At 73.4% G+C, this 43,690-nt stretch carries 32 protein-coding genes, 2 tRNA genes and 1 pseudogene (1 of these 35 running past the window's edge); 30 read left to right on the plus strand and 5 right to left on the minus strand.

The window, feature by feature from the left end; all coding sequences use genetic code 11:
- The 5 genes from ACFYVJ_RS25445 to obgE form a co-directional block, all read left to right on the plus strand.
- Positions 1 to 2,347, plus strand: partial view of an Rne/Rng family ribonuclease gene (locus ACFYVJ_RS25445; protein ID WP_388895681.1) — the 3' portion only. The gene continues 1,976 nt to the left of window position 1, outside the view; 2,347 of the gene's 4,323 nt are visible here — the last part of the coding sequence; its start codon lies off the left edge, out of view; its stop codon occupies positions 2,345 to 2,347.
- A gap of 202 nt (positions 2,348 to 2,549) precedes the next feature.
- On the plus strand, positions 2,550 to 3,899 hold the full coding sequence (locus ACFYVJ_RS25450; protein ID WP_388895684.1) for a phospholipase D-like domain-containing protein: 1,350 nt from the start codon (positions 2,550 to 2,552) through the stop codon (positions 3,897 to 3,899).
- A gap of 193 nt (positions 3,900 to 4,092) precedes the next feature.
- The gene (gene rplU / locus ACFYVJ_RS25455; RefSeq protein ID WP_101424543.1) at positions 4,093 to 4,416 is read left to right on the plus strand and encodes a 50S ribosomal protein L21; all 324 of its coding nucleotides are present in this window, start codon (positions 4,093 to 4,095) and stop codon (positions 4,414 to 4,416) included.
- 13 nt (positions 4,417 to 4,429) lie between these two features.
- Positions 4,430 to 4,690, plus strand: coding sequence for a 50S ribosomal protein L27 (gene rpmA / locus ACFYVJ_RS25460; RefSeq protein WP_388895688.1), 261 nt, complete (start codon positions 4,430 to 4,432; stop codon positions 4,688 to 4,690).
- A gap of 218 nt (positions 4,691 to 4,908) precedes the next feature.
- Positions 4,909 to 6,354: a GTPase ObgE gene (obgE, locus tag ACFYVJ_RS25465; RefSeq protein ID WP_388895691.1), complete on the plus strand. Its 1,446-nt coding sequence runs from the start codon at positions 4,909 to 4,911 to the stop codon at positions 6,352 to 6,354.
- A 183-nt stretch (positions 6,355 to 6,537) separates the two neighbouring features.
- Here the strand turns inward: obgE and ACFYVJ_RS25470 are convergent, their stop codons facing one another.
- Positions 6,538 to 8,646, minus strand: coding sequence for a hypothetical protein (locus ACFYVJ_RS25470; protein ID WP_388895694.1), 2,109 nt, complete (start codon positions 8,644 to 8,646; stop codon positions 6,538 to 6,540).
- Positions 8,647 to 8,991: 345 nt separating this feature from the next.
- On the opposite strand from ACFYVJ_RS25470, the gene proB reads away from it, so the two are divergent.
- From proB to ACFYVJ_RS25495, 5 genes are all read left to right on the plus strand, one after another.
- Positions 8,992 to 10,113 (plus strand): glutamate 5-kinase, encoded by a 1,122-nt coding sequence (gene proB / locus ACFYVJ_RS25475; RefSeq protein ID WP_388895697.1) that lies wholly within the window; start codon positions 8,992 to 8,994, stop codon positions 10,111 to 10,113.
- A gap of 270 nt (positions 10,114 to 10,383) precedes the next feature.
- On the plus strand, positions 10,384 to 10,869 hold the full coding sequence (locus ACFYVJ_RS25480; RefSeq protein ID WP_388895699.1) for a hypothetical protein: 486 nt from the start codon (positions 10,384 to 10,386) through the stop codon (positions 10,867 to 10,869).
- A gap of 208 nt (positions 10,870 to 11,077) precedes the next feature.
- Positions 11,078 to 12,355 carry a glutamate-5-semialdehyde dehydrogenase gene (locus ACFYVJ_RS25485; RefSeq protein ID WP_388895702.1) on the plus strand — a complete coding sequence of 426 codons (1,278 nt, stop codon included), beginning with the start codon at positions 11,078 to 11,080 and terminating at the stop codon, positions 12,353 to 12,355.
- 196 nt (positions 12,356 to 12,551) lie between these two features.
- Complete coding sequence (locus tag ACFYVJ_RS25490) at positions 12,552 to 13,046, plus strand: hypothetical protein (protein ID WP_388895705.1); 495 nt, start codon at positions 12,552 to 12,554, stop codon at positions 13,044 to 13,046.
- A 189-nt stretch (positions 13,047 to 13,235) separates the two neighbouring features.
- A complete protein-coding gene (locus ACFYVJ_RS25495; protein ID WP_388895708.1) occupies positions 13,236 to 14,318 on the plus strand; it encodes a hypothetical protein in 1,083 nt (360 codons plus the stop codon).
- A 156-nt stretch (positions 14,319 to 14,474) separates the two neighbouring features.
- On the opposite strand, the gene ACFYVJ_RS25500 is transcribed toward ACFYVJ_RS25495, so the two are convergent.
- Positions 14,475 to 15,551: a M48 family metallopeptidase gene (locus tag ACFYVJ_RS25500; protein ID WP_388895711.1), complete on the minus strand. Its 1,077-nt coding sequence runs from the start codon at positions 15,549 to 15,551 to the stop codon at positions 14,475 to 14,477.
- 240 nt (positions 15,552 to 15,791) lie between these two features.
- Here ACFYVJ_RS25500 and ACFYVJ_RS25505 point away from each other — a divergent pair, with 240 nt between their 5' ends.
- The 6 genes from ACFYVJ_RS25505 to ACFYVJ_RS25530 all read left to right on the plus strand — a co-directional run bounded on the left by ACFYVJ_RS25505 (position 15,792) and on the right by ACFYVJ_RS25530 (position 19,689).
- Positions 15,792 to 15,974, plus strand: coding sequence for a hypothetical protein (locus ACFYVJ_RS25505; protein ID WP_388895773.1), 183 nt, complete (start codon positions 15,792 to 15,794; stop codon positions 15,972 to 15,974).
- Positions 15,975 to 15,979: 5 nt separating this feature from the next.
- A complete protein-coding gene (gene nadD, locus ACFYVJ_RS25510; RefSeq protein ID WP_199850524.1) occupies positions 15,980 to 16,570 on the plus strand; it encodes a nicotinate-nucleotide adenylyltransferase in 591 nt (196 codons plus the stop codon).
- A 97-nt stretch (positions 16,571 to 16,667) separates the two neighbouring features.
- Positions 16,668 to 18,359 (plus strand): LytR C-terminal domain-containing protein, encoded by a 1,692-nt coding sequence (locus ACFYVJ_RS25515; protein ID WP_388895714.1) that lies wholly within the window; start codon positions 16,668 to 16,670, stop codon positions 18,357 to 18,359.
- Positions 18,360 to 18,459: 100 nt separating this feature from the next.
- Positions 18,460 to 18,891 (plus strand): ribosome silencing factor, encoded by a 432-nt coding sequence (gene rsfS / locus ACFYVJ_RS25520; protein WP_388895717.1) that lies wholly within the window; start codon positions 18,460 to 18,462, stop codon positions 18,889 to 18,891.
- A complete protein-coding gene (locus ACFYVJ_RS25525) occupies positions 18,884 to 19,519 on the plus strand; it encodes a histidine phosphatase family protein (protein ID WP_388895720.1) in 636 nt (211 codons plus the stop codon). Before rsfS ends, ACFYVJ_RS25525 begins: the two co-directional genes overlap by 8 nt.
- 97 nt (positions 19,520 to 19,616) lie before the next feature.
- Positions 19,617 to 19,689 (plus strand) — tRNA-Ala (locus ACFYVJ_RS25530).
- A gap of 134 nt (positions 19,690 to 19,823) precedes the next feature.
- Here ACFYVJ_RS25530 and ACFYVJ_RS25535 read toward each other — a convergent pair.
- The gene (locus tag ACFYVJ_RS25535) at positions 19,824 to 20,777 is read right to left on the minus strand and encodes a helix-turn-helix transcriptional regulator (protein ID WP_388895776.1); all 954 of its coding nucleotides are present in this window, start codon (positions 20,775 to 20,777) and stop codon (positions 19,824 to 19,826) included.
- 107 nt (positions 20,778 to 20,884) lie between these two features.
- Between ACFYVJ_RS25535 and ACFYVJ_RS25540 the strand changes: the two genes are divergently transcribed.
- From ACFYVJ_RS25540 to ACFYVJ_RS25580, 9 genes are all read left to right on the plus strand, one after another.
- Complete coding sequence (locus ACFYVJ_RS25540; RefSeq protein ID WP_388895723.1) at positions 20,885 to 22,378, plus strand: MFS transporter; 1,494 nt, start codon at positions 20,885 to 20,887, stop codon at positions 22,376 to 22,378.
- Between the two features lie 246 nt (positions 22,379 to 22,624).
- Entirely contained in the window at positions 22,625 to 22,858 is a 234-nt protein-coding gene (locus ACFYVJ_RS25545; protein WP_026276023.1) for a hypothetical protein, read from the plus strand.
- Between the two features lie 40 nt (positions 22,859 to 22,898).
- Positions 22,899 to 22,971, plus strand: a tRNA-Ala gene (locus tag ACFYVJ_RS25550).
- 174 nt (positions 22,972 to 23,145) lie between these two features.
- Positions 23,146 to 25,992 carry a leucine--tRNA ligase gene (leuS, locus tag ACFYVJ_RS25555; RefSeq protein WP_388895727.1) on the plus strand — a complete coding sequence of 949 codons (2,847 nt, stop codon included), beginning with the start codon at positions 23,146 to 23,148 and terminating at the stop codon, positions 25,990 to 25,992.
- A 253-nt stretch (positions 25,993 to 26,245) separates the two neighbouring features.
- Positions 26,246 to 27,007 carry a hypothetical protein gene (locus ACFYVJ_RS25560; protein WP_388895730.1) on the plus strand — a complete coding sequence of 254 codons (762 nt, stop codon included), beginning with the start codon at positions 26,246 to 26,248 and terminating at the stop codon, positions 27,005 to 27,007.
- A 111-nt stretch (positions 27,008 to 27,118) separates the two neighbouring features.
- Positions 27,119 to 27,973 (plus strand): DegV family protein, encoded by an 855-nt coding sequence (locus ACFYVJ_RS25565; protein ID WP_388895733.1) that lies wholly within the window; start codon positions 27,119 to 27,121, stop codon positions 27,971 to 27,973.
- A 580-nt stretch (positions 27,974 to 28,553) separates the two neighbouring features.
- Positions 28,554 to 29,237, plus strand: a complete 684-nt coding sequence (locus ACFYVJ_RS25570; RefSeq protein ID WP_388895735.1) for a helix-hairpin-helix domain-containing protein — start codon at positions 28,554 to 28,556, stop codon at positions 29,235 to 29,237.
- Between the two features lie 148 nt (positions 29,238 to 29,385).
- Complete coding sequence (locus ACFYVJ_RS25575; RefSeq protein ID WP_388895779.1) at positions 29,386 to 31,875, plus strand: ComEC/Rec2 family competence protein; 2,490 nt, start codon at positions 29,386 to 29,388, stop codon at positions 31,873 to 31,875.
- 163 nt (positions 31,876 to 32,038) lie between these two features.
- The gene (locus tag ACFYVJ_RS25580; RefSeq protein ID WP_388895738.1) at positions 32,039 to 32,923 is read left to right on the plus strand and encodes a YceI family protein; all 885 of its coding nucleotides are present in this window, start codon (positions 32,039 to 32,041) and stop codon (positions 32,921 to 32,923) included.
- Positions 32,924 to 32,954: 31 nt separating this feature from the next.
- Here the strand turns inward: ACFYVJ_RS25580 and ACFYVJ_RS25585 are convergent, their stop codons facing one another.
- Positions 32,955 to 33,224 carry a hypothetical protein gene (locus ACFYVJ_RS25585; protein ID WP_388895740.1) on the minus strand — a complete coding sequence of 90 codons (270 nt, stop codon included), beginning with the start codon at positions 33,222 to 33,224 and terminating at the stop codon, positions 32,955 to 32,957.
- A 59-nt stretch (positions 33,225 to 33,283) separates the two neighbouring features.
- Here ACFYVJ_RS25585 and holA point away from each other — a divergent pair, with 59 nt between their 5' ends.
- Positions 33,284 to 34,297, plus strand: a complete 1,014-nt coding sequence (gene holA, locus ACFYVJ_RS25590; RefSeq protein ID WP_388895743.1) for a DNA polymerase III subunit delta — start codon at positions 33,284 to 33,286, stop codon at positions 34,295 to 34,297.
- Between the two features lie 334 nt (positions 34,298 to 34,631).
- On the opposite strand, the pseudogene rpsT reads toward holA, so the two are convergent.
- A pseudogene (rpsT, locus tag ACFYVJ_RS25595) lies at positions 34,632 to 34,898 on the minus strand (30S ribosomal protein S20); the annotation flags it as partial.
- 127 nt (positions 34,899 to 35,025) lie between these two features.
- Between rpsT and lepA the strand changes: the two are divergent.
- The 4 genes from lepA (at position 35,026) to hemW (ending at position 43,275) form a co-directional block, all read left to right on the plus strand.
- On the plus strand, positions 35,026 to 36,891 hold the full coding sequence (gene lepA, locus ACFYVJ_RS25600) for a translation elongation factor 4 (RefSeq protein ID WP_388895746.1): 1,866 nt from the start codon (positions 35,026 to 35,028) through the stop codon (positions 36,889 to 36,891).
- 178 nt (positions 36,892 to 37,069) lie between these two features.
- On the plus strand, positions 37,070 to 38,965 hold the full coding sequence (locus ACFYVJ_RS25605) for an AMP-dependent synthetase/ligase (RefSeq protein ID WP_388895748.1): 1,896 nt from the start codon (positions 37,070 to 37,072) through the stop codon (positions 38,963 to 38,965).
- 499 nt (positions 38,966 to 39,464) lie between these two features.
- Positions 39,465 to 41,915 (plus strand): SpoIIE family protein phosphatase, encoded by a 2,451-nt coding sequence (locus ACFYVJ_RS25610; RefSeq protein ID WP_388895751.1) that lies wholly within the window; start codon positions 39,465 to 39,467, stop codon positions 41,913 to 41,915.
- Between the two features lie 133 nt (positions 41,916 to 42,048).
- Positions 42,049 to 43,275, plus strand: a complete 1,227-nt coding sequence (gene hemW, locus ACFYVJ_RS25615) for a radical SAM family heme chaperone HemW (RefSeq protein WP_388895754.1) — start codon at positions 42,049 to 42,051, stop codon at positions 43,273 to 43,275.
- Positions 43,276 to 43,690 lie beyond the last annotated feature (415 nt).

Consider the following 43,690-nt stretch of genomic DNA (forward strand, 5'->3'; position numbering starts at 1 on the left):
GGACGGTGACGAGCAGGAGGAGGACGGCGAGGACCGCGGCCGCCGCCGGCGCCGCCGCGGCGGGCGGCGCAGGCGCCGCGGCGAGGGCGCCGAGGACGGCGACCGCGGCGACGAGGCCGCGGAGGACGGCGAGGACGGCCGTGAGGCCGACGCCGAAGCCGCGGAGGGCGAGGGCGAGGACGGCGAGCGCGCCAGGGGCGGCTCGTCCAGCACCAGCAGCCGCAGGCGCCGCCGCCGGCGGCGCCGTACCGAGGGCGCGGACGGCCCCGAGGGGGCGCCCGACGACCCGGAGCGCACCGTCGTCAAGGTCCGCGAGCCCCGCGCCAAGTCCGAGCCCAGCGACGAGGTGCAGTCCATCAAGGGCTCCACCCGGCTGGAGGCCAAGAAGCAGCGCCGCCGCGAGGGCCGCGAGCAGGGCCGGCGGCGGGTGCCGATCATCACCGAGGCCGAGTTCCTGGCCCGCCGCGAGGCGGTGGAGCGCGTGATGGTGGTGCGCCAGCAGGGCGACCGCACGCAGATCGGCGTGCTGGAGGACAACGTCCTCGTCGAGCACTACGTCAACAAGGAGCAGTCGGCGTCGTACGTCGGCAACGTCTACCTCGGCAAGGTGCAGAACGTCCTGCCCTCCATGGAGGCCGCGTTCGTCGACATCGGCAAGGGCCGCAACGCCGTCCTCTACGCCGGTGAGGTCAACTTCGAGGCCCTCGGCCTCGCCCACAGCCCCCGCCGCATCGAGCACGCGCTGAAGTCCGGCCAGTCGGTCCTCGTCCAGGTCACCAAGGACCCGATCGGCCACAAGGGCGCCCGCCTGACCAGCCAGGTCTCGCTGCCGGGACGCTACCTCGTGTACGTGCCCGAGGGCTCGATGACCGGCATCAGCCGCAAGCTGCCCGACACCGAGCGGGCCCGGCTGAAGACCATCCTCAAGAAGATCGTCCCCGAGGACGCCGGCGTCATCGTCCGTACCGCCGCCGAGGGTGCCAGCGAGGACGAGCTGCGCCGGGACGTGGAGCGGCTGCAGAAGCAGTGGGAGGACATCCGCAAGAAGGCGAAGAGCGGGAACGCGCCCACGCTGCTCTACGGCGAGCCGGACATGACCGTCCGCGTCGTCCGCGACATCTTCAACGAGGACTTCTCGAAGGTCATCGTCAGCGGTGCGAAGGGATGGGACACCATCCACGGCTACGTCTCGCACGTGGCGCCCGACCTCGTGGAGCGGCTGTCGAAGTGGACGTCCGAGGTGGACGTCTTCGCCACGTACCGGATCGACGAGCAACTGATGAAGGCGCTGGACCGCAAGGTGTGGCTGCCGTCGGGCGGTTCGCTGGTGATCGACAGGACCGAGGCGATGGTCGTGGTCGACGTCAACACCGGCAAGTTCACCGGCCAGGGCGGGAACCTGGAGGAGACGGTCACCAGGAACAACCTGGAGGCGGCCGAGGAGATCGTGCGGCAGCTCCGGCTGCGGGACCTCGGCGGCATCATCGTGATCGACTTCATCGACATGGTGCTGGAGTCCAACCGGGACCTGGTGCTGCGCAGGCTGCTGGAGTGCCTGGGCCGCGACCGGACGAAGCACCAGGTCGCGGAGGTGACGTCGCTGGGCCTGGTGCAGATGACCCGCAAGCGGGTCGGGCAGGGCCTGCTGGAGTCGTTCTCCGAGCCGTGCGCGCACTGCAACGGGCGCGGCGTGATCGTGCACATGGACCAGGCCACGGCGGCAGGTGCCGGCGGCGGCAAGCGGAAGAAGAAGGGCAAGGAAGGCAAGGAAGGCAAGGAAGCCAAGGAAGCCAAGGAAGCCGCGAAGGACGTCCAGGACGTCCAGGGCGGCGAGGCGGCGGCCAAGGCCGCGCCCGCGGAGCCGGCGGCCGCCGAGCCCGTCGAGGCGGAGCGGGAGCGGCCGGAGGCCGGCGAGCCCGCGGAGGCGGTACGGCCGGCCCGTACGCGGCGGCGGGTGACCCGCAAGGCGATGTCGCCCGGCGGTACGCCGCAGGCGGCGGAGCCGGCGGGCGCGGAGCCCGCTGCCGAGCCCGAGGCGGCCCCCGTGGCGGCCGTGGAGCCCGCGGCGGCGCCGGAGACGGCCGCCGCGGAGGCGGAGGCCGCGGAGAAGCCCCGGACCCGTAAGAAGACCGCCGCCAAGCGCGCCTCCGCCAAGAAGGCCACGGCGAAGAAGGCCGCGGCCAAGAAGACGGCGAAGACCACCGCGAAGAAGGCCGCGACCAAGTCCGCCGCCACCAAGACGGCGACGAAGGCCACGGCCAAGAAGTCGGTCAAGAAGTCGGTCAAGAAGACCGCCGCGGCCGAGCAGGGCTCCCCGCCCTCGGTCTCCGTCACCACGGAGGACTGACGCCGCCCAGGCGCCTGTCGTACGCCCCTCGCCCCGCCGGTCCGCCGGCGGGACGAGGGGCTTTCTGTCCTCTTTGTCCGCTCGCTTGACATCGCACCCGGTGCCGGTTTTGGATACACCGCACTCGAACGCGCGGGCGCCCCCACCGCACGGCAGTCGAGGCAGCAGCCGGCAGCCGTGCACCCCAGGGGGTCGTTCCTTCATGTCCGTGTTCAAGCCCACCGGACGCCACCGTGCCGTCTCGCCGCGCAAGGGCGCGCGCCAGGCCGTCGCGCTGGCCACCGTCCTGTCCGCGGCCGGCGCGCACGCCGTGAGCAGCGCGGGCAGCGCGGCGGCGGAGCCGCGGGTGTGGATCGAGGGGCCGATCTTCAACGACCCGCTGGGCACCGTGGACGAGCAGCACGCGATCCGCACCCGGCTGATCGAGCTGACCGACGCGGCGGTCCCCGGCTCGGTGATCAAGGTGGCGGTCTACCACATCTGGGAGCAGCCGGTCGTGGACGCGCTCGTACGCGCCCGCGCGCGCGGCGTGAACGTGCAGGTGCTGCTGGACGAGTCGAGCCGAAGCGACCGGCCGGACAACACCATGTACGCGAGCCTGAAGGCGGCGCTCGGCACCAGCACGACGGCGGGGTCGTTCGTCAAGCTCTGCCCGGTCGACAAGTCCTGCCTCGGCGACCCGAAGTTCGGGGCGTCGATCATGCACAACAAGTTCTGGCTCTTCTCGGAGGTCGAGGGCGCGCGGAACGTGGTCGTCCAGACGACCTCCAACTCCACCCCTTCCGCGCACACGAAGTTCTTCAACGACGCGCTGCTGCTGCCGGACAACCCGGCGATGTACGGGGCGTACTCGGAGTACTTCCGCGACATGGTCGGCGCCCAGTGGTCGACCTGGCGCTACCGCGCGGTGACCGCCAACAACGGCCTCTACAAGGCGTACTTCTTCCCCCGGGCCGGCACCACCAACAGCACGGACACCATCCACGCCGTCCTCGACAACGTGCGCTGCACGTACAAGGACTCCGCGGGAGTGACCCAGCGCACCCTGGTCCGGGTCGCGATCTTCAAGATCACCCGCAAGGCGATCGCCGACAAGCTCGTCGCGCTGAAGAAGGCGGGCTGCGGCGTCAGCCTCGTCTACGCCGAGTCCGACAGCGCGAAGAGCCAGGGCGGCACCCCCGGCACCTGGGAGGTGCTGCACGCCTCCGGCGGGCCCTCGCTGCGCTGCTACAACGACGACCGCGACCCGCAGAACCCGGGCCAGAAGCTGACCACGCCGTACATCGTGCACAACAAGTACGTGCTGATCGACGGCATGTACGCCGGCTCCCGGGACAAGCTGGTCTTCACCGGCTCGCAGAACTTCACGGGACCCGCGCTGCGCGAGAACGACGAGGCCGTCGTCAAGATCGACAGCGACCCGGTGCACGACACGTACCTCGGCCACTACACCTCGGTGCGGGACGTGGCGTGGCCCGGGACGGCGGACAAGACGAACCTGTGCCAGGGTGTGAAGCCGCTGCCCCAGGACGGCGAGCGTGCCCTCCGTTAGACCGGTTTGACCAGGCGGTCAAGGGGCCCGTAATCTGGACCGTCGGCGTGTCTGCATGACACGCCAGGCTCCTGAGCAACTCCCTCCCGCGGTCTCCTCGTGAGCGGCGGAAGAGGCCGCTCATCCCATGCGTCCCAGCCGGGCGGCTGGCATCAGGGGTCTCCGTCGCGACTGAGGAAGAGAGCTGAAGCGCGTGTACGCGATCGTGCGCACCGGCGGCCGCCAGCAGAAGGTTTCTGTGGGCGACGTCATCGAGGTAGACCGGTTGGCCAGCAAGAGCGTCGGCGACAGCGTCGAGCTCTCCACCCTGCTCGTCGTCGACGGCGAGACCGTGACCAGCGACCCGTGGGTCCTGGACGGGGTGAAGGTCCAGGCCGAGGTGGTGGACCACCACAAGGGCGACAAGATCGACATCCTGAAGTACAAGAACAAGACCGGTTACCGCAAGCGGATCGGTCACCGCCAGTTGCACACCGCGCTGAAGATCACCCAGATCCCCGCGCCGGCCGCGAAGTAAGGACTGAGGAGAGATGGCACACAAGAAGGGCGCATCGTCCACTCGGAACGGTCGCGACTCCAACGCCCAGCGGCTCGGCGTCAAGCGCTTCGGCGGTCAGGTCGTCGGCGCCGGCGAGATCATCATCCGGCAGCGCGGCACCAAGTTCCACCCGGGCACGGGTGTGGGCCGCGGCGGCGACGACACGCTGTTCGCGCTGATCCCCGGCTCGGTCCAGTTCGGCACCAGCCGCGGCCGCAAGGTCGTGAACATCGTCCCGGCCGCCGCCGAGTAAGCACCGGCTCCGGACACCACACACCTGATCCGAGGGCGGTCCGCCGCTCCGCACGTGCCACGGACGACGTGCGGGGAAGCCGGGCCGCCCTCGGCGCGTTCCCATGACGTCGTACGGCACGAGCGTCCCGCACGGCACGACCGTCTGATAGGGCGCGAGCGTTCCGTACGACACCGAACGACCCCCGATCGCACCTCAACGCCGGGAGGCACACCCTCATGACCACCTTCGTGGACCGCGTCACCCTGCACGTGGCCGCGGGCAACGGGGGACACGGCTGCGCCTCCGTACACCGCGAGAAGTTCCGGCCGCTCGGCGGCCCCGACGGCGGCAACGGCGGTCACGGCGGTGACGTCATCCTCACCGTCGACCAGAACGTCACCACCCTGATCGACTACCACCACACCCCCCACCGCAAGGCCACCAACGGCAAGCCGGGCGAGGGCGGCGACCGCGCGGGCGCCAACGGCAAGGACCTCGTCCTGCCGGTGCCGGACGGCACGGTCGTCCTCACCAAGGACGGCGAGGTGCTCGCGGACCTCGTCGGGCACGGCACGACCTTCGTCGCCGCCCAGGGCGGCCGCGGCGGCCTCGGCAACGCGGCGCTCGCCTCCCAGCGCCGCAAGGCCCCCGGCTTCGCGCTGCTCGGCGAGCCGGGCACCGCGCGCGACGTGGTGCTGGAGCTGAAGACCGTCGCCGACGTCGCGCTCGTCGGCTACCCGAGCGCGGGCAAGTCGTCCCTGATCAGCGTGCTGTCCGCGGCCAAGCCCAAGATCGCCGACTATCCCTTCACCACCCTGGTGCCCAACCTCGGCGTCGTCACCGCCGGCGCCGTGACGTACACGATCGCCGACGTCCCCGGGCTGATCCCGGGCGCCAGCGAGGGCCGCGGGCTGGGCCTGGAGTTCCTGCGGCACGTCGAGCGCTGCTCGGTGCTCGTGCACGTGCTGGACACCGCGACCCTGGAGTCCGACCGCGACCCGGTCAGCGACCTCGACGTCATCGAGGAGGAGCTGCGCGCGTACGGCGGTCTTGACGACCGGCCGCGCGTGGTGGTCCTCAACAAGATCGACATCCCGGACGGCCACGACCTCGCCGAGATGGTCCGGCCGGACCTCGAAGCGCGCGGCTTCACGGTCTACGAGGTCTCGGCGGTCGCCCGTACGGGCCTGAAGGAGCTGTCGTACGGGCTCGCCGGGATCGTCGGCGAGGCGCGCGCGGCGCGGCCGAAGCAGGAGTCCACGCGCATCGTCATCCGCCCGCAGGCCGTCGACGAGGCGGGCTTCTCCGTCGCCCGGGAGGGCGGCGACGCGGACGGGGCGCTGTTCCGTATCACCGGCGAGAAGCCGGAGCGCTGGGTGCGCCAGACCGACTTCGGCAACGACGAGGCCGTCGGCTACCTCGGCGACCGGCTCAACCGGCTCGGCGTCGAGGAGCAGCTCCGCAAGGCCGGGGCGAAGCCCGGCGACGACGTCGTGATCGGCACCGGCGAGGACGCCGTCGTCTTCGACTGGGAGCCGGCCATGGCCTCGGGCGCGGAGATGCTGGGGCGCCGCGGCGAGGACCACCGCTTCGACGCACCGCGGCCGGCCGCGCAGCGCCGCCGGGAGCGGGACGCGGAGCGGGCGGATGAGGAGTACGAGGACTTCGACCCCTTCGCCTGACCCGGCCCCCGGCCCGGACCGGGACCCGGCCCTGGACGAACGACGGCGGCGGCCCGCGGGATGTGCTCCCGCGGGCCGCCGCCGTTCACGGCACCGGATCCGGATCTGCGTCCGGTTCGACGGCCGCCTCCGCGATCGCGTCGGCGTCCTCGTCCGTCACCGGGTCCGTGTCGGGGACGCGGCCTAGACGCCCGCCGGCTCCTCCGGCTCCAGCTCCATTTCCTCCGCCGCGTCCCGTCGTTGAGAAGGGATATCGGACTCCCCTCGCGCGTCGACGCGCGCCGCGCGCGCGTCCGCCCTGGCACACAGCGCCACCGCGGCGGCGTTGAAGCGCACCAGCGACGGCGGTTCCGACGGTCCGAGCAGGTGCTCCTTCAGCTCCGCGCGGGCCCGTACCAGCGTGTCGTGCTCCGGGTCGCGGACGGCCTTGAGCATGGCGGGGATCTGCTTCGCCTTCGGGCCGAGGATGGTGCCGGCCCGTACGGTCGGGAACTCCGCCTTGAACTCCGCCTCCGTCAGCCCGCTGGTGTTGGCGACCGCGTACGGCTTCTCGCTGGTCAGGTAGTCGGAGATGACGCTGGAGACATCGCTGACCAGCACGTCCGCGACGTTGAAGCAGGCGTAGATGCCGGGCCGGGAGTCGGTGATGATCTGGTGCTCCCAGGCGGGCAGCGAGGCCCAGTACGCCTCCTCCCAGGCGGCGGTCGCGGCCTGCACGGCCTCGGCCCGGCCGGCCTCGGGGGAGGACTGCATCAGCATCCGCTCGACCTCGTCGGCACCGGCCCGGAAGGACGTCGTGGCCAGTCCGTCCAGCTCCGCCTGCACCCGGGCCAGCTCGGCGGCGGCCCCGGGGCCCGGCCGCTCGGCGCCCCGGCCGCCCTCGGCCTGGCCGGCGGCGGCCTCGGCGACCATGGCGGCGTTCGCCTCGGCGATCATCGCCTGGATCCGCTTGTTGGCCTCGCCCGCGCGCGGGTCGACCGAGCCGGTCAGCGGGTGCGGCTTGTACAGCAGCCGCACCCCGGGGTCGGCGAGCAGCTCGCGCACGATGTTCTCGCCGGCCAGCACGACCGAGGTGTTGCCGGGGTTGCCGTCCCAGCCCTCCCAGGTGGGGGCGTACAGCACCGTGGTCAGCCCGCCGGCGGGCGGCGGGCCCGGGTACGGGCGGATCGGCGCGAGCTGCGGGCGGCCGACCTCCACCACGTCGCGGTCGTCGACGCCGATGTCGGCGAGCTGGTAGCGGTCGCGGGCCGCGGGGCCCGCCACCCACACCTCGTCGTACGCCTTGGCGTACGGGTTGCAGCTCGACAGCTTGTCGCTCTCGCCGTGGTTGGTGAAGGCGTGCTTGATGGTGGGGATGCGCAGCACCTGCGAGGTCTTCCCGGAGTTCGCCGGGTGCAGCAGCATCTTCAGCGTCGAGTGCTCCAGCAGCATCAGGTCGGCGACCTTGGGCAGGCAGACGATCGGGACGTCGGTGGCGGTGATCTTCTGCACCATGAAGCGCTCGCGGAGCACGATCAGCGGCCTGCCGTCGAGGGCGGCCAGCGTGGAGACCCACATGTTGGCCTGGTACGCGGAGGTGGCGCCGCCGGAGAAGTAGAGGCCCACCGTCGGCTGGTACTCCTGCAGCCAGCCGGCGAACCACTCGCGTACCCGCTGGTCGTCGGCGGTGCGCTTGGCGGGCAGCAGCCAGGTCGCCAGATACAGGGCGCCGCCCACGCTCAGCCCCAGCGAGATGCCGAGGCCCAGCACGCCCCACAAGGCGTCCGCGGTGGCGGCGGTGGTCAGCAGCCCGACCGTGACCGGCACGGAGAGGTACAGCAGGCGGTGGCTGGAGCGGCGGGCGAGGATCCGCGGCGGCGCGGGCGCGAGGCCCAGGGCGGAGACGTCGACGTTCCGGGTGACGACCGGCACGGTGCGGTCCCGGCGCACCATGATCGTGACGCCCTGGATGAGGAAGTGCACGAGGTACGACGACAGCAGCATCACCGTCAGCGCGGACTGCTCCCGCAGCGGCTCGATGCCGTCGATCTGCAGCAGGCCGAAGAGGATGAGCATGTCGCGCAGCAACTGGCGGACCATGACGTCGAAGCGGACCCTGCTGAGCAGGGACAGCAGCCCGGGCTGCCGGTGCTGCAGGTAGAGGTCGAGGGCGAGGCCGCCCGCGGCCGCGGCGACGAGCAGGGGCACGTTGGGCTTGAGCGCGCCGACGAGTTGCGCGCAATACGCTGCTAGCAGCGTGGTCAGCGCCATGAGCTGCACGGCGCGGCGGGGGGCGATACCGGCGAAAGGCACGGGTGCTGACTCCTGGCAGGGAGGTCGTGAGGACGGTCCCGGGACCGCCTGGTTCCGGGGGTGGTAGGGAGTTGACCCCAGACCGTATGACGGTCACGGGGCAGGAGACAATTCTCCACCCGGCATGGGCCGCCAATCGGGCTCAAATGCGTGTAACGGTCCCAGTCGGCCATTTCGTTTCTCATATCAGTACAAGAATTCGGGTCCTGCGTGCCTCCGGGTGTCCCGGAGTGTGTCCGGGCGGGTGTCCGTACCGTGGGACGGCGCCGCGGGGCGCCCGGGCGGTGGCGTAGATTCGCAGTTCCGTACGTAAGGGACGCGGGCCGGAAAGCGCAGGGGTAACAGGTGGCAGGGGCGAGTCGGGAAGCCGCGGCGAGTGCCCGCAGGATCGTCGTGAAGGTGGGGTCGTCCTCGCTGACCACCGCGGCCGGCGGGCTGGACGCGGACCGGGTCGACGCCCTGGTGGACGCGCTCGCCAAGCACGGCGGCCGGGAGATCGTGCTGGTCAGCTCCGGCGCCATCGCCGCCGGTCTGGCGCCGCTCGGGCTCGGCAAGCGCCCCCGCGACCTGGCCAGGCAGCAGGCGGCGGCCAGCGTCGGGCAGGGGCTGCTGATGGCCCGCTACACCGCCTCGTACGCCCGCTACGCCAGGCGCGTCGGGCAGGTGTTGCTCACCACCGACGACATGAGCCGCCGCACCCACTACCGCAACGCGCAGCGCACCCTGGAGCAACTGCTCGCCATGGGCGCCGTGCCCGTCGTCAACGAGAACGACACCGTGGCCACCGAGGAGATCCGCTTCGGCGACAACGACCGGCTCGCCGCCCTCGTCGCCCATCTGGCCCGCGCCGACCTGCTGGTGCTCCTCTCCGACGTCGACGGCCTCTACGACGGCCCGCCGAGCGCCCCCGGCGCCACCCGTATCGCCGAGGTGCGCCACCGCGCCGAGCTGGCCGGGGTCCGGCTGGGGGCCGCCGGGCGGGCCGGGGTGGGCACGGGCGGCATGGTGACCAAGGTGGAGGCCGCCAGGATCGCCACCGGCGAGGGCGTGCCCGTGGTGCTGACGTCCGCCGTGTACGCGGACGCGGCGCTGGCCGGGCAGCCCACCGGCACGTACTTCCACCCCACCGGGCGGCGCGCCCGCGGCCGGCTGCTGTGGCTCGCGCACGCCTCCACCCCGCTGGGGGCTCTGGTGCTGGACGACGGCGCGGTACGGGCCGTGACCGAGCGGCGCACGTCGCTGCTGCCGGCGGGGATCAAGGAGGTGGAGGGCAGGTTCACCGCGGGCGACCCGGTGGAGCTGCGGGACACCTCGGGCCGGGCGGTCGCGCGCGGGCTCGTCGCCTTCGACGCCGAGGAGCTGCCGCGGCTGCTCGGGCGCTCCACCCGCGAGCTGGCCAAGGAGCTGGGCCCGGCGTACGAGCGCGAGGTCGTGCACCGGGACGACCTCGTGGTGCTCGACAAGTGAGGTGCGAGCGGTACGGTGCGGCAGGCGCGGGCGACAACTGAGGTGCCACAAGTGGCGGGCGGCAACTGACGGTTGACCGGAGCACGGTACGTGCCGTGCGGCGGGTGCTGTACCCCGCGTGAGACCGGCGCGCGGCGCGCGAAAAATCCGGTGTCCCGGCAGAGACCTTGGGCAAAAGCACCACGGGCGGGCGCGTCGGCTGGTCAACTTTGTTGTATGGGGCTGCCGCGGCGCGCAGCCCGTTGCAGACTCGTATTCAGGAGGCCGCCCGTGACACAAGGGCGTCCAGGGGCGCTGCCCCGGGGAACGGCACAGCGGACGCTGACCAGCGTCCAGGGGACCGGAGGTGGGCATGCGGGAAGCGCGGAGGAGCCGGCGACCGCGGCGGACGCCGGCGGTCCCGCCGCCGACGGCGCCCACCGGCTGTGGCACGTCACGCTGAGCGTCGCAGGGCCCGAGGCCCCGCTGAAGGAGATCAGGCGCGGTCTTGAACGGCTGGCGCACGACCATCCCTTCCTGCTGACCAGCCGCTATGCCAACGACCACGCCGAGATCCGCTACTGGGAAGAGGCCCGCGACCTGCACGACGCGGCGGCCGTGGCGCTGCGGCTCTGGGGGGAGCACCGGGCGTCGGCGCAGTTGCCGCCGTGGGAGATCGTGGGCCTGGAGGTGATCGCGCGGGAGACGTACCACCAGCGCATCGCCGACGGGTACGGGCCGGCGCCCGCGGTGCCGGTGGGGGTGCATCCGTTCTGAGCCGCGGCGGGGGATCCGCCGCGGCACGGGCCGTTGGCGGCCGTACAGGGGCGTACGCCCCGGCGCGCGCGGCGGCGTCCGCGCCCCGGGGCGGCTACCGGCGCACGCGCACGAGGTGAAGCGCGGGAGCACGCACCCGCCGGTGCCGCGTCTCGCGGAGTGATACGGCCAGTCCACGATGTCGGCACCGCCGACTACCCTGCTCGGCATGAGCAGCGAAACCCAGTCCCCGGTCCGCCAGGCCGCCCAGCGGGCGCGTACCGCGGCGGCGATGATCGCCCCGCTGCCCCGCGCGGCCAAGGACGCCGCCCTGCTGGCCGTCGCCGACGCGCTGGAGGCGCGCGCCGCGGAGGTCGTCGCGGCCAACGCGGAGGACGTCGCCCGGGCGCGGGCCGACGGCGTCTCCGAGGCGATCGTGGACCGGCTGACGCTGACCGAGGAGCGCGTGGCCGCTGTCGCCTCCGACGTCCGTGACGTCGCCAAGCTGCCGGACCCCGTCGGCGAGGTGGTCCGCGGCTCCACGCTGCCGAACGGCCTGGAGCTGCGCCAGGTGCGGGTGCCGCTGGGCGTCGCCGGCATCATCTACGAGGGCCGGCCCAACGTCACCGTGGACGCCGCCGCGCTCTGCCTGAAGTCGGGCAACGCGGTGCTGCTGCGCGGCTCCTCCTCCGCGTACGCCTCGAACACCGCCCTCGTCGCCGTCCTGCGCGACGCGGTGGCCTCGGCCGGGCTGCCGCCGGACGCGGTGCAGTTGGTGCCCGGGCAGGGCCGCGAGTCCGTGCACGAGCTGATGCGCGCCCGCGGGCTGGTCGACGTGCTGATCCCGCGCGGCGGCGCCGGCCTCATCCGCACCGTCGTCGAGGAGTCCACGGTCCCGGTGATCGAGACCGGCACGGGCAACTGCCACGTGTACGTGGACGAGCACGCCGACCTCGACCTCGCCGAGAAGATCCTCGTCAACTCCAAGGCGCAGCGCCCCAGCGTGTGCAATGCCGCCGAGACCGTCCTCGTCCACCAGGCCGTGGCCGACGCCTTCCTGCCCCGCGCCCTGCGGGCGCTGGAGGCCGCGGGCGTCACCGTGCACGGCGACGACGCCTGGGTGAAGGCGGGCGCCGCGGCCGGCGTGGAGGTGCAGCTCGCCGACGACGAGGACTGGGCCACGGAGTACCTGTCGTACGACATCGCCGCGGGCGTGGTCCGCTCCCTGGACGACGCGGTGGCGCACATCCGCCGCTGGTCCTCCGGGCACACCGAGGCCGTCGTCACCCGCGACACCGGCGCGGCCCGCCGCTTCACCGCACTGGTGGACTCCGCCGCGGTCATGGTGAACGCCTCCACCCGGTTCACCGACGGCGCGGAGTTCGGCTTCGGCGCGGAGATCGGCATCTCCACCCAGAAGCTGCACGCCCGCGGGCCGATGGGGCTGCCGGAGCTGACCTCGACGAAGTACGTCGTGACGGGCGACGGCCAGCTCAAGGGCCGGTAGCCGGGCGCCCCGCCGCCGAACGGCCCAGCGGGGCTCCGGGAGTCCGCGCGGCGGTCTCCGGGCCGGGAGCAGGCCGTACAGGCGCCTTCCCAGGCCCGTCGCGGCCGCCGTACGGGTCCTCCGGGGTGGCCGGGACTCCGCGTCCGTATCCCGCGCTGCCTGGCGCATCCCGACTGTCCCGGTTTACGCTGGTCGGGTGCCGGACGATGTGGGGGGCAGGCCACCGTACGCCGACGGTGACGAGCCCGACAGCCACCACCACGGAGGCGCGGACGAAGAGTTCGCCGCCGTGGTCCTCGACGAGGACTTCGTCCGTTCGGCCCATTTCCACGAGCCGAGCGCCGTCGAGCGCATGGTCGGCGCCGCGGAGGCGCGGGCCCAGGCGGAGGCCGTCCTCGAGGAAGCGGCGAGCGACGACCGGATATACGACGGCTGGGACGACCCGGACGCCCCCGACCCGTACGGCCCCTACGGCGGCGCGCTGCGCCCGTACCGCGGCCACGGGCACTGGCAGCGGCCCGTCGCCCTGCTGCTCGCCCTCCTCCTCGGCGTCGGCATAGTCGCGCTGTCCTTCGCCGCCGTGTACCGTTCCGGCCCCGACGGCCGCGACGACGCCCCGCCCCCCGGCGGCTCCAGCCCTTCGGCCACGACCGGCGCGGACGCCCTCGAACCGTCGCTGACACCGCGCTGACCCCCTGCTGAGCCCCCTGCGCGACTCCGCGCGAGCGCCGCCGGCGATCTGCCGCAACCGCTTCCGCCCGATTGATCCTCACCCTCCCCCTACGTCCTGCGGCCGTGGGCGGTACCCCCACCGGCGCAGCGGCAAGTTGGCGTTGACGCGCCGGTTTACGGGGGGCGCCGCGGACCTACTCTTCTGTATATGGCCGGGCACGAAGGCCCGCCCGACGGGACACCCGAACGCGCCCCCGGAGGCGGAGACGACGAGTACCGCTCCATCGTGTTCGATGAGGCGTTCGTCAATGCTGCCCGCCTGGAGGAGTACTCCGCCCGCGAGCGCGCCGGCGACCATGCCCCCGCCGTCCGCAGCCGCCGCCCCCAGCGGCCCGGCGCCTCCCGGCAGGCCCTGGTGCTCGTCCTGCTCATCGCGCTCGCCTTCGGCACCGCCATCTACATGGGCGTACGCATGCCCTACCGGCAGCCCGGCGCTCCCGCCGCGGCGCCGCTGCGCAGCACCGTCGTCCCGCTGACGCCCGACGGCCCGGTGCCCGGCGGCGGGCCCGAGGAGCTGATCGCCGGCAGCCCCGCCGCGGACTTCGGCACCGGCGGCGACGGCATCGACCTGCCGGACCCGGTCGCGACCCGGAACTTCACCGAGGAGCAGGTCGTCCAGGCGCTCACCGCCAGCAAGGACTACCTCGTCACCTCCGCGGTCGACGCCCGCACCCTCACCGGCGGCAACGTCCGCGACGTACGCATCCAGCTCGACCCGCAGCAGCACGGCCAGTTCGACCAGAGCCTCGCCCGCCCCGCCGACGACGGCAGGCACGCCGCGACCGGCTGGATGGTGCGCTTCGACCCCGAGCACGTGCGGCTGGCCGACCGGAGCGTACGGGTCGACGGCGCGGTGACGTTCGCGGAGGTCAGCGACCAGGAGCTGGAGGTCAGCGCGGACCACGTCTTCGTCTACGTGCTGCGCCCCGCGAAGGCGTCCGCGGGGACGCCGAAGGCGGACGCGTCGCTGTTCACCGTGCGCCGCCAGGTGCGCATCCGTTTCGACCACGACGACCTGCGCGACCGGCAACTGGAGCTGGCCGAGACCGCGCTGACCGCCGGGCCGCTGGCGTGCACCGCGGACGCCTCGGCGTATCTGCGGCCGCTGCTGGCCGGCGAGCGGGACCCGCGGAAGACGCCGCACGGGACCAACCCGTTCGCGACGCCGGGTCAGTTGAGCGGGTCGCTGTGCGGAGTGCTGGACACCGGGCAGGCGGCGAAGGTGTCGTAGCCCCTGTCCGACGCGCGGGGGTAGGCGGGCCGGAGGCCCGGAGCGTGCGCCCGTACGACGGCGCCACACGCCCTGCGAACGACGCCGCCGCCCCCGGGACGAGGGGGCGGCGGCGGCTTGCGTACGGTGCGCTCGCTGAGCGGAGGGGGACGGTGCTCAGTTGGGCGAGGCGTCCGCGGGGCCGGAGCCGTCCGACGGGGCGGAGCCGCCGGAGCCGCGGTTGTTGAAGCGGTCCCGCAGCTTGCCGCCTATGTCGGCGGTGCCGCCCGCGATGTCGTTGACGAGCCGCAGCAGCGGGTCCTTGCTGTTCTTCACCGTGTCCGCGTAGCTGCTGGCGGACTCGCGGAAGGACTCGCGCGCGGAGGCGTCCTTGTCCTCGTCGCGCCGCGGGTAGTGGCCGTCCATGATCCGCTGGTAGTCGCGGCTCTCCGACCACTTCTTCAGCTCGGCGGCGCGGATGGTGGTGAAGGGGTGGCTGCGCGGCAGCACGTTGAGGATCTTCAGGACGGAGTCGCGGACGTCGCCGCCCCGGTCGTACTCCTCGGCCTGCTGAAGGAACGCGTCGACGTTCATCTGGTGCAGGTGGTTGCCGCCGGCGAGCTTCATCAGCCCGCGCATCGACGCCTCCAGGTCCTGCCCGACGAGCAGCCCGGCGCGGTCCGCGGACAGCTCCGACTTGCGGAACCACTCCAGCAGCGCGGCGATGATGGCCCGTATCGCCAGGGCGCCCAGCGGGATCCAGGCGAGCGCGAGGGCGAGGTTGGTGAGGAAGAGCATGATCGTGCGGTACACCGAGTGGCCGGACAGCGCGTGGCCCACCTCGTGCCCGACGACGGCCCGCATCTCCTCCTCGTCGAGCAGCTCGACGAGGCCGGTGGTGACGACGATGATCGGCTCGTCCATGCCGATGCACATCGCATTGGGCTGGGGGTCCTGCTTGACGTACATCTGCGGGACCTTCTCGAGGTCCAGGATGTAACAGGCGTCGCGCAGCATGTCGTGCAGGTGCTGGAACTGCTGGTCGCTGACCCGCACCGAGTCGGAGAGGAACAGCAGCCGCAGCGAGCGCTCCGGCAGCATGCCGCTGATCGCCTTGAAGACCTTGTCGAAGCCGGTGAGCTTGCGCAGCGAGACCAGCGCGGAGCGGTCGGCCGGGTGCTCGTACGCCCGGGACGAGATGCCCGGGAACCTCCTGCGTTCTCGGCTCGGCACGTTCTTGTTGAGTTCAGGCATGTCTGTCCGTCCCCTCCCCGTACGTCTGACCCCCAAGGCTAGTGCGACAACGGGCCGGCGCGGCCGGGAGTTCCGTAGCAGGTTCGTCACGGCACCCGTACCGCCCGGTGACCTCGGCGTCCGCGGCGGCGTACGCGGCCGGCGTCCCCCGATGGCGGAGCCGACGTGGGAGCGGGCCGCGTACCCGCTTACGATGTCGTGGCACGCCCACCCGACGACACCGGATTGGCCACCGTGACCATGAGCGCTCTGACCGCCGCCCACGACCTCGCCGTGACCCTCGCCTCCGCATCCGAGAGCGGTGGGGGCGGCGAGCACGAGAGCAACGGCTCCAGCCTGAACCCGTACTTCGTGGGCGGGTCCACGCTGTTCATCCTGCTTCTCCTGCTCTTCATCACCACCCGCTTCAACCGGGACCGCTGAGGGCGGTGAGACGCAGACTGGGCGTGATGGGCGGGACGTTCGATCCCATCCACCACGGTCACCTGGTGGCGGCGAGCGAGGTCGCCGCCCGCTTCCACCTCGACGAGGTGATCTTCGTGCCCACGGGCGAGCCGTGGCAGAAGAGCGACAAGGCGGTCTCGCCGCGCGAGGACCGCTATCTGATGACCGTGATCGCCACGGCGTCGAACCCGCAGTTCTCGGTCAGCCGCATCGACATCGACCGCGAAGGGCCGACGTTCACGATCGACACCCTCCGGGAGCTGCACGGGCTCGAACCGGAGGCGGAGCTGTTCTTCATCACCGGCGCGGACGCGCTCTCCCAGATCTTCACCTGGCGGGGTGCCGAGGAACTGTTCTCGCTGGCCCACTTCATCGGGGTGACCAGGCCGGGTCACCGGTTGCACGACCCCGGGCTGCCCGAAGGCAGGGTGTCGTTGGTCGAGGTTCCCGCGCTCGCCATCTCGTCCACGGATTGCCGGGAACGGGTGGCTCGCGAGGAACCTGTCTGGTATTTGGTCCCTGACGGCGTTGTGCGCTACATCAACAAGCGAAGGCTTTACCGCGACGGCGATTGACGCGCAGGATCTACGGAGCGGCGGGGGCCGCACCGGGAGCGAAGGGTAAGCACGGGGGGACCATGGGCGGGGATTGCCCATTATGGAAGGGGCACCAGTGAACGACGGATACCGCGGCCCGCAGGGCCACGACCCGTACCAGGACCCCTACGCCCGCGGCTACGACCCGTACGGACAGCAGGGCTACGACTACGACCGTCAGGGCGCCCCCCAGGACCCCGGCGCCCAGGGCTACCGGGACCCCTCCTCCGGCTACGGGTACGACTACGACCCGTACGCCCAGCAGCCGCCGCCCCCGCCCCAGCAGGGCGCCGCCTACCCGCCCCAGACCCCCCGGGCGCAGCAGCAGCACTACGCCCCGCAGGCCCCGCCCCCGGCCGTCGGGTACGACTACGACTACGACCCCTACGGCCCCGCCGCCCACTCCGGCGAGCAGCCCGTGACGCCCGTACCGCCCGACGGCGAGTGGGGGCGCATCCCGCAGCAGCGGCCGCCCGGCGAGGAGCCCCCCGGCCGGGGCCGGCCCCCGCACGAGCCGCCCGACTACGCCACCGAGCAGTTCTCCTTCGTCGAGGACGAGACCGAGTCCTCCGAAGACGTCATCGACTGGCTGAAGTTCACCGAGAGCCGCACCGAGCGCCGCGAGGAGGCCAAGCGGCGCGGCCGCAACCGCCGCGTCGCGCTGCTGCTGGTCATGGTCCTCGCCCTGCTCGGCGGCACCGGCTATCTGTGGGCCACCGACCGCCTCCCCTTCGTCGGCGGCGACTCCGCCCCCGCGGAGGCGGCGGAGGAGAAGCGCGACACCCTGGTGGTGCACCTGCACGACACCGACGGCGGCGGCAGCTCCACCGCGCTGCTCGTGAACAACGCCACCACCGGCAAGGGCACCACCGTGCTGCTGCCCAACGACCTCGCCGTCTCGGGCGACGACGGCACCGCCACCACCCTCGGCCAGGCCGTCGACGAGCAGGGCGCGGGCGCCACCCGGGACGCGATCGACGGGCTCCTCGGCTCGCAGATCAAGGGGAGCTGGCGGCTGGACACCCCGTATCTGGAGATCCTCGTGGAGGGCGTCGGCGGCATCGTCCTGGACGCCGACGCGACCGTGCCCGGCGCGAAGAAGGGCGACGACCCGCTGGTCGAGAAGGGCCAGAAGCGCAGGCTCAACGGCGAGCAGGCCATCGCCTACGCGACGTACCAGACGGACGACGAGCCGCAGACGGCGCAGTTGCGGCGCTTCGGGCAGGTCATGCAGTCCGTGCTGAAGAACCTGCCGAGCGACACCGCGGCCGCCAAGAGCCTGGTGAAGTCCATGGGCATGGTCCTGGACCCGTCCCTGTCCGAGGCCGAGCTGGCCGCGTCCCTGGCGTCGCTGTCGGAGCTGGCCAAGGAGGGCGCGTACGCGACCGAGACGCTGGAGGTCGGCGGCGACGGGCGGCCGAGCGACCAGGCCACGCGGAAGGTCGTCGAGGACGTCCTGGGCGGCACGGTCAAGAACCCCGGCGGGGCCACGGCGGCGCGGGTCAGCGTGCAGAACGGCGCGGGCAGCGCGAAGCCGGCGGAGACGGCGAAGGTCGCGCTGGTGAACGGCGGCTTCACGTTCGTCGACGGCGGCCAGGCGGCCGAGCCGGAGGCGGCCTCCGAGGTGCGCTACGCGGACGCGGCGGCGAAGGAGCAGGCCGTCCAGGTCGCGAAGACGCTGGGGCTGCCGGAGAAGGCGGTGGCCAAGGGCAAGACGCCGGCGAACGCCGACGTGGTGGTCGTCCTCGGCCAGGACTACGAGGGGTGACCGTGCCGGGAGCCGCGGGGCTGTCGTACGGGCGTGAGATCCTGGAATACGTATCCGCAGCGATACCCCGAGTTCCCGACAGAAGTGGACAGCCCTGCCCGTGACCGCAACGGACCACTCCATCGACCTGGTCAGCACCGCGGCCCAGGCCGCCGCCGACAAGCTCGCGCACGACATCGTCGCGTACGACGTCAGCGACGTCCTCGCCATCACCGACGCCTTTCTGCTCGCCTCGGCGCCCAACGACCGCCAGGTCAAGGCGATCGTGGACGGCGTCGAGGAGGCGCTGCTGAAGGAGCGCGGCGCCAAGCCGGTGCGGCGCGAGGGTGAGCGCGACGGCCGCTGGGTCCTGCTGGACTACTCGGACATCGTGATCCACGTGCAGCACTCCGAGGAGCGGGTGTTCTACGCCCTGGAGCGGCTGTGGAAGGACTGCCCCGAGCTGGACCTGCCGCCGGACGCGGTGGCCACCCGCGGCCGCGCCGCGGAGCACGCGGAGGCCCACGGCGACGGAGCCCGGCGGGATGCGTGACCGCCGGATCGTCCTGTGGCGGCACGGTCAGACGGCCTGGAACCTGGAGCGGCGCTTCCAGGGCCAGACCGACATCGAGCTGACCGAGCAGGGCGTGCTGCAGGCGCGGCGCGCCGCCCGGCTGCTGGCGGCGCTCCGGCCGGACGCGATGATCTGCTCCGACCTGCTGCGCACCCGCGGCACGGCCGCGGAGCTGGCGTCGCTGACCAGCCTTGACGTCACGTACGACAGCGCGCTGCGGGAGACGTACGCGGGCGTCTGGCAGGGACTGACGCACGAGGAGATCATCGCGCGGCACGGCGAGCAGTACGCGGCCTGGAAGCGCGGCGAGCCGGTGCGGCGCGGCGGCGGGGAGCTGGAGACCGAGGTCGCGGACCGGGCGGCGCCGGTGGTGCTGGCGCACGCGGACAAGCTCTCGGACGCCGGCACGCTGGTCGTGGTCAGCCACGGCGGCACGATCCGGACGACGATCGGACGGCTGCTGGGCATCGAGCCGCGGAACTGGGAGGCGCTGGGCGGGCTGTCGAACTGCAGTTGGTCGGTGCTCGGGGAGTCGGTGCGCGGCTGGCGGCTGCTGGAGCACAACGCGGGCAGCCTGCCGGAACCGGTGCTGGGCGACGACACGTAGGCCCCGGGCGGCCACTGGTAACCGATTTTTGTTTCCGGGCCCCTTCCGGCTAAGCTCTGTCTCGTTCGCCCCCGCAGTTCCGGGCGGGCGACTGCAAGGGGCTATAGCTCAGTTGGTAGAGCGCTTGCATGGCATGCAAGAGGTCAGGAGTTCGATTCTCCTTAGCTCCACAAAGCCGACCGGCGACGTGTGCCCGCGGAAAACGCGGACCATGTCGCCTTTGTCGCTTCTGCGCGGACTTCGTCCGCGCCTGGCGGGGGCTTCGCCACCCGCACCCCCTCACTCGGGCAGCCCGGCACTCTGTTCACCCTGCCCCCGTCCCGCTGGGGCGGGATTCGTCGTTTTCCGGCACCTGCAGCGCCGCCTGGCGGGCGCGCTCCTCGGACAGGGGCCGGGCGTGGGCCCGGCAGCCGATCAGGGGGTCGGCCAGCGTCCGCAGGCAGTCGAGCAGCTTGCGGCTCCCCTCGTCCGCCGGGGTGTAGACGACGATCCTGGTCTCCGGCATGCCCGTGATCGTCAGGGACGTCGACACGCAGCGCAGCTCGCCGACCGAGGCGTGCTGCACGACCTTGATGCGCGAGCCCGGCGGCGCCACGTCTCCCTTGCGCCACATCTCCGCGAAGTCCTCGCTGGTCTCCGCCAGGGTGCGGATCAGCCGCTCCCAGGACGGCTCGCCGACGTGCCGCCCGTACGCCCCGCGGAACGTGGCCACGAGGATCGGCAGCTCCTCGTCCCTGTTGACCATCGCGCAGCAGCAGGCGCGGGCGGAGAAGAGCTGCCACAGCACGTTCCGGCCCTGCTCGCCGGCGCCGGCGACGGCGGGGAACATCCGCTCGTACAGCCCGTTGGCGGCGAGCACGTCATAGCGGGAGTTGTAGACCGCCGCGGGCAGGTCCATGGCCGCCAGGATCCCCAGCACCTCGGGGCCGACGGACTGGGCGGCGGCGGCAGGCTCGGGCGCGTACGGCACCTCGGCCAGGTGGTACAGGTGCTCGCGCTCCATCGCGTCCAGGCGCAGGGTGCGCGCCACCGCGTCGAGCACCTGGGGGCTGGCGTTGATGCGCCGGCCCTGCTCCAGCCACGTGTACCAGGTGACGCCGACGCCGGAGAGCTGCGCGACCTCCTCGCGGCGCAGCCCCGGGGTGCGGCGCCGCGGCCCCGGCGGCATGCCCACGTCCGCGGGGGTGATGCGCGCCCGGCGGCTGCGCAGGAAGGCCGCCAGCTCCGGCCTGCGGCGGCCGGCCGCCATCGTCGTCATGCTCATCTCCCCAGGGTCAGGGCATTCCGCCCGCCGTGCCAGGTGCTGTCAGTACCAGCATCAGCAGGCTCTCATTACCAGTACGGCGCAGGGGAGATGCTCGCGGTATGCCTGACACCACCACGACGTCCCCCGCCGGGGGCAGCGCGCCCGGCGCCGCCGCCGTCTCCAGTAAAGCGCGCGGCACCGACAACGCTCCCGGCACACGTACCGGCTGGCTCCTCGGCATCGTCCTCGCCGGGCAGTTCATGGCGCTGCTCGACGTCTTCATCGTCAACGTCGCCGCCCCCACCATGCGCACCGACCTGGGCACCTCGGGCGCCGAGCTGCAACTGATCATCGCCGGGTACGTCATCTCGTACTCCGTGCTGCTGATCACCGGCGCCCGGCTGGGCGCCATGCTCGGCCACCGCCGCATGTACCTCGGCGGGCTCGTGCTCTTCACCGCCGCCTCCCTCGCCTGCGGGCTGGCCGCCACCTCGGGGCAGCTCATCGCGTTCCGGCTGGTGCAGGGCGCGGGCGCGGCGGCGATGATCCCGCAGGTGCTCAGCCTGATCCAGCGCAACTTCACCGGCACCGAGCGGGTCCGTGCCCTCGGCGTCTACGCGGCCGTCCTGGCCACCGGCGCGGCCGCCGGGCAGATCGCGGGCGGCCTGCTGGTCAGCGCCGACATCTTCGGCTGGAGCTGGCGGCCGGTGTTCCTGGTGAACGTGGTGGTGGGCGTGCCGCTGCTGGTGCTCGGCGCCCGGCTGCTGCCGCGTGACGAGCCGCGCTCCGCGGCGGGCGGCGCCCCGTACGGCGGCGTCCTCGACCGCGGCGGGCTGGTGCTGCTGGCGGCCGCGGTGACCCTGTTCACCGTGCCGCTGGTGCTCGGGCAGGAGCTGGACTGGCCCGTCTGGGGCTGGCTCATGCTGGGCGGCAGCGTCGCGGCGGTGGCGGCCTTCGCGGTGTACGAGTCGAGCCTGGCCCGGCGCGGGGGCGTGCCGCTGTTCCCGCCACGCGTGGTGCGTGCGCCCGGGATGCCCGTGGCCGTCGTGCGCGCCGGGCTTGCGATGGTGCTCAACGGCGCGTTCATGTTCGTCATGGCGCTGCACCTGCAGTCCGAGCTGGGCTTCGGCCCGCTGCGCGCCGGGCTGACCTTCGTGCCGACCGCCGTCGCCTTCGGGGTCGCCGGGCTGACCTGGCAGCGGCTGCCGGAGCGGCTGCGCCCCGCGGTGGTGCCGGCGGGCTTCGTGACGCTCACGGTGTCGTTCCTGGCGGTGGGTCTGGCGATGCGCGGCGGCGGCGAGGGCGGCCCCGGCTTCTACGCCGGGCTGACCGGCGTCGGCCTCGGCCTCGCGCTGGCCTTCAGCCCCAATCTGACGGCCGCGCTCGCGCTCGTACGTACCGAGGACGCACCGCACGCCAGCGGCCTGCTGACGACCACCGCACAGCTCGGCGGGCTCATCGGCGTGGCGACGATCGGCACCCTGTATCTGGAGCGCGTGGGGGCGCTCACGGCGCGCAGTTCCGCGGACGCGGTATGGGACGCGCTCCTCGCGCTGGCCGCTGTGGGGGTGCTCGGGCTGCTTGCGGGGGTTCGGTACCGGTATCGGCGCTGACCACCTCGGCCGCGCGTGGCAGAATCACAGCATCCTCACAGGGCGGAAGCCGAAGGGAGGGGCTGCGAGATGCCTTCGTGCGCCACCGGGAGGCAGCCGGCGGCCGAGACCCACCGGCCGGGAGCGATCCGCGCCTCCGCCCTGCACTGTCCAGCCTGCGGTTCCTCGCACGTCGCGCAGGTGCTCGGTGACAACGGCGGAGTGTCCTATGTGTGCACGGCCTGCGGCCATAGCTGGAGCTGAGTGATGGGAGCACACAGCAGGAAGTGCGACTGGTGCGGAAACGGCACCCCCATCGTGCGCGACATGGAGCCGCTCAACCCCGACTACCAGTACTGGTGCGAGGAGTGCGCGCGGGCGCTGATCATAAAGGGCGATCCCATCGAGACGTACCGCGAGCTGGAGGGCGAGCCGATCTACGGCCGGCTGCTCGACGAGCACTGCACGCTCAAGCGCTTCTACTCGTTCGCGACGGCCTGATCTGCCACCGCCGCCGGTGGGGTAGGGTGAAGCCCGCCCAGGGGCTATAGCTCAGTTGGTAGAGCACTTGCATGGCATGCAAGGGGTCAGGAGTTCGAATCTCCTTAGCTCCACTCGGCTCCCCTTCCGGCTGCGATATCCTGAGCGCATGCGTGCCCGACGCCTTCTGCTTAGCGGGCCGCGCTGACGGCAGGAAACACTCAGCGCGGCGTCCCCTCCTGTGCGAGGGGTTTTTTCGTTTCCGCATCCGGCACCGCAGGCAGAGACCACCAGGAGCTTTGAGGACCATGAGCAGCGAGACGACCACCGCCGCCGCCACCGAGTCGGTGCCGCCGACGGCACCGCACCGCTACACCGCGGCCCTGGCGGCCGAGATCGAGGGACGCTGGCAGGACTTCTGGGAGCGCGAGGGCACGTACGCGGTGGACACGGCCGCGGCGTCGGACCGGCCCCGGAAGTTCATCATGGACATGTTCCCGTACCCCTCGGGTGCGGGCCTGCACGTGGGGCACCCGCTGGGGTACATCGCCACCGACGTCTTCGCCCGCTACGAGCGCATGACGGGCCACGACGTCCTGCACACCATGGGCTTCGACGCCTTCGGCCTGCCCGCCGAGCAGTACGCCGTGCAGACCGGCACCCACCCGCGCGTCACCACCGAGGCGAACATCGCCTCCATGCGCCGCCAACTGGGCCGCCTGGGCCTGGGGCACGACCGGGACAGGTCGTTCGCCACGATCGACCCGGACTACTACAAGTGGACCCAGTGGATCTTCCTGCAGATCTTCGAGTCCTGGTACGACGAGGAGGCCGGCTCCGCCCGCCCGATCGCCACCCTGGTCGAGCAGTTCGAGACCGGCAAGCGCGAGACGCCCGACCGGCGCCCCTGGGGCGAGCTGACGCCCGAGGAGCACGCCGAGGTGCTGAGCGGCTACCGGCTGGCGTACGCCTCCGACTCCCCGGTCAACTGGTGCCCCGGCCTGGGCACCGTGCTGGCCAATGAGGAGGTCACCGCGGACGGCCGCTCCGAGCGCGGCAACTTCCCCGTCTTCAAGGCCAATCTGCGGCAGTGGATGATGCGCATCACCGCCTACGCCGACCGGCTGCTGGCCGACCTGGACGAGCTGGACTGGCCCGAGGCCATCAAGCTGCAGCAGCGCAACTGGATCGGCCGCAGCGAGGGCGCGCGCGTCGACTTCCCCGTCGACGGCCACGAGGGCACGCGGATCCCGGTCTTCACCACCCGCCCCGACACCCTGTTCGGCGCCACCTACATGGTGCTGGCCCCCGAGCACCCGCTGGTCGACGGCATCGCACCGGCCGGCTGGCCGCAGGGCACCCACGAGGTGTGGACCGGCGGGCACGCCACGCCCGCGGAGGCGGTGGAGACGTACCGCGCGCAGGCCGCCGCCAAGTCCGACGTGGAGCGGCAGGCGGAAGCCAAGGAGAAGACCGGCGTGTTCACGGGCGCGTACGCCCTGAACCCCGTCAACGGCGAGCGCGTCCCCGTCTTCATCGCCGACTACGTCCTGATGGGCTACGGCACCGGCGCCATCATGGCCGTACCCGGACAGGACCAGCGCGACTGGGAGTTCTCCGAGGTCTTCGAACTGCCCATCATCCGCACCGTGGAGCCGCCCGCGGACTGGGACGGCAAGGCGTACACCGGGGACGGCCCCGCGATCAACTCGGCGGGCGACGGCATCGACCTGAACGGGCTGGAGGTCGCCGACGCCAAGCGGAAGATCATCGCCTGGCTGGAGGACCACGGTGTCGGCGAGGGCACCGTCAGCTTCCGGCTGCGGGACTGGCTGTTCAGCCGCCAGCGCTACTGGGGCGAGCCCTTCCCGATCGTCTACGACGAGAACGACGTCGCCCACGCCCTGCCCGAGTCGATGCTGCCGCTGGAGCTGCCCGAGGTCGAGGACTACTCGCCGCGCACCTTCGACCCGGACGACGCCGGCAGCCGCCCCGAGACGCCCCTGTCGCGCAACGCGGACTGGGTGAACGTCACCCTGGACCTGGGCGACGGCTCGGGACCGCGGCGCTACCGGCGCGAGACCAACACCATGCCCAACTGGGCCGGCTCCTGCTGGTACGAGCTGCGCTACCTGGACCCGCACAACGCCGAGCGGCTGGTCGACCCGGCGGTCGAGCGCGCCTGGATGGGCCCGGCCGAAGGCAAGCCGCACGGCGGCGTCGACCTGTACGTCGGCGGCGCCGAGCACGCCGTGCTGCACCTGCTGTACGCCCGCTTCTGGTCCAAGGTGCTGTACGACCTGGGGTACGTCTCGTCCGCCGAGCCGTTCCACAAGCTGTTCAACCAGGGCATGATCCAGGCGTATGTCTACCGCGACGCCCGCGGCTTCCCGGTGCCCGCCGTGGAGGTCGAGGAGCACGACGGCGGCTACTGGTACGACGGCGCGCAGGTCAGGCGCGAGCTGGGCAAGATGGGCAAGTCCCTGAAGAACGCCGTCACGCCGGACGAGATCTGCGCCGAGTACGGGGCGGACACGCTGCGCCTGTACGAGATGGCGATGGGCCCGCTGGACGTCTCCCGGCCCTGGGACACCCGCGCGGTCGTCGGCCAGTACCGGCTGCTGCAGCGGCTGTGGCGCAACGTCGTCGACGAGTCGACCGGCGCGGTCACGGTCGTGGACGCCGAGCCGGACGAGGCGACGCTGCGGGCGGTGCACAAGGCCGTCGACGGGGTCACCAGGGACATGGCGGGGCTGCGCTTCAACACCGCCATCGCGAAGGTGACGGAGCTGAACAACCACGTCACCAAGCTGCCCGCGGTGCCGCGGAGCGTCGCCGAGGCGCTGGTGAAGCTGGTCGCGCCGCTGGCGCCGCACGTCGCCGAGGAGCTGTGGCACCGGCTGGGGCACGGCACGACGGTGGTCTACGAGCCGTTCCCGGTCGCCGATCCGCGGTACGTGGCCGACGAGACGGTCACGTGCGTGGTGCAAGTCAAGGGCAAGGTCAAGGCCCGGCTGGAGGTGTCACCCGACATCTCCGCGGCGGAGCTGGAGGCGGCGGCGCTGGCCGACGAGGCGGTGGTGCGGGCGCTGGGCGGGGCGCCGGTGCGGAAGGTGATCGTACGGGCGCCGAAGCTGGTGAACGTGGTCGTCTGAGGGCGCCCGGCGCCTTCGTACGAGGGGCGGGAGCAGCCGCGCGTACGCGTGGAAGCTGCCGCGCGGAACTGGCGGGACCAGCCGCGGGATCGGCCGCGGCCGGATCCCCCGGGGCGTTCCCTAAGGGACGATTCCGGGAAGGCCGGGGGCCGGCGGGGCCGCCCGGCCTTTCCCGTACCCGTACGCTGGAGGGCAGACCGCCTGCCGTGGCCGCCCGGGGCTGCGCGGCCCGAGATGGAGGGATGCGGACCTCATGGACGTCGTCGTCGCTCTGCTGGCGCTGTTCTTCGTGCTCTGTGTCGCGGCGGGCGTGGTCCTGACCGTGAAGGCCACGCGGGCGGTGAAGCGGGGCGTAGAGCGCACGGTCGCCGACACCCGCAGAACGGTCCAGGAGACGACGCTCAAGGCCCGCCGGGCGGTACAGCCCGGCGCGGCCGGCGACATCGCGGGCCTGCGGCTCTCCCTGCGCAACTCCATCGACGCCACCCGCCGCGAGCTGGAGCACGCCGTGCAGGGCGACCCCGGGCTGCGCGAGTCGATCGGCCTGCTCGACCGGCTCCACGAGTACGCGCGCCAGGTCGACGGCGAGCTGCGGCACCTGGAGCGGGAGCCGGACAAGTCGCGGGTCGCGGAGCGGCTGCCGGAGCTGCGCGGCCGCGCGGAGCGGATCGCGCAGTCGGCGAACTCGCTGCGCTGGGCGGCGCAGGACCGCGCGCGGCACACGGCGGAGGACGAGGACGGGCTGGACGCGCTGACCACGCAGATCGACCTGGAGACGGGCGCGCTGCGGCACTGGACGCCGGCGGCGGAGCAGGAGACCGCCGCGGGCCCCGCGTCGGCGCAGGCGCCGCCGTCCGAGGCGACTTCCGGTGCGAAGGCGCGGCCCGCGGACGGCGCGGGCCGGTCGCCGAAGCAGCAGCCGGCGCTGTCGTCCGGCGGGACGCCGGAGGGGCAGGACGCCTTCCAGGCGCTGCTGTCGAAGATCGAGAAGATGCGCAAGCCGGAGTCGGCGTAGCGCTGTCCGGGGCCGGGACACCGGGTGTGACCTCGGCGAACCGCCTAGGCCGTACGCGCCGTGCGGGCCCTCGGATGCGGGGTGTTCGGCGAGCCCAGTAGTGTCTTGGGCATGTCCCCCGATGTCGCGATCGTCGCCGATTCCACGGCCTATCTGCCGCCCGAGGCGATGCGGCGGCACGGCATCATCTCCGTCCCGCTGACCGTCGTGCTCGGTGACCGGGCGCTCGAGGAGGGCACCGAGATCTCCGCCCGCTCGCTGGCCGAGGCGCTGCGCAAGCGGAACCCGGTGACGACGTCGCGGCCCAGCCCCGCGCTCTTCGCGGCGACGTACCGGAAGGCGGCGGAGGCGGGCGCGCGGGGCATCGTGTCGCTGCACCTGTCCGCGGAGTTCTCCGGGACGTACGACGCGGCGGTGCTGGCGGCGAAGGAGGCGCCGGTGCCGGTGCGGGTGGTGGACACCCGCATGGTGGCGATGGCCCTCGGCTTCTGCGCGATCGCCGCCGCGGAGGCGGCGGAGGCGGGCGGCACCGTGGACGACGCGGTGGAGGCGGCGGAGCGGCGGGCGGCGGGCACGTCGGCGTTCTTCTACGTCGACACCCTGGACTATCTGCGCCGCGGCGGCCGGATCGGCACGGCACAGGCGCTGCTGGGCTCGGCGCTGGCGGTCAAGCCGCTGCTGCGGCTCGACGGCGGGCGGATCGAGCTGCTGGAGAAGGTCCGTACGGCGAGCAAGGCGATCCTGCGGCTGGAGGAGCTGGTGCTCGAACGGGCGGCCGAGGGCCCGGTGGACGTCGCGGTGCACCATCTGGCGGCGGCGGAGCGGGCGGCGGAGCTGGCGGACCGGCTGCGGGAGCGGGTGCCGGGGCTGGAGGAGCTGCATCTGAGCGAGGTGGGCGCGGTGATCGGGGCGCACACGGGGCCGGGGCTGCTGGGCGCGGTGGTGTCGCGGCGGGGCGGCGCGTAGCCGCGGGTTGTCCACAACCGGCGAGTTATCCACAGGAATTGCCGGTGATCAGCGCGGGTGGGTGCGGGGCTCGTACCTTCGGGCCATGAGCGCACGAACGGGTACGGAGACCAGGGGACCGGGCCGCCACGAGCAGCGCAGGCGCGGCCGGCGGGGGAGCGGGGCGGCAAGGACCACGTCGCGGGAGCACCTGCGCCACCGGGCAACGACGATGCTCGGCCCACCCATCCGCCACCCCGCGGACGAATCGGGCCCACATCTCCGCTGGACCAGCAAGGACCCGCCGCGGTTCCCCCGGAGGGGGACGGTCGAGCCGGGTGCGGAGGAGCCGGGGACGGCCGGTGTCTCCGTGTCCGCTCCCGCTCCCGCGCCTGCCGCCGGTTCTGTGCCCGCCCGTCCACCCGCGGCCGCCTCTGCCCCCGCCCCTCCTTCGGTGGCCACCCCGGTCGCCGCACCGCCCCTCCGTGCCGCCGCTCCCGGGAACGCCCCGGCCTCCGGGCGTGCCGCCGCCTCGCCCGAGGGCGATCAACCCGCTCTCGAACGCGGGGAGATGGGGCGGTGGGAGCGGTGGCGGGTTGCGGTGCGGGAGCGGTTGCCGGTGTGGATCCGGCTGCGGTGCGGGCTGGAGCCCGGGACGTGCGCGGCCCTGGTGCTGGTGCTCGTCGCCGGGGTCGCTCTTGCCGCGTACCACTTCTGGTCCGGGCGGCCCCAGCCCGTACAGCCTCCGGAGGCACGCGGCTCCGCGCCGGCGCCCGCCGCGGAGGCGGCGGTGCCGGATGCCGCGGGGGAGCCCAGCGCCCGGGCGGCGGCGGACGTGGTGGTGGACGTCGTCGGCAAGGTGCGCGAACCGGGTGTCCACCGGCTGCCCGCCGGATCGCGTGTCGAGGACGCCTTACGCGCCGCGGGCGGCATCCGCCCAGGCGTGGAGGCGGACGGCCTGAACCGCGCGCGGCCGCTGGTCGACGGCGAGCAGATCGCCGTCGGCGAGCCGCCACCGGCGGCGCCCGGTGCCCCACCGGCCCCCGCCCCGGGCCCACCGGCGGGAGGCGGCTCGCCGACGAGCGGACCGACCGCGGTGGTGAGCCTCAACTCCGCAACGCCGGAACAGCTCGACGCGCTGCCCGGCATCGGCCCCGTACTGGCGCAGCACATCATCGACTACCGCGACCAGAACGGCGGCTTCACCGACGTCGAGCAACTCCGCGACGTGAACGGCATCGGTGACAGCCGCTTCGCGGACCTCCGCCCCCATGTCCAGCCGTGACCCCGCGTCGACCACGACCACCGCCGCCGCGCCCGGACAACCCCCGGCACCCGGGGGCCGGTTGCCGGGCACGCGCCGGGCGGACGGCACCGCGGCTCCGTCCCCCGCGGCAGAGGGCCCGGCCGATCTGCGGCTGGTGCCACCCGCGTTGGCCGCCTGGGCGGCGGCAGCGTGGGCGCTGGGCCGGGAGGGCGCGGCGGTGCCGGCGGTGTGCGGACTGGCAACGGCCGCCGCGCTGGCGCTGCTTGCCGCCGCCCGTCTCGGCGGCAGGTGGCACGGGCCGCGGCGGGGGCACCGCGTCGCCGCCGTCCGCCCGGCCACCTTCTGCCCGGCCGCCGCCGCGCGGTCACGGGTGCTGGTGGCCGGGGCAGCGGCGCTGCTGTGCGCCGCCGCGGGTGCGGGGGTCGCCGCGCTGCACGGCGCCGACCTCCACCGCGGACCGCTGCCCGCGGTGGCCGAACGGTACGGGCAGGCCACCGTCGAGATGGAGGTGACTTCCGACCCCCGGCTGACCCGGCCGCAGGTGAGCGGCCCGGCCGCCACCCCGGCCGCCGTACTCGTCAGAGCAGGAGCCCGCCACGTCACCACCCGCCGCGCGGACACCCCCGCAGGGGCCCCGAAGAGCCCGGCCCCACAGACCGCTCGTGTGCGGACACCCGTGCTGGTCCTCGTTCAGCCCCGTGACGCCGCCGCGCGGCGAGCGTGGTTGAGGCTTCTGCCGTCGACCCGGGTGCGGGTCGACGCGCGGGTCTCGCCGGACTCCGGGGGCGGCCGGGCCGTGGGTGCCGTGCTGCGGGTCGCCGGGGACGGGCCGCCGGACGTCGTGGGCGGGCCCAGCGCCCCCCAGCGGGCCGCGGGCGCGCTGCGGGGCGGGCTGCGCGAGGCCACCGACGGCCTCACCGCCGACGCCCGCGCGCTGCTGCCCGGGCTCGTCGTCGGCGACACCTCCCGCATCCCCGCCGAACTCCAGGACGCCTTCCACGCCACCGACCTCACCCACCTCCTCGCCGTCAGCGGAGCCAACTTCACGATCCTGCTCGCCCTCCTCATCGGCCCGCCCCACCTCGCCGCCCGCGCCGAGCGCCGCGGGCTCGCGCCGCGGCTCGGCATCCCGCTGCGCGCGACCGCGCTCCTCGGCGGGCTGCTCACCCTCGGCTTCGTCGTCGTCTGCCGCCCCGAGCCCAGCGTCCTGCGGGCGGCGGTCTGCGGGCTCATCACCCTGCTCGCCCTCGGCACCGGCCGGCGCCGCTCCCTGCTGCCCGCGCTCGCCGCCGCCGTCCTGCTGCTCGTCCTCTACGACCCGTGGCTTTCCCGCGAGTACGGCTTCCTCCTCTCCGTCCTGGCGACCGCCGCCCTGCTCACCCTCGCGCCCCGCTGGAGCGCGGCGCTGCGCGCCCGCCGGGTGCCGCCGCGGCTCGCCGAGGCGCTGGCGGCGGCCGGGGCCGCGCAGGCGGTGTGCGCGCCCGTCGTCGCCGTGCTCGCGGCGCGGGTCAGCCTGGTCGCGATCCCGTGCAACCTGCTCGCCGAGTTCGCCGTCGCGCCCGCCACCGTCCTGGGGTTCGCGGCGCTCGCCGTCGCCCTGCCCGCGATGCCCGTAGCGGAGCTGCTGGCGACGCCCGCGGGCTGGGCGGCGGAGTGGATCGCCGCCGTCGCCAGGACCGGGGCGGCGCTGCCAGGCGCCACGTACGGCTGGCCCGGCGGGTGGTACGGCGGGCTGGCCCTGGCCGCCGTGACCCCTCCCCTCCTGCTCGGACTGCGCCGCCTGGCCCGCCGCCGGTGGCTCTGCGCCGCCTGCGTCCTGCTCGTGCTGCTCGCCGTGCTCCGCCCCGTCCCCCTCACCCGGGTCCTCACCGGCTGGCCGCCCGCCGGCTGGCGCCTCGTGGCGTGCGACGTCGGCCAGGGCGATGCGCTCGCGCTGGCCGCGGGCGACGGGGCGGCGGTCGTCGTGGACACCGGCCCCGACCCCGCCCTGGCCGACCGCTGCCTGCGCGATCTCGGCGTCAGCCGCGTCCCGCTCGTCGTCCTCACCCACTTCCACGACGACCACGTCGCCGGCCTGGCCGGTGTGCTGCGCGGCCGGGCCGTGGGCGCCATCCAGGTCGGCGGCCTCGACGAACCTCCGGGCCAGGCGGCCGCCGTGCGCCGTACGGCCGCCGCCGCGGGCGTGCCGGTGATCCGCGCGCGCCCGGGGGAGCGGCGCCGGGTGGGCGGGCTGTCGTGGCAGGTGGTCTGGCCGGCGGCCGGCGCACCGCCCCCGGCCGAGCCGAACGACGCCAGCGTCACCCTCCTCGTCGAGACGGCCGGCCTCACCGTGCTCCTGCCCGGGGACCTGGAGCCGCCCGCCCAGCGCGCGTTGCTCACCGCCGTCCCCCGACTGCCCCGCCTCGACGCCCTGAAGGTCCCGCACCATGGCTCCGCGTACCAGGACCACGAGCTGCTGCGGCGCCTCAGGCCCCGCTTCGCCCTCGTCAGCGCCGGCGCCGGCAACCCGTACGGCCACCCCTCGCCCCGTACCGTCGCCGCCCTGCGCGCCCAGGGCGCCGCCGTGCTGCGCACCGACCTGCACGGCCCGCTCGCCCTCACCGCGGAAGGAGAGGCGGAAGACCGCACCCCCGCCGCCACTCCCGGCGGCCGATAGCCGTGCCGGCGACGGGTCCAAACGGACCGGTGAACTCCGGCACTTGACCCAAGCCCGCCCCAGTTGTCACAACCCGGCGGTAGCCCCCCGGTTTGCATAGAAAGCCGTACCAGTGCTCGAATGAATGCCCGAGCCACTGAAATTCCACGGGGGTGGATGCTTCATGATCGGTCGTCTCCGGCGCAGATCCCCGGCCACGGCAACCCGGCGCGGCGCCGGCCTGGTCGGCATGCGGGTCCCTGCACACGCGGGGGTGCTGAGCTGCCGCGTGCTCGACCCCGTCGAACAGCCGCTGCCACAGGCGGAGGTCGTGCTCGCCGACGCCGCCGGGCGCAAGGTCGTCAGCGGCGAGAGCGATCCGTTCGGCACCTTCGTCGTCGCGGTCCCGGCCGGCAGCTACCGGCTCTCGATCAACGCCGAGGGCTTCACCCCGTACCGCGGCGAGGTCGAAGTCGCGGAAGGCGCCCACAACTCCCTCGGCGACCTCGCCCTCGGCCCTTCCCCGCTGCCGCAGCTCCCGCCGCCCGGCGACTGGGAGATCGACCCGGCGCACACCACCATCGCCTTCGTCGCGCAGCACATCGGCATGGCGCGCGTACGCGGCAGGTTCAACGCCTTCAGCGGCGCCCTGCGCATCGGTCAGCGCATGGAGGACTCGGCCATGCGCGTCGCCATCGAGGCGGCCAGCATCGACACCAACATCAAGATGCGCGACGACCACCTGCGCTCCCCGGACTTCCTCGACGTCGAGCGCTACCCGGCGATCGAGTTCGCCAGCGACCGCTTCCTGCACCGCGGCGGCGCCCGCTGGGCCGTCACCGGCGCGCTGTCCATCCACGGCGTCAGCCGCACCGTCACGCTCGACACCCGCTACCTCGGCACCGGTTACGGCATGGAGGGCGAACTGCGCGCCGCCTGCCGGGCGACCGTCGAACTGCACCGCGAGGACTTCACGCTCAACTGGCAGCACATGCTCGCCCGCGGCATCGCCGTCGTGGGCTCCAGCATCCAGATCGAACTGGACATCCAGGTGGTGGCCGCGAGCTGACGCCCCGGGGCCGCGCGGCGGGCCCGGCCGGTCAGCCGGCCGGGTCGTCCGGCACCGTCGCGGAGCCCTCCAGCCAGCCGTCGTACGACTCGGCCAGCTCCTCAAGACCCGCCGCCACCGCCTCCCGCGCGTCCTCGACGACGACCAGCCACTGCGCGTCCTCCGCGTCGTCCTCGCCGGCCAGGGCGTCGCGGATCAGGTGCGGCTCCCCGGTCAGGCCGAAGCGCTCCACGGCCAGTTCGGCCACCTCCTCCGCGGCGTCGCGGTCGGGCAGCACGAGTACGAAGGTCAGGTCGCTCACGCCGCCATTGTGCCCGCGGCCGCGGGCGGTGTCGTACCGGCGTGGGATGCTGTACGGCGATGGCAGCGACCACGCGGAACCCCAGGACCAGCAAGGGCGGCAGCGCCGGCGGCGACCCGCTCACCCCCGTCACGCTCGCCGTGGGCCAGGAGGACCTGCTGGTCGACCGCGCCGTGCGGGAGGTCGTGGCCGCCGCCCGCGCCGCCGACCCCGACACCGACGTGCGCGAGCTGACCCACGACGCCCTCCAGCCCGGCACGCTCGCCGAGCTGACCAGCCCGTCGCTCTTCGCCGAGCGCAAGGTCGTGGTCGTACGGGGCGCGCAGGACCTCGCCGCCGACGCCGTCAAGGACGTCAAGGCGTACGTGGCCGCCCCCGCCCCCGAGATCACCCTGGTGCTGGCGCACGCCGGCGGCGCCAAGGGCAAGGGCCTGCTGGACGCGGCGCGCAAGGCCGGCGCCCGGGAGGTCGACTGCGCGAAGGTGACCCGCCCCGCGGACCGGCTGGCGTTCGTGAAGGCCGAGTTCCGGGCCGCGGGCCGCACCGCGACGCCGTCGGCCTGCCAGGCGCTGGTCGACGCGATCGGCTCCGACCTGCGGGAGATGGCCAGTGCCTGCGCGCAGCTCGCGGCCGACGTGGAGGGCACGATCGACGACGCGGTCGTCGCGCGCTACTACACGGGCCGGGCCGAGACCTCCGGCTTCGAGGTCGCCGACCGGGCCGTCGAGGGCCGTACGGCCGAGGCCCTGGAGGCCCTCCGCTGGGCGCTCGGCACGGGCGTGGCCCCGGTGCTGCTCACCAGCGCCCTCGCCCAGGGCGTCCGCTCCATCGGCCGCCTCGCCTCCGCCCCCCGCGGCATGCGCCCCGCCGACCTGGCCCGCGAGCTGGGCATGCCGCCGTGGAAGGTGGACCGCGTCCGCCAGCAGATGCGCGGCTGGACGGCGGACGGCGTGGCGACGGCACTCCGCGCGGTGGCCCAGGCGGACGCGGACGTCAAGGGCGGCTCGGACGACCCGGCCTACGCCCTGGAAAAAGCCGTGGTAACCATCAGCCAAGCCGCCCGCCCCCACTGACCCGGCACCGTCTGGTCCGGGAGTCACCGAGGAACGGCGGCGTCCGGCCCGCCTCCCGCGGGGGCCGGGCCTGGCGGGGATGCGCGAGGCCCCGTCGGGCCCTGGGGAGGGGCCGGGACGGGGCCTGGCGGACGTGCTGTGCGCCGCACCCGCGTGGCGAACGCAGGCCGCGTGCGGCGTGGTGTTCTCGGTGTCCGGCCGGAGCGGAGTGAGAGGGCTCGCGACTGTCGGCCGGGGGTGGGCCCCTTCGGGGCCCGGGTCAGGACTGGAGGGCCTGGACCCGCTTGGCCAGGGCGGCCTTCTTGTTCGCCGCCTGGTTGCGGTGGATGACGCCCTTGCTGACCGCCTTGTCCAGCTTGCGGGCGGCGGCGCGCTGCGCCTCCACGGCCTTCTCTGCGTCCCCGGCCTCGACGGCCTCGCGGGTACGGCGGATCGCGGTGCGCAGTTCGGACTTCACGGCCTTGTTGCGCAGCCGGGCCTTCTCGTTGGTCTTGATCCGCTTGATCTGGGACTTGATGTTCGCCACGTAGCTGCCTCTTGAGAGATGTTCGAAGATCGTCCTGTGGGACCTGAACTGCCGGACCTCACCGGGTCCAGGCACAGTGGCTCAGGCTACCAGCAGCCAGGACGGCCGCCCAAACCGCTCCCGGCCCCGCGCGCATGGGACCATGGGGGCGACGAGTGCAGACACGCCCCTCCCGCCCGATCCCTCCCGACAGGACCCCTAGGTGCCCGCGACCGAAACCACCGTGCCGCAGCCCAGCCGTACCGAGCCCGCGCTGATCCGCAATTTCTGCATCATCGCGCACATCGACCACGGCAAGTCGACGCTGGCCGACCGGATGCTCCAGATCACCGGAGTCGTCGACAAGCGCCAGATGCGCGAGCAGTACCTCGACCGTATGGACATCGAGCGCGAGCGCGGCATCACGATCAAGTCCCAGGCCGTGCGCATGCCGTGGTCGCCCTCGGAGGGTGAGAGCAGCGGCGAGGCGCACATCCTCAACATGATCGACACCCCCGGGCACGTCGACTTCACCTACGAGGTCTCCCGCTCGCTCGCCGCCTGCGAGGGCTGCGTGCTGCTGGTGGACGCCGCGCAGGGCATCGAGGCGCAGACCCTCGCGAACCTCTATCTCGCGATGGAGAACGACCTCACGATCATCCCGGTGCTGAACAAGATCGACCTGCCCGCCGCGCAGCCGGAGAAGTTCGCCGCCGAGCTGGCCGGGCTCATCGGCTGCGACCCCGCCGACGTGCTGCGCGTCTCGGCGAAGACCGGGGAGGGCGTCGAGACGCTGCTCGACGAGGTGGTCCGGCAGGTGCCGGCGCCGGTGGGGGTCAAGGACGCCCCCGCCCGCGCGATGATCTTCGACTCGGTCTACGACTCGTACCGCGGCGTCGTGACGTACGTGAAGGTCGTCGACGGCACGCTCGGCAAGCGCGAGCGGATCAGGATGATGTCGACCGGGGCCCAGCACGAGCTGCTGGAGATCGGCACGAACTCGCCCGAGATGACCCCGGCCGACGGCCTCTCCGTCGGCGAGGTCGGCTATCTGATCACGGGTGTCAAGGACGTCCGCCAGTCCAAGGTCGGCGACACCGTCACCCGGCTCAGCAAGGGCGCCACCGAGCCGCTCGGCGGCTACAAGGACCCCAAGCCCATGGTGTTCTCCGGGCTCTACCCGGTCGACGGCTCCGACTACCCCGAGCTGCGCGACGCCCTCGACAAGCTCCAGCTCAACGACGCCGCGCTGGTCTACGAGCCGGAGACCTCGGCGGCGCTCGGCTTCGGCTTCCGCGTCGGCTTCCTCGGCCTGCTGCACCTGGAGGTGATCAGGGAGCGGCTGGAGCGCGAGTTCAACCTCGATCTGATCGCCACCGCGCCGAACGTGATCTACCGCGTCGTGCTGGAGGACCGCACCGAGCACGTCGTCACCAACCCCAGCGAGTTCCCGGTCGGCAAGATCGAGGAGGTCTACGAGCCGGTCGTACGGGCGACGATCCTGACCCCCAGCGAGTACATCGGCTCGGTCATGGAGCTGTGCCAGAACCGCCGCGGCACGCTGCTCGGCATGGACTACCTCTCCGAGGAGCGCGTCGAGATCCGCTACACGCTGCCGCTCGCCGAGGTCGTCTTCGACTTCTTCGACCAGCTCAAGTCGAAGACCCGCGGCTACGCCTCCCTCGACTACGAGACCACGGGCGAGCAGAGCAGCCAGCTCGTCAAGGTCGACATCCTGCTGCACGGCGACAAGGTCGACGCCTTCTCCGCGATCACGCACAAGGACAAGGCGTACGCCTACGGCGTCCGGCTCGTCGCCAAGCTGAAGGAGCTGATCCCGCGGCAGGCGTTCGAGGTGCCCGTGCAGGCGGCCATCGGCTCCCGCGTCATCGCCCGCGAGACCATCCGCGCCATCCGCAAGGACGTCCTCGCCAAGTGCTACGGCGGTGACATCTCCCGTAAGCGGAAGCTGCTGGAGAAGCAGAAGGAGGGCAAGAAGCGGATGAAGATGGTCGGCAACGTGGAGGTGCCGCAGGAAGCCTTCATCGCGGTGCTGTCGTCGGACGAGGACGGCAAGGCGAAGAAGTAGCGGCGGGCGCCCGCCGGGGCGCGAAGCGGAATCGTACGGAGCCGGGCCGGCGGGATTCCCCGCCGGCCCGGCTTCGAGACCTATCCGACGCCTTGCAGACCCTTACGCCGTTCGATGCCACCCTCTAATCTGCTGGTTACTCGCCAGTTACCAGCGAAGAGCACGGCCGGAGGATGCAGTGACCGAGACCGAAACCCAGACGAAGCTGGACAGCCGCCCGCCGTCCGTCGCCACGCTCTTCCTTGACCGCGTCGAGTCCACCCCCGACCGGGAGGCGTTCCAGTACCCGGTGCCCGCGGCCACCGCCGGTGAGGGCGACGAGTGGCGGTCCCTGACCTGGGCGCAGTCCGCCGAGCGGGTCTTCGCGATCGCCGCCGGGCTGCTCGACCTCGGCCTGCAGCCCGAGGAGCGGGTCGCGCTCGCCTGCAACACCCGGCTGGAGTGGATCCTCACCGACCTCGGCATCCTCTGCGCCGGCGGCGCCAACACCACGGTCTACCCCAGCACCAACGCCGAGGAGACCGCGTACATCCTCGCCGACTCCGGCAGCCGCGTGCTCGTCGCGGAGGACGCCGCCCAGCTCGCCAAGGCGCGCGAGATGCGGGCCGGGCTGCCCGACCTGGCGCACGTCGTCGTGGTCGAGGCCGCGGACGCGGTGGCCGCCGAGGGCGACCCGGACGGCTGGGTGCTCTCCCTCGCCGAGTTGGAGCGGCGCGGCACCGACTACCTGGAGAAGCACCCCGAGGCCGTACGGGAGCACATCCAGGCCCTGCGTCCCGACCAGCTCGCCACCCTCATCTACACCTCCGGCACCACCGGCCGCCCCAAGGGCGTGCGGCTGGCGCACGACTCGTGGTCGTACATGGGCTACGCGATCGAGGGCATCGAGCTGGTGATGCCGGAGGACATCCAGTACCTGTGGCTGCCGCTCGCGCACGTCTTCGGCAAGGTGCTCACCGCCGGGCACATCAAGGTCGGGCACGTGATGGCCGTCGACGGCCGGATCGACAAGATCATCGAGAACCTGCCGGTGGTCCGGCCCACCCAGATGTGCGGCGTCCCGCGGATCTTCGAGAAGGTCTACAACGGCGTGGCCGCCAAGGCGAAGGCCGGCGGCGGCGCCAAGTACAAGATCTTCCTGTGGGCCGCCGAGGTCGCCCGCGAGTACGCGCGCGTCACCCAGGACAACCACCGCCGCACCGGCAAGCGCACCGCGCCGGCCGGCCTGCGGACCAAGCACGCCCTCGCGGACAAGCTGGTCTACGGCAAGTTCCGCGCCGCCTTCGGCGGCCGGATGCGCGGCATGGTCTCCGGATCCGCCGCCCTGGCCCCCGAGATCGGCTACTTCTTCGACGGCGCCGGCGTCCCCATCCTGGAGGGCTACGGCCTCACCGAGTCCGCCGCCGCCAGCTTCTGCAACCGCCTGGAGACCTACCGCACCGGCACCGTCGGCAAGCCGCTGCCCGGCTGCGAGGTGCGGATCGCCGACGACGGCGAGATCCTGCTGCGCGGCCCCGGCATCATGCAGGGTTACCACGGCCTGCCGGAGAAGACGGCCGAGGTGCTGGAGGACGACGGCTGGTTCCACACCGGCGACATCGGCGAGCTGTCCGACGACGGCTTCCTGCGCATCACCGACCGCAAGAAGGACCTGATCAAGACGTCCGGCGGCAAGTACATCGCGCCGAGCGAGGTCGAGGGGCAGTTCAAGGCCGTCTGCCCGTACGTCGGCTCGATCCTCGTCATCGGCGCCGACCGCAACTTCTGCACCGCGCTGATCTCCCTCGACGAGGCGGCGCTCGCCGGCTGGGCGAAGGAGAACGGCCTGACGGACCGGTCGTACACCGAGCTGGTCGCCTCCCCGGAGGCGCGGGAGATGATCGACGGGTACGTGCAGCAGCTCAACGAGCGGCTGCAGCGCTGGCAGATGATCAGGAAGTTCCGGATCCTGCCGCGGGACCTCGACGTCGAGCACGGGGAGCTGACGCCGAGCCTGAAGCTGAAGCGTCCCGTGGTGGAGCGGGAGTACAAGGACCTGATCGACGACATGTACGAGGGCGCCAGGGAAGCCTGAGGCCCGGCTCGTTTCCGACGTGCCCCCGGGGCCGGAAGTGCCGTGCGGCGGTGGCCGCTTGCGGCCGGTCCGCGGGGGTGCGTCTTTTGCCGTACCCGGGGAACGGGAAGGGCGGTCAGGGGTGTGCGGGCGGCGTGTGCGTCGCCTGTCGCGCCCCTCGTGCGTGGGACGCACGCGATTGTGTTGACGGTGGCCGCGGCCCCCGCGGCGGGGTGGTGAGGGGGCTGTCCCGGAGGGTGCGGAGGTCTCGTACGCAGGGGTGTCCACCGCGGTGAGCTGTGTCTTCGCCGTCACGGCCGGTGCCGCCGCGCGTCGCCGGGGGCCGGTGGGAAGGGCCGGGCGGGGGTGGCCGGAGGGGGTAATCCGGGGGGTGTGGCGGGGGTCGGATGGGCCATATCCGGTCACCAGTTGTGTCACTTGGTGCATCTGGGCGAGCTCAGTCTGTCACCCTGGTTACGTGGGGAACGCCCGTATGCCGGGATTGGGCCGGGAGAGGACAGTGGGGACGACCTTCGCAGTGCAGGCCGTACGCCGCACCACCGTGGTGTCGGTCGTGCGAAGAGAGCCCGCGGAGCAGGACGGCGGGTCCGGCGGGACCGGTGGGTCCGGCGGATCCGGCGGGGAAGGCGGAGGCGGCACGGAAGGTGCCGACGACGCGGACAATACGGACGGTGCGGACGACGTGCCGGCATCCGGCGGGGAGCCCGGCGGCGCCCGCGCGGCGCACCGCACGGCCCGGGGTGACGCGGACGGCGAGGCCGCGGACGACGGCGGTGACGACGGGGACGATTCGGACGGCTCCGGCTCCGGCTCCGGGAGCACGGACGGCCCCGGTGACGGCGACGCGGAGGGTGCGGAGGCGGACGCCGCCGCCGGCCCGCAGGGCGTGACCGACGTCGCCCTGACGCTCGCCGCAGGCATGCCCGCCGCCGCGACGGCCCGCCGGTTCGTACGCGAGCTGCTCGCCGGCCGCGCCGGGCCCGAGGTCGACGACGCCGAGTTGCTGACCAGCGAGCTGGTCACGAACGCGGTGGTGCACGCCGGCACCGAGGTACGGGTCCGCTGCCGGCTCGTCACCGAGGACGCCACCGCCGCCGGTCTCGCACGCGAAGGCGCCGACGGCGACGGCGCGGCCGCGGAGCCGACGCTGCTGGTGGAGGTCACCGACGGGCACGCGGCCCGCGTGATGCCGCTGCCGGCGCCGGAGGAGTCGTACGGCTACGGCCTGCAGCTCGTCGCCGCGCTCGCCGACGCCTGGGGCGTGGAGCACCGGCGCAGCGAGAAGACCGTCTGGTTCCGCATGGGCCCGCTGCGCGAGGTCGGGGGCGAGCAGGCCGACGACGACCCGGCCGCCGAGGCACCCGGCCGGGAGACCGGTGCGGGGCACGACGAGGCGGGAGCGCATGGCGCGCACGGCGCGAGCGCCGTACCCGACGACGCGGCCCACGGCCGCGGCGTACCGCACCACGCGGACGGCTCCGGCGGCGAGACGGTCCGCGGCGCGCACGACCTCGCCGACGACGACCTGGCCGACCCGCACGGCGACCCGCATGCCGACCCGCACGCAGCCCACGCCGCGGCGCTCCGCCTGCCCAGCCAGGCCACCGCGCACACCCCGCGCAGCGCCACCGACCCCGAGCTGCGCGGCGGCGGCCCCTGGGCCGGCGTCGGCGCCTTCTCGTTCCTCGCCGAGACCTCCGACATGCTCGCCGGGCAGTTCGACGAGGACATGGTCGCCTCGCTGGCCACCCAGCTCCTCGTACCCCGGCTCGCCGACTGGAGCGCCGTCTGGCTCGAAGGCGCCGACGGCGCCGAGCCCCGCCTCGCGCAGGTCTGGCACGCCGCCGAGGAGCGGATCTCCCCGCTCCGCCGCGCCCTGGAGCAGTGCCCGCTGCCGCCGCCCGACGCCCGCCCCGTACCGGTCTCGTGGCCCGGCGGCGGCAGCAGTGGCGTCGCCCGCGGTCCCGGGGACGCCGGCTACGGGCTCGGCGGCCCCGCCCTGGCCTGCCCGCTGGTCGCCGGCGGCCGGCGCGTCGGCACGCTGCTCTTCGGCCGCGCCGGCGTCGCCCGCATCGGCGGCGACGTCGTCGCCGTCGTCACGGACTTCGCGCGCCGCGTCGCGCACGCCGTCTCCGCCGCCCGCCAGTACACGCGCCAGGTGACCATCAGCGAGGTGCTCCAGCGCGGCCTGCTGCCCAGCGGCATCGCGGAGATGCCGGCCATGGACACCGCCGTCGTCTACGAGCCGGCCGAGGGCGCCGCCGCGGGCGGCGACTTCTACGACCTCTTCCCCAGCGGCAGCGACCGCTGGTGCTTCGCCATCGGCGACGTCTGCGGCCAGGGGCCGGAGGCGGCGGTCGTCACGGGCCTCGCGCGGCCGGTGCTGCGGCTCCTGGCGCGCGAGGGCTACGGCGTCGCCGACGTGCTCGCGGGCCTGAACCGCACGCTCGTGGAGCACGCCTTCGAGGCCGTGGAGGCGGCCACGGCGTTCGGGCTGCCGCCGGAGCAGGCGCGGTTCCTGTCGCTGCTGTACGGGGAGCTGGTGCCGTACGAGCACGACCGCGGCGGCGTCCGCTGCACCGTGGCCAGCGCCGGCCACCCGCTGCCGCTGCTGCTGCGCAGCGACGGCGGGGTGCGGGCGGCGGCGGACGCGCAGTTGCTGCTGGGGGTGCTGGACGACGCGGAGTACTACAGCCAGTCGTTCGACCTGGAACCAGGCGACACGCTGCTGTGCGTCACGGACGGCGTGACGGAGCGGCGCTACGGGGACCGGCTGTTCGACGACGAGGACGGGCTGGCGGAGGCCCTGTCGTGCTGCACGGGGCTGGGCGCGGCGGCGGTGGCGGAGCGGATCAGGACGGCGGTGCACGACTTCGCGCCGGTGCCGCCGCGGGACGACCTGGCGATGATGGTGCTGCAGGCGCGGGGGACGGAGCCGGGCGGGTACTGAGGGCCGCGGCCGGGGCTGTCCCGGGGCCGGGCCGGGCCTGGCTGGGCCTGGCCGGGGCCGGGGGCCGGGGGCCGGGTCGGGGCTGGAGGGCCGGGGGCCGGGCCTTGCGGCGGCCGGGGGGACAATGGGGCTTATGCCCTCCGTACTGCCCGATGGCGAGCCCGCGCCCGAGGACGGGACCCTGCCCGCCGAGGCGCTCGCAGGGGCCGCCGGCCGCCCCCTCGGCTTCTACGCCCACGTCCCGTACTGCGCCACCCGCTGCGGCTACTGCGACTTCAACACGTACACCGCCTCCGAGCTGCGCGGCACCTCGCGCGACGACTACGCCGCCACCTTCGCCGAGGAGGTCCGCCTGGCCCGCAAGGTGCTCGGCGACGATCCGCGCCAGGTCGAGACGGTGTTCTTCGGCGGCGGTACGCCCACGCTGCTGCCGGCGGCGGACCTGGGGCGGATGCTGGCGGCGATCCGCTCGGAGTTCGGCCTCGCGGCGGACGCGGAGGTGACGACGGAGGCCAATCCGGAGTCGGTGGATCCGGCGTATCTGGCGGAGCTGCGGGAGGCCGGGTTCAACCGGATCTCGTTCGGCATGCAGAGCGCGCGGGAGCACGTGCTGCGGGTGCTGGACCGTACGCACACGCCCGGGCGCCCGGAGGCGTGCGTGGCGGAGGCGCGGGCGGCGGGGTTCGCGCACGTGAACCTGGACCTGATCTACGGCACGCCCGGCGAGACGGACGACGACTGGCGGGCGTCGCTGGCGGCGGCGCTGGGGGCGGGTCCCGACCATGTGTCGGCGTACGCGCTGATCGTGGAGGAGGGCACGCAACTGGCGCGGCGGATCCGGCGTGGCGAGGTGCCGCCGACGGACGACGACGTACACGCGGACAGGTACCTGATCGCGGAGGAGGCGCTGTCGGCGGTGGGGATGGAGTGGTACGAGGTGTCGAACTGGGCGGCCGCGGAGGGCGGCGCGGGGGCCCGGTGCCGGCACAACGAGCTGTACTGGACGGGCGCCGACTGGTGGGGCGCGGGCCCGGGGGCGCACAGCCACGTGGGCGGGGTGCGGTGGTGGAACGTCAAGCACCCGGGGCCGTACGCGGCCGCGCTGGCGGCGGGAAGATCGCCGGCGGCGGGGCGTGAGGTGCTGACGGCCGAGGACCGGAGGGTGGAACGGATCCTGCTGGAGCTGAGGCTGTCGGCGGGCTGCCCGGTGTCGCTGCTGCGACCGGCGGGGGCGGAGGCGGCGGCCCGGGCGGTGGGGGACGGGCTGCTGGCGGACGGCCCGTGGGAGGAGGGCCGGCTGGTGCTGACGCTGCGGGGGCGGCTGCTGGCGGACGGGGTGGTGCGGGACTTGGTGGACTGAGGGGGGTGTTCCCCGCCCTTCCCCTTCCCCTTCCCCTTCCCCTTCCCCTGTCCCTTCCCCGAACCCCGGGGCTCCGCCCCGAGACCCCCGCGGGGCTCCGCCCCGGGCCCCGCGCGGGTGCGCTTCCGGCTCGCTGGGGGCGCTGAGTCGGGCTCTGGCTGGACGACCCGCAGAGTTGTGTCCCGGACCGCTCGGGGCCGGTTCCCCGGGCTCGCACGGACCTGCTCTGGACATGCAGGGCTGCCACTCGGACCTGCTCTGGGCTGCGCCCCGGTCCCGCGTGCCCATTCCTCCCTCACGCCCGCCCAAGGGTATGCGGGTGCTCTGACAGTGAGGATTGGTGATGGCACCGCCCGGGGGTCTGGCTCTTGCTCTGACTGACGCTTCGGCTGTCCTTGCGTTGAATCGTCGGCCT

The sequence above is a fragment of the Streptomyces sp. NPDC004134 genome (genome assembly GCF_042874195.1).
GTDB lineage: Bacteria > Actinomycetota > Actinomycetes > Streptomycetales > Streptomycetaceae > Streptomyces.

Bases quoted from the DNA above. Each gene is read 5' to 3' on its own strand.
- ACFYVJ_RS25450 (WP_388895684.1), top strand. From the start codon at position 2,550: ATGTCCGTGTTCAAGCCCACCGGACGCCACCGTGCCGTCTCGCCGCGC.
- rpmA (WP_388895688.1), top strand. From the start codon at position 4,430: ATGGCACACAAGAAGGGCGCATCGTCCACTCGGAACGGTCGCGACTCC.
- obgE (WP_388895691.1), top strand. From the start codon at position 4,909: ATGACCACCTTCGTGGACCGCGTCACCCTGCACGTGGCCGCGGGCAAC.
- ACFYVJ_RS25485 (WP_388895702.1), top strand. From the start codon at position 11,078: ATGAGCAGCGAAACCCAGTCCCCGGTCCGCCAGGCCGCCCAGCGGGCG.
- ACFYVJ_RS25495 (WP_388895708.1), top strand. From the start codon at position 13,236: ATGGCCGGGCACGAAGGCCCGCCCGACGGGACACCCGAACGCGCCCCC.
- ACFYVJ_RS25500 (WP_388895711.1), bottom strand. From the start codon at position 15,551: ATGCCTGAACTCAACAAGAACGTGCCGAGCCGAGAACGCAGGAGGTTC.
- ACFYVJ_RS25505 (WP_388895773.1), top strand. From the start codon at position 15,792: ATGAGCGCTCTGACCGCCGCCCACGACCTCGCCGTGACCCTCGCCTCC.
- ACFYVJ_RS25525 (WP_388895720.1), top strand. From the start codon at position 18,884: ATGCGTGACCGCCGGATCGTCCTGTGGCGGCACGGTCAGACGGCCTGG.
- ACFYVJ_RS25535 (WP_388895776.1), bottom strand. From the start codon at position 20,777: ATGACGACGATGGCGGCCGGCCGCCGCAGGCCGGAGCTGGCGGCCTTC.
- ACFYVJ_RS25540 (WP_388895723.1), top strand. From the start codon at position 20,885: ATGCCTGACACCACCACGACGTCCCCCGCCGGGGGCAGCGCGCCCGGC.
- ACFYVJ_RS25545 (WP_026276023.1), top strand. From the start codon at position 22,625: ATGGGAGCACACAGCAGGAAGTGCGACTGGTGCGGAAACGGCACCCCC.
- leuS (WP_388895727.1), top strand. From the start codon at position 23,146: ATGAGCAGCGAGACGACCACCGCCGCCGCCACCGAGTCGGTGCCGCCG.
- ACFYVJ_RS25560 (WP_388895730.1), top strand. From the start codon at position 26,246: ATGGACGTCGTCGTCGCTCTGCTGGCGCTGTTCTTCGTGCTCTGTGTC.
- ACFYVJ_RS25565 (WP_388895733.1), top strand. From the start codon at position 27,119: ATGTCCCCCGATGTCGCGATCGTCGCCGATTCCACGGCCTATCTGCCG.
- ACFYVJ_RS25580 (WP_388895738.1), top strand. From the start codon at position 32,039: ATGATCGGTCGTCTCCGGCGCAGATCCCCGGCCACGGCAACCCGGCGC.
- holA (WP_388895743.1), top strand. From the start codon at position 33,284: ATGGCAGCGACCACGCGGAACCCCAGGACCAGCAAGGGCGGCAGCGCC.
- hemW (WP_388895754.1), top strand. From the start codon at position 42,049: ATGCCCTCCGTACTGCCCGATGGCGAGCCCGCGCCCGAGGACGGGACC.